Annotated in this window: 56 protein-coding genes, 1 tRNA gene and 2 pseudogenes (1 of these 59 only partly in view); 23 read left to right on the top strand and 36 right to left on the bottom strand. The window is 70.6% G+C overall.

The genetic code is table 11. The annotated features are described in order from the left end of the window. Nucleotides 1–27: 27 nt before the first annotated feature. A complete protein-coding gene (locus tag K1T35_RS33890; protein WP_370645527.1) occupies nt 28–867 on the top strand; it encodes an NAD-dependent protein deacetylase in 840 nt (279 codons plus the stop codon). 19 nt (nt 868–886) lie between these two features. Here K1T35_RS33890 and K1T35_RS33895 read toward each other — a convergent pair whose 3' ends face one another. Beyond that, nucleotides 887–2,218, bottom strand: a complete 1,332-nt coding sequence (locus K1T35_RS33895; RefSeq protein WP_220255832.1) for a lipopolysaccharide biosynthesis protein — start codon at nt 2,216–2,218, stop codon at nt 887–889. A 150-nt stretch (nt 2,219–2,368) separates the two neighbouring features. Continuing rightward, nucleotides 2,369–2,560 carry a hypothetical protein gene (locus K1T35_RS33900; RefSeq protein WP_220255833.1) on the bottom strand — a complete coding sequence of 64 codons (192 nt, stop codon included), beginning with the start codon at nt 2,558–2,560 and terminating at the stop codon, nt 2,369–2,371. A gap of 44 nt (nt 2,561–2,604) precedes the next feature. Between K1T35_RS33900 and K1T35_RS33905 the strand changes: the two genes are divergently transcribed. Continuing rightward, a complete protein-coding gene (locus tag K1T35_RS33905) occupies nt 2,605–3,570 on the top strand; it encodes a zinc-binding dehydrogenase (protein ID WP_220255834.1) in 966 nt (321 codons plus the stop codon). A gap of 91 nt (nt 3,571–3,661) precedes the next feature. Continuing rightward, the gene (locus K1T35_RS33910; RefSeq protein WP_220255835.1) at nt 3,662–4,132 is read left to right on the top strand and encodes a MarR family winged helix-turn-helix transcriptional regulator; all 471 of its coding nucleotides are present in this window, start codon (nt 3,662–3,664) and stop codon (nt 4,130–4,132) included. A 29-nt stretch (nt 4,133–4,161) separates the two neighbouring features. On the opposite strand, the gene K1T35_RS33915 is transcribed toward K1T35_RS33910, so the two are convergent. Genes K1T35_RS33915 through K1T35_RS33925 form a run of 3 tightly spaced genes read right to left on the bottom strand, consistent with a single transcriptional unit; the run spans nt 4,162 to nt 6,276 of the window. After that, entirely contained in the window at nt 4,162–4,809 is a 648-nt protein-coding gene (locus K1T35_RS33915; protein WP_220255836.1) for an MOSC domain-containing protein, read from the bottom strand. Next, nucleotides 4,806–5,840: a nitronate monooxygenase gene (locus tag K1T35_RS33920; RefSeq protein ID WP_220255837.1), complete on the bottom strand. Its 1,035-nt coding sequence runs from the start codon at nt 5,838–5,840 to the stop codon at nt 4,806–4,808. The genes K1T35_RS33915 and K1T35_RS33920 overlap by 4 nt, the downstream gene beginning before the upstream one ends. Nucleotides 5,841–5,895: 55 nt before the next feature. Then, the gene (locus K1T35_RS33925) at nt 5,896–6,276 is read right to left on the bottom strand and encodes a hypothetical protein (RefSeq protein WP_220255838.1); all 381 of its coding nucleotides are present in this window, start codon (nt 6,274–6,276) and stop codon (nt 5,896–5,898) included. A 71-nt stretch (nt 6,277–6,347) separates the two neighbouring features. Between K1T35_RS33925 and K1T35_RS33930 the strand changes: the two genes are divergently transcribed. After that, complete coding sequence (locus tag K1T35_RS33930; RefSeq protein WP_220255839.1) at nt 6,348–6,719, top strand: hypothetical protein; 372 nt, start codon at nt 6,348–6,350, stop codon at nt 6,717–6,719. Between the two features lie 248 nt (nt 6,720–6,967). Here K1T35_RS33930 and lepA read toward each other — a convergent pair whose 3' ends face one another. Continuing rightward, nucleotides 6,968–8,806 carry a translation elongation factor 4 gene (gene lepA, locus K1T35_RS33935; RefSeq protein WP_255621035.1) on the bottom strand — a complete coding sequence of 613 codons (1,839 nt, stop codon included), beginning with the start codon at nt 8,804–8,806 and terminating at the stop codon, nt 6,968–6,970. A gap of 148 nt (nt 8,807–8,954) precedes the next feature. Between lepA and K1T35_RS33940 the strand changes: the two genes are divergently transcribed. Both K1T35_RS33940 and rpsT read left to right on the top strand, forming a co-directional pair. Then, nucleotides 8,955–10,154, top strand: coding sequence for an MFS transporter (locus tag K1T35_RS33940; RefSeq protein WP_220255841.1), 1,200 nt, complete (start codon nt 8,955–8,957; stop codon nt 10,152–10,154). A 107-nt stretch (nt 10,155–10,261) separates the two neighbouring features. Next, entirely contained in the window at nt 10,262–10,522 is a 261-nt protein-coding gene (gene rpsT / locus K1T35_RS33945) for a 30S ribosomal protein S20 (protein ID WP_220255842.1), read from the top strand. 58 nt (nt 10,523–10,580) lie between these two features. Here rpsT and K1T35_RS33950 read toward each other — a convergent pair whose 3' ends face one another. Continuing rightward, nucleotides 10,581–11,447 (bottom strand): LLM class F420-dependent oxidoreductase, encoded by an 867-nt coding sequence (locus tag K1T35_RS33950; protein WP_220255843.1) that lies wholly within the window; start codon nt 11,445–11,447, stop codon nt 10,581–10,583. Nucleotides 11,448–11,544: 97 nt separating this feature from the next. After that, entirely contained in the window at nt 11,545–12,210 is a 666-nt protein-coding gene (locus K1T35_RS33955) for a B3/4 domain-containing protein (RefSeq protein ID WP_220255844.1), read from the bottom strand. 28 nt (nt 12,211–12,238) lie between these two features. Here K1T35_RS33955 and K1T35_RS33960 point away from each other — a divergent pair, with 28 nt between their 5' ends. Beyond that, nucleotides 12,239–13,660 carry a PLP-dependent aminotransferase family protein gene (locus tag K1T35_RS33960; protein WP_220255845.1) on the top strand — a complete coding sequence of 474 codons (1,422 nt, stop codon included), beginning with the start codon at nt 12,239–12,241 and terminating at the stop codon, nt 13,658–13,660. Between the two features lie 16 nt (nt 13,661–13,676). Here K1T35_RS33960 and K1T35_RS33965 read toward each other — a convergent pair whose 3' ends face one another. From K1T35_RS33965 to K1T35_RS33995, 7 genes are all read right to left on the bottom strand, one after another. After that, the gene (locus tag K1T35_RS33965) at nt 13,677–14,660 is read right to left on the bottom strand and encodes a sigma-70 family RNA polymerase sigma factor (RefSeq protein WP_220255846.1); all 984 of its coding nucleotides are present in this window, start codon (nt 14,658–14,660) and stop codon (nt 13,677–13,679) included. 44 nt (nt 14,661–14,704) lie between these two features. Continuing rightward, complete coding sequence (locus K1T35_RS33970; RefSeq protein WP_220255847.1) at nt 14,705–15,463, bottom strand: SDR family oxidoreductase; 759 nt, start codon at nt 15,461–15,463, stop codon at nt 14,705–14,707. Nucleotides 15,464–15,641: 178 nt separating this feature from the next. After that, nucleotides 15,642–20,453: an AAA family ATPase gene (locus K1T35_RS33975; protein ID WP_220255848.1), complete on the bottom strand. Its 4,812-nt coding sequence runs from the start codon at nt 20,451–20,453 to the stop codon at nt 15,642–15,644. Nucleotides 20,454–20,520: 67 nt separating this feature from the next. Then, nucleotides 20,521–21,315 carry an SCO1664 family protein gene (locus K1T35_RS33980; protein WP_220255849.1) on the bottom strand — a complete coding sequence of 265 codons (795 nt, stop codon included), beginning with the start codon at nt 21,313–21,315 and terminating at the stop codon, nt 20,521–20,523. Nucleotides 21,316–21,325: 10 nt separating this feature from the next. After that, complete coding sequence (locus K1T35_RS33985) at nt 21,326–21,892, bottom strand: DUF3090 domain-containing protein (protein ID WP_220255850.1); 567 nt, start codon at nt 21,890–21,892, stop codon at nt 21,326–21,328. A gap of 50 nt (nt 21,893–21,942) precedes the next feature. Next, the gene (locus tag K1T35_RS33990; protein WP_220255851.1) at nt 21,943–22,650 is read right to left on the bottom strand and encodes a histidine phosphatase family protein; all 708 of its coding nucleotides are present in this window, start codon (nt 22,648–22,650) and stop codon (nt 21,943–21,945) included. Between the two features lie 22 nt (nt 22,651–22,672). Beyond that, nucleotides 22,673–23,494 carry an undecaprenyl-diphosphate phosphatase gene (locus K1T35_RS33995; protein ID WP_220255852.1) on the bottom strand — a complete coding sequence of 274 codons (822 nt, stop codon included), beginning with the start codon at nt 23,492–23,494 and terminating at the stop codon, nt 22,673–22,675. A gap of 50 nt (nt 23,495–23,544) precedes the next feature. Between K1T35_RS33995 and K1T35_RS34000 the strand changes: the two genes are divergently transcribed. Together K1T35_RS34000 and K1T35_RS34005 are read left to right on the top strand one after the other, a co-directional pair. Further along, nucleotides 23,545–24,489 carry an aldo/keto reductase gene (locus K1T35_RS34000; protein WP_220255853.1) on the top strand — a complete coding sequence of 315 codons (945 nt, stop codon included), beginning with the start codon at nt 23,545–23,547 and terminating at the stop codon, nt 24,487–24,489. Between the two features lie 98 nt (nt 24,490–24,587). Then, nucleotides 24,588–24,827, top strand: coding sequence for a DUF5703 family protein (locus K1T35_RS34005; protein ID WP_142098195.1), 240 nt, complete (start codon nt 24,588–24,590; stop codon nt 24,825–24,827). Nucleotides 24,828–24,831: 4 nt separating this feature from the next. Here the strand turns inward: K1T35_RS34005 and K1T35_RS34010 are convergent, their stop codons facing one another. Next, on the bottom strand, nt 24,832–25,668 hold the full coding sequence (locus tag K1T35_RS34010) for a helix-turn-helix domain-containing protein (RefSeq protein ID WP_370645186.1): 837 nt from the start codon (nt 25,666–25,668) through the stop codon (nt 24,832–24,834). A 101-nt stretch (nt 25,669–25,769) separates the two neighbouring features. Between K1T35_RS34010 and K1T35_RS34015 the strand changes: the two genes are divergently transcribed. After that, nucleotides 25,770–26,636 (top strand): aldo/keto reductase family oxidoreductase, encoded by an 867-nt coding sequence (locus K1T35_RS34015; protein ID WP_220255855.1) that lies wholly within the window; start codon nt 25,770–25,772, stop codon nt 26,634–26,636. Nucleotides 26,637–26,871: 235 nt separating this feature from the next. Here K1T35_RS34015 and K1T35_RS34020 read toward each other — a convergent pair whose 3' ends face one another. Together K1T35_RS34020 and K1T35_RS34025 are read right to left on the bottom strand one after the other, a co-directional pair. After that, nucleotides 26,872–27,642 carry an SDR family oxidoreductase gene (locus K1T35_RS34020; protein WP_220255856.1) on the bottom strand — a complete coding sequence of 257 codons (771 nt, stop codon included), beginning with the start codon at nt 27,640–27,642 and terminating at the stop codon, nt 26,872–26,874. After that, the gene (locus K1T35_RS34025) at nt 27,642–28,958 is read right to left on the bottom strand and encodes a M20/M25/M40 family metallo-hydrolase (protein ID WP_220255857.1); all 1,317 of its coding nucleotides are present in this window, start codon (nt 28,956–28,958) and stop codon (nt 27,642–27,644) included. Before K1T35_RS34025 ends, K1T35_RS34020 begins: the two co-directional genes overlap by 1 nt. 71 nt (nt 28,959–29,029) lie before the next feature. Here K1T35_RS34025 and K1T35_RS34030 point away from each other — a divergent pair. Further along, a tRNA-Leu gene (locus K1T35_RS34030) sits at nt 29,030–29,113 on the top strand. Between the two features lie 65 nt (nt 29,114–29,178). On the opposite strand, the gene K1T35_RS34035 is transcribed toward K1T35_RS34030, so the two are convergent. After that, the gene (locus tag K1T35_RS34035) at nt 29,179–30,423 is read right to left on the bottom strand and encodes a recombinase family protein (protein ID WP_255622704.1); all 1,245 of its coding nucleotides are present in this window, start codon (nt 30,421–30,423) and stop codon (nt 29,179–29,181) included. Nucleotides 30,424–30,699: 276 nt separating this feature from the next. Here K1T35_RS34035 and K1T35_RS34040 point away from each other — a divergent pair, with 276 nt between their 5' ends. Together K1T35_RS34040 and K1T35_RS34045 are read left to right on the top strand one after the other, a co-directional pair. Next, a complete protein-coding gene (locus K1T35_RS34040; RefSeq protein ID WP_220255858.1) occupies nt 30,700–31,062 on the top strand; it encodes a type II toxin-antitoxin system RelE/ParE family toxin in 363 nt (120 codons plus the stop codon). Then, nucleotides 31,059–31,376, top strand: coding sequence for a helix-turn-helix domain-containing protein (locus K1T35_RS34045; protein WP_220255859.1), 318 nt, complete (start codon nt 31,059–31,061; stop codon nt 31,374–31,376). The genes K1T35_RS34040 and K1T35_RS34045 overlap by 4 nt, the downstream gene beginning before the upstream one ends. A gap of 168 nt (nt 31,377–31,544) precedes the next feature. On the opposite strand, the gene K1T35_RS34050 is transcribed toward K1T35_RS34045, so the two are convergent. Together K1T35_RS34050 and K1T35_RS34055 are read right to left on the bottom strand one after the other, a co-directional pair. Then, nucleotides 31,545–32,303, bottom strand: coding sequence for a hypothetical protein (locus K1T35_RS34050; RefSeq protein ID WP_220255860.1), 759 nt, complete (start codon nt 32,301–32,303; stop codon nt 31,545–31,547). A 489-nt stretch (nt 32,304–32,792) separates the two neighbouring features. Continuing rightward, entirely contained in the window at nt 32,793–33,599 is an 807-nt protein-coding gene (locus K1T35_RS34055) for an alpha/beta fold hydrolase (RefSeq protein ID WP_220255861.1), read from the bottom strand. A gap of 166 nt (nt 33,600–33,765) precedes the next feature. Here K1T35_RS34055 and K1T35_RS34060 point away from each other — a divergent pair, with 166 nt between their 5' ends. The 3 genes from K1T35_RS34060 to K1T35_RS34070 all read left to right on the top strand — a co-directional run bounded on the left by K1T35_RS34060 (nt 33,766) and on the right by K1T35_RS34070 (nt 35,773). Beyond that, a complete protein-coding gene (locus tag K1T35_RS34060; protein ID WP_220255862.1) occupies nt 33,766–34,341 on the top strand; it encodes a PadR family transcriptional regulator in 576 nt (191 codons plus the stop codon). A 2-nt stretch (nt 34,342–34,343) separates the two neighbouring features. Then, nucleotides 34,344–34,754 (top strand): alcohol dehydrogenase catalytic domain-containing protein, encoded by a 411-nt coding sequence (locus tag K1T35_RS34065; protein WP_255621036.1) that lies wholly within the window; start codon nt 34,344–34,346, stop codon nt 34,752–34,754. Between the two features lie 347 nt (nt 34,755–35,101). Continuing rightward, the gene (locus K1T35_RS34070) at nt 35,102–35,773 is read left to right on the top strand and encodes a site-specific integrase (protein WP_220255863.1); all 672 of its coding nucleotides are present in this window, start codon (nt 35,102–35,104) and stop codon (nt 35,771–35,773) included. Here the strand turns inward: K1T35_RS34070 and K1T35_RS34075 are convergent, their stop codons facing one another. The 3 genes from K1T35_RS34075 to K1T35_RS34085 all read right to left on the bottom strand — a co-directional run bounded on the left by K1T35_RS34075 (nt 35,774) and on the right by K1T35_RS34085 (nt 37,792). After that, nucleotides 35,774–35,986: a hypothetical protein gene (locus K1T35_RS34075; protein WP_220255864.1), complete on the bottom strand. Its 213-nt coding sequence runs from the start codon at nt 35,984–35,986 to the stop codon at nt 35,774–35,776. 171 nt (nt 35,987–36,157) lie between these two features. After that, nucleotides 36,158–36,376, bottom strand: a complete 219-nt coding sequence (locus tag K1T35_RS34080; protein ID WP_220255865.1) for a hypothetical protein — start codon at nt 36,374–36,376, stop codon at nt 36,158–36,160. 189 nt (nt 36,377–36,565) lie between these two features. Beyond that, a complete protein-coding gene (locus K1T35_RS34085; RefSeq protein WP_220255866.1) occupies nt 36,566–37,792 on the bottom strand; it encodes an ROK family transcriptional regulator in 1,227 nt (408 codons plus the stop codon). A 103-nt stretch (nt 37,793–37,895) separates the two neighbouring features. Between K1T35_RS34085 and K1T35_RS34090 the strand changes: the two genes are divergently transcribed. Continuing rightward, entirely contained in the window at nt 37,896–39,521 is a 1,626-nt protein-coding gene (locus tag K1T35_RS34090; RefSeq protein WP_220255867.1) for a glycoside hydrolase family 3 protein, read from the top strand. Nucleotides 39,522–39,777: 256 nt separating this feature from the next. Here K1T35_RS34090 and K1T35_RS34095 read toward each other — a convergent pair whose 3' ends face one another. From K1T35_RS34095 to K1T35_RS34115, 5 genes are all read right to left on the bottom strand, one after another. Next, a complete protein-coding gene (locus K1T35_RS34095; RefSeq protein ID WP_220255868.1) occupies nt 39,778–40,671 on the bottom strand; it encodes a cyclase family protein in 894 nt (297 codons plus the stop codon). After that, nucleotides 40,671–41,720 carry a substrate-binding domain-containing protein gene (locus tag K1T35_RS34100; RefSeq protein WP_220255869.1) on the bottom strand — a complete coding sequence of 350 codons (1,050 nt, stop codon included), beginning with the start codon at nt 41,718–41,720 and terminating at the stop codon, nt 40,671–40,673. The genes K1T35_RS34095 and K1T35_RS34100 overlap by 1 nt, the downstream gene beginning before the upstream one ends. 3 nt (nt 41,721–41,723) lie before the next feature. Beyond that, complete coding sequence (locus tag K1T35_RS34105; protein WP_220255870.1) at nt 41,724–42,668, bottom strand: ABC transporter permease; 945 nt, start codon at nt 42,666–42,668, stop codon at nt 41,724–41,726. Nucleotides 42,669–42,799: 131 nt separating this feature from the next. Continuing rightward, complete coding sequence (locus K1T35_RS34110) at nt 42,800–43,576, bottom strand: ATP-binding cassette domain-containing protein (RefSeq protein WP_220255871.1); 777 nt, start codon at nt 43,574–43,576, stop codon at nt 42,800–42,802. A gap of 225 nt (nt 43,577–43,801) precedes the next feature. Further along, nucleotides 43,802–43,996, bottom strand: coding sequence for a hypothetical protein (locus K1T35_RS34115; RefSeq protein WP_220255872.1), 195 nt, complete (start codon nt 43,994–43,996; stop codon nt 43,802–43,804). A 567-nt stretch (nt 43,997–44,563) separates the two neighbouring features. Here K1T35_RS34115 and K1T35_RS34120 point away from each other — a divergent pair. The 4 genes from K1T35_RS34120 (at nt 44,564) to K1T35_RS34135 (ending at nt 50,166) form a co-directional block, all read left to right on the top strand. Further along, entirely contained in the window at nt 44,564–45,961 is a 1,398-nt protein-coding gene (locus K1T35_RS34120) for an aldehyde dehydrogenase family protein (protein ID WP_220255873.1), read from the top strand. A 75-nt stretch (nt 45,962–46,036) separates the two neighbouring features. Continuing rightward, nucleotides 46,037–47,980 carry a primary-amine oxidase gene (locus K1T35_RS34125; protein ID WP_220255874.1) on the top strand — a complete coding sequence of 648 codons (1,944 nt, stop codon included), beginning with the start codon at nt 46,037–46,039 and terminating at the stop codon, nt 47,978–47,980. A 31-nt stretch (nt 47,981–48,011) separates the two neighbouring features. Then, nucleotides 48,012–49,121 carry an NAD(P)-dependent alcohol dehydrogenase gene (locus K1T35_RS34130; protein WP_220255875.1) on the top strand — a complete coding sequence of 370 codons (1,110 nt, stop codon included), beginning with the start codon at nt 48,012–48,014 and terminating at the stop codon, nt 49,119–49,121. A gap of 265 nt (nt 49,122–49,386) precedes the next feature. Continuing rightward, a complete protein-coding gene (locus K1T35_RS34135) occupies nt 49,387–50,166 on the top strand; it encodes an aminoglycoside phosphotransferase family protein (RefSeq protein WP_220255876.1) in 780 nt (259 codons plus the stop codon). Between the two features lie 91 nt (nt 50,167–50,257). On the opposite strand, the pseudogene K1T35_RS49885 reads toward K1T35_RS34135, so the two are convergent. Next, a pseudogene (locus K1T35_RS49885) lies at nt 50,258–50,458 on the bottom strand (hypothetical protein); the annotation flags it as partial. A gap of 109 nt (nt 50,459–50,567) precedes the next feature. After that, complete coding sequence (locus tag K1T35_RS34145) at nt 50,568–50,948, bottom strand: hypothetical protein (protein WP_220255877.1); 381 nt, start codon at nt 50,946–50,948, stop codon at nt 50,568–50,570. A 709-nt stretch (nt 50,949–51,657) separates the two neighbouring features. Here K1T35_RS34145 and K1T35_RS34150 point away from each other — a divergent pair. Together K1T35_RS34150 and K1T35_RS34155 are read left to right on the top strand one after the other, a co-directional pair. Beyond that, on the top strand, nt 51,658–52,083 hold the full coding sequence (locus K1T35_RS34150; protein ID WP_220255878.1) for a hypothetical protein: 426 nt from the start codon (nt 51,658–51,660) through the stop codon (nt 52,081–52,083). A gap of 54 nt (nt 52,084–52,137) precedes the next feature. After that, nucleotides 52,138–52,761 carry a hypothetical protein gene (locus K1T35_RS34155; protein WP_220263319.1) on the top strand — a complete coding sequence of 208 codons (624 nt, stop codon included), beginning with the start codon at nt 52,138–52,140 and terminating at the stop codon, nt 52,759–52,761. Between the two features lie 319 nt (nt 52,762–53,080). Here K1T35_RS34155 and K1T35_RS49890 read toward each other — a convergent pair. The 5 genes and pseudogenes from K1T35_RS49890 to K1T35_RS34175 form a co-directional block, all read right to left on the bottom strand. Then, nucleotides 53,081–53,239 (bottom strand): annotated as a pseudogene (locus K1T35_RS49890) (helix-turn-helix domain-containing protein); the annotation flags it as partial. 2 nt (nt 53,240–53,241) lie between these two features. Continuing rightward, nucleotides 53,242–54,204 (bottom strand): fumarylacetoacetate hydrolase family protein, encoded by a 963-nt coding sequence (locus K1T35_RS34160; RefSeq protein ID WP_220255879.1) that lies wholly within the window; start codon nt 54,202–54,204, stop codon nt 53,242–53,244. A gap of 18 nt (nt 54,205–54,222) precedes the next feature. Next, nucleotides 54,223–55,242 carry a dihydrodipicolinate synthase family protein gene (locus K1T35_RS34165; RefSeq protein WP_220255880.1) on the bottom strand — a complete coding sequence of 340 codons (1,020 nt, stop codon included), beginning with the start codon at nt 55,240–55,242 and terminating at the stop codon, nt 54,223–54,225. 270 nt (nt 55,243–55,512) lie between these two features. After that, the gene (locus K1T35_RS34170; protein ID WP_220255881.1) at nt 55,513–56,493 is read right to left on the bottom strand and encodes an ornithine cyclodeaminase family protein; all 981 of its coding nucleotides are present in this window, start codon (nt 56,491–56,493) and stop codon (nt 55,513–55,515) included. Nucleotides 56,494–56,551: 58 nt separating this feature from the next. Then, nucleotides 56,552–56,929, bottom strand: partial view of a VOC family protein gene (locus K1T35_RS34175; RefSeq protein WP_220255882.1) — the final stretch only. Its footprint extends 561 nt past the window's final position; the window shows 378 of its 939 coding nt (coding positions 562–939); the start codon falls outside the window, past its right edge; the stop codon is at nt 56,552–56,554.

Raw genomic sequence — 56,929 nt, forward strand, 5'->3', positions numbered from 1 at the left:
GGCGAACCTCCGGTGGGGAGCACTAGCCTGGCAACCGTGGACGTGCTGGAGGCACCTGCGCTCGACCGCGCGCTCGGCGTGCTCGCGAGCCGCCCGATCGTCGCGCTCACCGGCGCAGGCCTGTCCACCGACTCCGGTATCCCCGACTACCGCGGTCCGGGCTCGCCGCGCCGCACCCCGATGACCTACCAGGAGTTCCTCTCCGGCGAGGCGGCGCAGCGGCGGTACTGGGCACGCAGCCACGTCGGGTGGGCCCGCATGGGGCACGCCGCACCGAACGCCGGCCATCGCGCGCTCTCCGCGCTCGAGCGGTGCGGTGCGCTGCACGGGCTGATCACGCAGAACGTCGACGGGCTGCACGTGGCCGCCGGGAGCCGGGCCGTGATCGACCTGCACGGGCGCATCGCCGACGTCGTCTGCGTGGGATGCCGGCGGCGTAGCAGCCGCGCCGAGCTGCAGGAGCGGCTCACGGTGCTCAACCCCGGATTCGTCGAGGCGGCAGGCACCGCCGTCGAGGCCGCGCCGGACGGCGACGCGGAGCTCGCGGCCGTCGACGGGTTCCGGCCGGCCCGGTGCACCGGGTGCGGCGGCGTGCTGAAGCCGGACGTGGTGTTCTTCGGTGAGAACGTGCCGCGTGATCGGGTGGCCAGCGCCTACGCCATGGTCGACGCGGCCGCGGCGCTGCTCGTCGCCGGCTCGTCGTTGACGGTGATGTCAGGCCTGAGGTTCGTGCGGTACGCGCACAAGGCCGGCGTCCCCGTCGTGATCGTCAACCGGGGCGCGACCCGGGGCGACCCGCTCGCCACCGTGCGGGTCGACGCCGGATGCTCGGAGACGCTGTCCGCTCTCGCCGCGGCGGCGGCCTGACCTGGGTCGTGCCTGAGAACTACACATGCGGCCGGCGCGGCCGCCTCCTCGCCATGGCGCGCACTGCCAGCACACCCGCCGCCGCGATGCTCTGGGCGCCGAGCCACGCGACCCCGGTGGCGACGATGCCCATCACCGGCATCAGGAACCAGCTCGCGCCGATGACCACCGTCGTGATCGCCGCAGGCAGTCCGAACAGGACCCGCCCGTCGCGGCGCACGCGCGCGGCCCAGACGGCCGACGAGATGATGGCGTTGGGCACGGCCGACAGCGCGAGCAGCGCCAGCAGCAGGCTGCCCTCCTGGGCGTAGTGGGCGCCGAACAGCGACAACAGCGGGTAGGCCGCCCCAGCGATCACGACCACCGCCGGGACGAGCAGCGCCATCGCCTTGCAGATCATGCTGTGACGGGCCGCCTCGAGCCGGGCGGGGTCGGCAGCGACGTGGGCGACGAGCGACTGCCCCATGCCGTTGACGATCAGGTAGAGCGCATAGGCGATCTGCCAGGTGATGCCGTACACGGCGGCCGCCTCCGCGCCGAGGCGAGCGAACACCACCAGCGGGAGGCCGAACACCGCGGCGAGCAGGAACACCGTGCCGGCGTAGTCGGCCCGCACGAACGACGCGACGTCCCGCACCGTGACAGTGGCCGGCGCCCGGTCGGCCTCGTCAGCGCGGTCCCGCGGGAGCACCCGCGCCAGGTAGACCGTGACGATCAGGACGATCACCGCGGTGGCCGCGACCCAGGACACGGCGAGCCCGCTCGACATCCCGAGCGCGGCCGCCCCGCCGAGGAACACGATCTTCAGCACGGAGAACACCAGGTTCTCCACCGGGACGAGCGTGGCCTTCTTGAGCGCGGGCAGGACGTAGTCCTGGATGACGAACATCGCCCACACCGGCGTGGAGAGCGTGAAGAACGCCAGGAGCTCTGACCCGCCGAACGCGGAGTGCAGCTCGGGCGCCCACCACGAGGCGCCGAGGGCGAACACCGCACCGGCCAGTGCGGCCGCGGCGATGGCCGCGGCATAGCAGCACACCACGAGCGTGCGGACGTGCCGACCCGCCACCGGGACGAAACGCAGCAGCGCGTTACCGAGGTTGAGCTGCGCCGCGGTGCCCAGGAGCGTCATCGCGGACAGGACGGTGCTGTTCACACCCACGGTGGCCGAGTCGTACAACCGGGCGGCCAGTATCCAGAAGAGCAGCCCGAGCCCCGAGGTGAGTCCGGAGCTGAGTACGAGCGCGAGCCCGTCGCGGTGCTGCGGACTCCGCCATCCACGCAGGAGACCCGATCGCACCTGGGCGGTACGGCCACGGGTCGGGACGGGGTGCTCCTGCAAGGTCGTCATGGGCCTTCCGCTCGCCGGATCACCCGAAGCGGGCGCATCGGGTGTTGCGCCCACCCTGATGGCTGAGCGCTGTGGCGAAGCTGAGAGCAAGTCGTTATCTGAAGTGGCGCTGAGAAATGCGGCGACCGTCACAGCGACGGTCGGGAGTGATCAGTCGCGCCCGACGGCCCGGCGAGCGGCGATCCGGGCTGCCGCGGCGTTCACGACGCGGTCGGACAGCACGGCGGTGCCCCAGCACAGCGGGACCAGCACGACCGTGGCGAGCAGCACCTGGAACCCGAACGGGAGCTGTGTGAGCCAAAGCTCGACCGCGTCCCACCAGTCCGCAACTGCCCGCAGCACGTCTCACACAGTAGACCTGCGCGATCCTGGCTAGATTTCGCGCCATGTTCGCCGTCTACGCCGCAGAGCCCAACGCCGACGCTCCGCTCGACTCGCTCACCGTGGGAGAGCGCCCCGCCCCGGAGGTTCCCGACGGGTGGGTCGCCGTGACCATGACCGCCGCGAGCCTCAACATGCACGACATCTGGACGCTGCGGGGTGTGGGGATCAAGCCGGACCAGTTCCCGATGATCCTGGGCTGCGACGGCGCCGGCACCCTCGAGGACGGCACCGAGGTCGTCCTGCACTCGGTGATCGGCGACCCCGCGTGGGACGGCGACGAGACCCTCGACCCCAAGCGCACGCTCCTCACGGAGAAGCACCAGGGGACGTTCGCCGAGACCGTCGTGGTGCCCGCCCGCAACGCCGTGCCGAAGCCGGCCGGGCTCACCGCCGTCGAGGCGTCGGTGATGGGCACCGCATGGCTCACCGCCTACCGGATGCTCTTCACGAAGTCCGGCCTGAAGCCCGGCCAGACGATGCTCGTGCAGGGCGCGTCCGGCGGGGTGTCGACGGCGCTGGTGCAGCTGGGCCGCGCCGCGGGGATGCGGGTCTGGGTGACCGGTCGCACCGATGAGAAGCGCGCGGTCGCCGAGCGGCTGGGGGCCCACCGCACGTTCCCGTCGGGCGAGCGGCTGCCGGAGCGCGTCGACGCCGTCTTCGAGACGGTCGGTGACGCGACGTGGTCGCACTCGATGCGAGCGCTCAAGCCGGGTGGGGTGATAGTCGTCTCCGGTTCCACCAGTGGGCCCAACCCCGGCGCCGACCTCCAGCGGCTGTTCTTCCTCCAGCTGCGCGTGATCGGTTCGACCATGGGCACCCGCCAAGAGCTCGTTGACCTGCTGCAATTCGTCGAGAACGCCGGAATTTCACCCCAGATCGGGCTCGAACTTTCCATGGATCGGGCCGCCGACGGGTTCCGCGCGATGCTCGATGGAGACACGTCCGGGAAGATCGTATTCACTAGATGAAGCCGTTCATCGCGCTGAATCCGCCGTTCGTCTAGCGCCTCGGCTTCCTGAGAACCCCGATCGGCCCTCTCAGGACGTACAGTGTGTGACCGTGTCTGAGCCACCAAGTCGAATGGCGCCGGGGAATGCGCATCCCGCCCCGGCGCCGCGGGTGACAGGTCTGGTCGAGCTGCTCGACCGTTTGGACCGCGCCGTCGCCTCCGCGCTCTCGTCCGTCACATCGGCCGAGGGCGTGAGCCGAGACGGCTGGCGCGTGTTACTGATGCTGGCCCGCGGCGGCGGGCGGAGCATGGGCGAGATCGCCTCGCACACCGCTCTGCCGGCGCCCACGGCCACCCGCGTCGTCGACCGTCTGGTCGCCGCGCAGCTGGCCTACCGACGCACCGACCCCATCGATCGCAGGCGAGTGCTCGTCCACCTCGCGGGCGGAGGCCGCGCCGTCGTCGAGAGGGTCTGCGGCCGGGTGGAGCGCCGGGCGGGCGATGCCCTCGGCTCCCCCCACACCCCCGAGCGGGCCCAGCTCGCCGAGCTCCTCGAGGCGCTGGCGAGCCAGCCCGCCTGATCCCCCTATCCCCCGACAGCGACCCCGAACTACGCCCCCGACAGCTCCAACGCCCGATCCAGCCAAGCCTGGTCCCGCACCCCCATGTACCCCCGGGCCACGGCCACCTCGGGTGCCCGCTCGCGCGCCACGGTGGACGCCGCCATCAGGTCGGCCACGGTCACGCCGTGGTCCGGCCGGTCGAGCAGCTCCACCGTGTCGCCGGCGCGCACCAGCCCCGGCCGCTCCACGGCCAGGTACGCCCCCGGCCGTCCGGCCGCGATGAACCGCTTGACGAGATCCGGCACGCCCCGAAATCCGGCGAACACCCGGCACGGATTGCGCGAGCTGCGTACCTGCAGCACCGCCTCACCCACCCGCCAGCGCTCGCCGAGCACCGCGCCGGTGCAGTCCACACCGGACACGGTGAGGTTCTCGCCCACCCCGCCGGGCCGGAACTCCTGCCCGAGCTCGGCCGCCCAGAATGCGAGGTCCTCGGCCGCGTAGGCGTACACGGCCTGGTCCGGGCCGCCGTGGTGCTTGGTGTGGCAGATCGTGTCGCCCTGCACCCCGGCGGCCGTGAGCAGCACCGGGCCGTCGACCGGTCGTTTGTCGATCCCGGTGCGCCCGTCCGGCGCCCGGGTGTCGATGTCGCTGCGCACGAAGGCGACGTTGACCGACTCGATCTTCCCGGTCATCGGGCAACACCCGCCGCGGCGCGGGAGGTGGCCTCGCGGGCCTCCTCGAGCAGCGTCGCCACCAGCTCGGCCGCCGGTAGCGACCGGGCGAGCGGGTAGGCCTGGCCCGCCCACAGGTTCATGGAGGCCGGGTCGCCGTGGGCCCTGATCGGTCGCGTCATGTGGTGCACCTGTGGGTAGGCGGCCGGGGCCGCGTCGGTGTGGTCGTCGAGGAACGTGTTGCGGATGCCGCGCGCGGGGCGGCCGGTGAACGCGCGGGTGATCGCTGTCGCAGGGCGTTCCGGATCGCCGAGCGCCGCGCGGTGGGCGGGCTTCGTGCCGGCCTCGGGGCAGAGCAGGAACGCGGTGCCGAGCTGGGCGGCCGACGCGCCCGCGGCCAGCACGGCGGCGACGCCCGCGCCGTCGACGATGCCGCCCGTGGCCACCAGCGGGAGGTCGACGGCCGCCGCGACGAGCCGCAGCAGCGCGAGGAGCCCGTACTGCGGCCCGCCCGCCGGGTCGGCGGGATCGTTCTCGAACACGCCCCGGTGCGCCCCGGCCTCCACGCCCTGCACGACGAGCCCGTCGACGCCCGCCGCGGCGGCCTGCCGCGCCTCCTCCGGGGTGGTGATGGTGGCGAGCACCTCGCTGCCGACCGCGTGCAGCCGGGACACCGCATCCGGGTCGGGGCAGCCGAACGTGAACGACACCGCCGGCACCGGGTCCGACAGCAGCAGCGCGAGCTTGTCCGGGTACCCGTCGTCGTCCCAGACCGGGTCCCCCGGCTCGAGGCCGGCCGCGACGAGCCGCTCGCGGTAGGAGGCCACCCCGGCGCCGTGCCGCTCGCCGGGGAGGAACAGGTTCACGCCGAAGGGCCGTTCGGTGCGCTTGCGGACCGCGGCCACCGCGGCGCCGAGCGCGTCGGCGTCGAGGTAGCCGCCCGCGAGGAACCCGAACCCGCCCGCGTCGGACACCGCGGAGACCAGGTCGGGGGTGGTGGGTCCGCCGGCCATCGGCGCCAGCACGATCGGGGAGTCCAGCGCGGTCAGCACGCGGTTCACGCTAGCCCGGCGATCCGACCGCGGCACGGGAGTTGTGAGCGGCGAGTCAGCCGCCGCGCAGGAACGCGTCGGCCGTGGCCTGGCCGGCCGCGGCGTACGGGAACGCGACGAGCAACAGCGCGCCCACCGCGATCACGAGGAAGCGGCGCAACCAGCCACCGCGCACGAGGAGCCAGCCCGCGAGGTAGGCGATCACGAGCGGAAGGGTGATCGTGTACAGCGTCGTGAGCTCGGCAGCGGGATCCTCCCCCGCCGGTGTGTCCCCGGCCGCGGTGAGCACCACGCCGACGGCTGCGATGACCATGAGGCCTGCCACGAGGATCGTCCACCTGCCCTTCGCGCGCCCCGCCGCGACGCCGATGAGCAGCGCGACCAGCAGGACGGCGCCCGTGACGGCCGGGGCGTACGGGAGGAGGCTGACACCCATGGGTCTCATCGTGCCCCCCGACCGGGTCATCCGGGCAGCCGCCGCGCCGGTGCTGATCTAGCGTCCGGGGTGTGCGCCGCTCGACCGCCGCAGCCGCCCTGCTCACCGCGCTCGCGCTGGGCCTGCTCGGCCCACCCGCCACCGCGTCGGCCCAGCCACCCGGCGACGTCGCCGCGTGCCTCGACGGGAACTGCACGCTCCGGATCACCGGTCCGGTGACCGTCCCCCTCGACGGCCGGGCAGGCCCGACCGGGCTCTCGGTGTCGTCGATCGGGCCGTTCGCCGTGGCGTTCTGGGTGCACCGGCCCACCGGCGACGGGCTGGGCGTGGTGGGCAACGCCGGCTCCGTCCGGTTCGGCTCGGACCGCGGCACGCTGGCGGTGCGGGTGCTCGAGCTCGGCCCCGACGCCGCGGTGATCGAGCTGAGCACCGAGCCGACATAGCACCCGACCATGATCAGCGGTCTGGTGCAGAGCCGGCCGGATGTGGCCGTTTCCGCGCCGAGCCGATGATCTTGCCTCGCAAGATCAGGCTTCCGGTGCATCCACGGCCACATATGGCCGTCCGCGCACCCGGGGCGTGATCACACGGTGTCCGGGCTTCAGGGGCGCAGGCCGTCCATGGTCATGCCCCCCATGGTCCCCTCATTCGTCTCGACCTGCACAGACGGAATCGGGGACGCGCGGGTTCCTTACTTCTTCGCTTTGTCCGTGGCGGATTCGGTGGACAGCGCCGCGACGAAGGCCTCCTGCGGGACCTCGACCCGCCCGATGGTCTTCATCCGCTTCTTGCCCTCCTTCTGCTTCTCCAGGAGCTTGCGCTTGCGGGTGATGTCCCCGCCGTAGCACTTGGCGAGCACGTCCTTGCGCATCGCGCGGATGTTCTCGCGCGCGATGATGCGGGACCCGATCGCCGCCTGGATCGGCACCTCGAACTGCTGGCGCGGAATGAGCTCGCGCAGCTTGGAGGCCATCGTGGTGCCGTAGGCGTATGCCTGGTCCTTGTGCCGGATGGCCGAGAACGCGTCGACCGGCTCACCCTGCAGCAGGATGTCGACCTTGACCAGGTCGGACGCCTGCTCACCCGCCTCCTCGTAGTCGAGCGAGGCGTAGCCGCGGGTGCGGGACTTCAGCGCGTCGAAGAAGTCGAAGATGATCTCCGCGAGAGGCATGGTGTAGCGCAGCTCGACTCGGCTCTCCGACAGGTAGTCCATGCCGCCGAGCTGGCCGCGCCGGGTCTGGCACAGCTCCATGATCGCGCCGATGTACTCGGACGGCGCCAGGATCGTGGTCTTGACGATCGGCTCGTACACCTCGGCGACCTTGCCCGTGGGCCAGTCCGAGGGGTTGGTGACGACCATCTCCGAGCCGTCGTCGAGGATCACCCGGTAGACGACGTTGGGCGCGGTCGAGATCAGGTCCAGTCCGGCCTCACGCTCCAGCCGGTCGCGGGTGATCTCCAGGTGCAGCAGGCCGAGGAAGCCGCAGCGGAAGCCGAAGCCGAGCGCCGTCGACGTCTCCGGTTCGTAGGTGAGCGCCGCGTCGTTGAGCTGCAGCTTGTCCAGTGCGTCGCGCAGCTCCGGGTAGTCGGATCCGTCCACCGGGTAGAGCCCGGAGTAGACCATCGGCCGCGGCTCCCGGTAGCCGGTGAGCGGCTCGGTGGCCCCCTTGCGCTGGCTGGTGACGGTGTCACCGACCTTGGACTGACGCACGTCCTTCACGCCGGTGATCAGGTAGCCCACCTCGCCGACGCCCAGTCCTACCGAGGGCTTCGGGTCCGGGGAGACGATGCCCACTTCCAGGAGCTCGTGCACGGCGCCGGTGGACATCATCTTGATCCGCTCGCGCGGGGTGATCTTCCCGTCGACGACGCGGATGTAGGTGATGACGCCGCGGTAGGTGTCGTACACCGAGTCGAAGATCATCGCGCGGGCGGGAGCGTCCGAGTCGCCCTGCGGGGCCGGAACCACGTCGACGACCTGGTCGAGCAGTTCCACCACGCCGTCGCCGGTCTTCGCGCTCACCCGCAGGACGTCCCACGGCTCGCACCCGATGATGTGGGCGATCTCCGCGGCGTAGCGGTCGGGGTCCGCCGCCGGCAGGTCGATCTTGTTGAGGACCGGGATGATCGTGAGATTCTTGTCCAGCGCCAGGTACAGGTTGGCGAGGGTCTGCGCCTCGATCCCCTGGGCGGCGTCGACGAGCAGGATCGCGCCCTCGCACGCCTCGAGCGCGCGCGAGACCTCGTAGGTGAAGTCGACGTGGCCCGGGGTGTCGATCAGGTGCAGGACGTGGTCCTTGCCGTCGACCCGCCACGGCAGCCGCACGTTCTGGGCCTTGATCGTGATGCCGCGCTCGCGCTCGATGTCCATCCGGTCGAGGTACTGGGCGCGCATCAGGCGCTCCTCGACCACGCCGGTGAGCTGCAGCATGCGGTCGGCCAGGGTCGACTTGCCGTGGTCGATGTGCGCGATGATGCAGAAGTTCCGGATCAGCTCCGGCGGGGTGAACGTCTGATCGGCGAAGCTCACACTGTTCCTTCTCGTACGGGGTCTCCCCATCGTCCCACGTCGATGCGGGCCCCGATCCGAACGGGTGAGCTACTCGGCCACGCATCGGATCTGTGATCCGCGCCGCCGGGCCCTGATCCGCATCCGGCCGCGGACGTACGCTCCGATCGTGGCAGCGGCGCCGGGATCCGAGCTCGACACGGCCGCCGGCTGGCGCACGGTCGCGGCGGCGTTCGTGTCCATGGCCGTCGTGTTCGGCGTCGGGTACAGCTTCGGGGCCTTCTTCGTTCCGATGGCCGCGGAGTTCGGCACCGGGAGCGGCGCCACCTCCCTCGTCTTCGCGATCACCGCGTTCTGCTGGTTCCAGCTCAGCCCCGTCACCGGGCGCATCGCCGACCGGATCGGCCCACGGCCCGTGCTGCTGGCCGGTGCCGCCGCGCTCGCCGCTGGACTCCTGCTCACCGCGACGGTGCGCCAGCTGTGGGTCGGCTACCTCACCTACGGCGCCGGCGTCGGGATCGCCGTGGCATGCGGGTACGTGCCGCTTGTCGCGGCCGTCGGCGGCTGGTTCGAGCGGCGCAGGGCCGTCGCGATGGCCGTTGCGGTGGCCGGGATCGGTGTCGGCACCCTGCTGGGCGCCCCGCTCGCGGCCACCCTGATCGCGACGATCGGCTGGCGCGGCACGCACGTCGTGTTCGGGCTCGCCGGTGCGGCGCTGCTCGTCGGCTGCGCGGCGGTGGTCCGGCGCCCGCCCCAGCCGGCGGGCGTCGGGAGCGGCCCGCCGTTGCGGGTGCTGGCCGGGATGGCGCCGTTCCGGTCGATGTATGCCACCACGCTGCTCGCCGCGTTCGCGCTGTTCGTGCCGGTGGTGCACCTTCCGGTGTACGCCGCGACGAGCGGCGCGAGCCCGGTGGCGGGGGCGACGCTCGTCGGGATCATCGGCGTCGCCAGCGTCGTCGGCCGGATCGCGCTCGGGGCGATCGCCGACCGGTTCGGGCGGGTGCGCACGTTCCAGGCGAGCTTCGCCGTGCTCGCGGCGGCGTTCGGGCTCTGGCTCGGTCACATCGCGTTCGGCGGGCCGTTCGCGGTGCTGGTCGCGTTCGCCGTGGTGCTCGGCGTCGGCTACGGCGGCTGGATCGCGCTGCAGCCCGCGGTGATCGCCGATGCCTTCGGCGTGCGCGGGCTGGGCTGGCTGGTCGGGCTGGTGTACACAGCCGCCGGGATCGGTGCGCTGCTAGGCGTGCCGGTGGCCGGTGCACTGGTGGACGCGACGGGCGGCTACGGCTGGGCCGCCGCGGCGGCGGGGCTCTGCGGGCTGGGCGCGTTCGCTGTCTCGACCCGGCTGGACCGGGCCGATTTCGCCCGGTAATCGACGCGCTGTAACATGGACCGTCGAGCGCCCGGCGTGACGAACGATTCCCGCCGCCGGTGCGGAGAGCGAGCAGTCCACCGGCAGGAAGAACTCGAGGCATTCGCGTGGCCAACATCAAGTCCCAGATCAAGCGGGTCAAGACCAACGAGAAGCGCCGTCTGCGCAACAAGTCGGTCAAGTCCGCCGTCCGCACCGCCGTGCGGCAGTTCCGCGAGGCCGCCGAGGCCGGTGACACCGAGAAGGCCACCCAGCTGCAGCGCACCGCCGCTCGCGCGCTGGACAAGGCTGCCAGCAAGGGCGTCATCCACAGGAACCAGGCCGCCAACCGCAAGTCGGCGATGGCCAAGCGCGTCGACGCGCTCTGACACTACGCCACGGCGCCGATCCGCGTGATGCGGATCGGCGCCGTTGTGTTGCGCGAGGTCAGAGTTCCTTCGCCGCCGGCACCAGCTCGCGGCCGATGATCTCCAGCGGGGTCAGCTCCCACACGCGCGGCACCCAGCCGTGCACCTCCTGCACGCCGAGCTTGGCGAGCCGCTCCAGCTCGCCGCGCACGGCGTCGACCTTCTCGCCCCGCTCGCCGACGTCGAGCGAGAACATGACGGTCTTCTCGATCTCCTCGTAGGGCCGGCCCACGGCCTCGCAGTGTCCTCGCAGGACATCGAGCTTGCGCTCGAGATCGGGCCCGTTGAAGAGATTGCACGCCTGCGCGTACTGCGCCACGAGCCGCAGCGTCTTCTTCTCGCCGCCACCGCCGATCAGGATCGGCGGGCGGCGCAGCGGCTGGGGCCGGTTGAGCGTGCGGTCGAGCCGGTAGTGCGTGCCGACGTAGGGCTCCTCGCTGTCGCTCCACATCTGCTGCATGATCTGCAGCGTCTCCTCGAGCCGCTCGAAGCGCTCCGCGGTGGGCGGGAACGGCAGCCCGAGCCCGTTCGCCTCCTCCCCGTTCCACGCGGCCCCGATCCCGAGCATGGCCCGCCCGCCGGACAGCACGTCGAGCGTGCTGACTAGCTTGGCCAGCATTCCGGGCTCGCGGTAGCTCACCGCGGTGACCCACGCGAGCAGCTCCACCCGCGACGTGCGTGCGGCGAGGTAGCCCAGCGTCGTGTAGGCCTCGAGCATCTCGTGCTCCGGCGGGCCGAGCACGCCGATCTGCCACACGTGGTCCATGACGCTCACGCGGGCGAACCCGGCCTCCTCGGCGGTGGTCGCGATGCGGGTCAGGTCCTCGGCGAGGCGCGCCGGGCCTGACGGGTAGGTGAAGTCCGCGATGTGCAGACCGATATCCACGTCTGATCCTCCGTGTCCGCTTCTCGATCAGCGTCATGTCCGACGCTAGACCTGGCAGCGGGCACGAAGGGTGGTCCTGCTGGTACCAGGATGGGTTTCAGGCGATCGTGGCGGCCGGTTGGAACTCGCCCAGTAGCGACACGATCTCCTCGCGCGCCGCCGCCACGTCGCGCTCCGCCCCGTCGTGCAAGCCCTCCACGACGACGAGCGCGTCCGTGGTGGTCTCCCGGGTCGCGCTCTGCGCGCTCTGGCGCCAGCACCAGCGCCGGGCGCACGCGACCCCTGCTTCGTCGACGAACACCACCTCGCCCGGCTCCGGCGCGACCGGCTCCGCTGATCCGAGATCGGTGAACCGTTCTGACCCCGTGGCGAACCGCACCGTGATGCCGCCGTCGATCCCGGCGAGGTCGACGACCGCGACCGGCAGCGCGTGCCGGATCGACACGAGGTTGCCGATGTCGACGAGCGTGTTGATCGACGGAATGTCGCCCTGCTTGGCCAGCCGCCGCAGCAGCGCTTCCGCCGCACTGCGGTACTGCGTGGGCTTCGCCCCGAACGCGGCGAACGCGCGGCGCCACGCCGCGATCGACGGCATCTCTGCGGGCGGGGTGGTCGCGAGCCGGTCCGCGACCTCCTTCTGGACGGTGCGGTAGCGCTCCCACAGCGCGGGTGACGTGGGGCCGTTGGTCAGGCCGGACGCGACGGCGATCCCGGCGCGGATCCCCGGGTAGCGGTCGAGTACGGCCTTGTCGTAGGAGAACACGCCGGACACGGTAGGCCAGACTGGTCCCGTGACCGAGTCCACCGAGCCGTTGATCAACGGGTCCAATCCGGGTCTGTCCAATCCGGGTCTGCGCATCGAGCTGAGCGATCTCGGGGCCCGCGGCTCCCGCGCGCTGGCCGACGGGCTCGCTGACGCGCTGCGCCACGCCGTCCGCGGCGGCCGGCTCCCCGCCGGCACCAGGCTTCCGGCGTCGCGGAGCCTCGCCGCCGACCTCGCCGTCTCGCGCGGCGTGGTCGTGCGGGCCTACGAGCAGCTGGTCGCCGAGGGCTACCTGCAGTCGCACACCGGACGCGGCACCGTGGTGAGCGACGTCCACACGGACGGGAGCGCGGCACCGCCGCCGGTGCGGCCGTTCGAACCGGGCAACCCGGGCGTGCCGGCGCTTGGCGGGTTCCCCCGCACCGAGTGGCTGCGAGCCCTGGAGACGGCGATGCGGTCGCTGTCCGATGCGGAGCTGGGCTACGGCGACCCGCGCGGCCATCCCCGGCTGCGCCGCGCGCTCGCCGCCTACCTGGGGCGCACCCGCGCCGTCGTCGCGCCGCTGGACCGGATCGTCGTCACCGGCGGGTTCGCGCAGGCGGCCCGGCTGATCGGGGAGGCGCTGGTCCGCACCGACGTCACCGCGGTGGGGGTCGAGGACCCGGGCTCGGTCGGCGTCATCGAGACGTTCCGCATCGGTGGCCTCGACACCCACCCGATCCCGGTCGACGAACACGGCATCGACGTCGAGGTGCTCGCGGCCTCCGAGTTGCGCGCCGTCTCGGTGACGCCCGCCCACCAGTTCCCCACCGGCGCCGTCCTCGCGCCCACGCGGCGCACTGCGCTCCTGGAGTGGGCCGTCGCGCGCGACGGCGTGGTGATCGAGGACGACTACGACGCCGAGTACCGCTACGACCGCTCCCCCGTCGGCGCGTTGCAGGGCCTCGCCCCGGACCGCGTCGTGTACGGCGGCAGCATCTCCAAGACCCTCGCCCCCGGCCTGCGGCTCGGCTGGGTCGTCGCGCCTGCGTGGCTCGCCACCACTCTCACCGAGGTCAAGCACTGGGCCGACATCGCCGAGCCCGTGCTGGACCAGGTCGCGCTCGCCGTGTTCATCGAGACCGGCGCGCTCGACCGGCACATCCGCCGGATGGCCGCCCGGTACGCAGAACGCCGCCGCGCACTGCTGGCCGCGGTGGCCCGGCACCTGCCCGGCTGGTCGGTCACCGGCATCGCCGCCGGGCTGCACGCCGTACTGGTGCCGAAACGACCGCTGCCCCCCGACGCCCTGGACGCCATGGCCCATGCCCCCGACGGGATGGGCGCGATCCCGCTCGCCGCCTACGCACAGTCGATCCGCCCACGACCGGGCCTGGTCGTCGGCTACGGATCCGTCACGACAGACCGGATCGACCGCGGCATCGCCGCGATGGCCGCCGTCGTCCCCTGATCCGGACCTCTTCTCGTCAATGGCTGGTTGCGATGACGAAAGCGTTGATCTCGTCGATCAACGGCCCGCGGAGCGTGAGCACGGCGAGGTGGTTCGGCACGAAGGTGCCGCTCGCGTCCGGGAGGTAACCCAGGACCGCGAGCTGGCCGTTGGCCCGGGTGGGGGTCATCCGCCACGTCGTCCCACAGCTGAGCGGCAGTTCCTTGAGTACGGCCACAACCGCGTCCCGGCCGCGGTACCACGTTGCGGCCGGCGGCATCGCGATCGTCGCGCTGTCGGTCAGCATCGCCGCGAGCGCGTCGACGTCGTTCCGCTCCCAGGCGCGGACGTAGCCCTCCACGATCGCCCGCAGTCGCTCGTCACCGAGCGATCGCAGGGTGGCCTGCTGGCTGAGCTCGGGGATACGCTGCTCGACGGTCTGGTGGGCGCGCTGCAGCATGCTGTACACGGACGCGGGGGTCGTCGCCAGCGCCGTGGCGACCTCCGCGCCGGAGAAGCCGAGCACGTCGCGCAGGATCAGCACCGCCCGCTGGCGGGCCGGCAGGTGCTGCAGCGCCGCGACGAACGCCAGCTCGATGCTCTCACGCTGCTCGTACCGCGCGTCCGGGCCTGCCGGCCCGTCGTCGAGGCCGAGGCGCTCGTCGGGGTAGGGCTCGATCCAGGTCGATTCGACGAGCGGCTCACCGAGCGGACTGCGCGGATCGGCAGGTGGCCCGTAGCCGACCGGCAGCACTCGTCCCGGTCGGCGCTCGATCGCCCTCAGGCAGGCGTTGGTCGCGATCGTGTACAGCCACGAACGAATCGAGCTTCGGCCCTGGAACGACGCCAGGCTCCGCCACGCCCGCAACAGCGTCTCCTGCACCGCGTCTTCGGCATCGTGAACCGAACCGAGCATCCGGTAACAGTGCGCGAGCAGCGCCCTGCGGTGCGCCTCGACGAGCTCCGCGTAGGCGCTCTCGTTCCCCGCGACGGCGGCTTCGAGCAGCTTCGACTCGGTCATCCCATTCCCCTCACGAGAGGCTGCTTCGGCTGCCAGTGCGCGATCTACGCCGGGATCGCGACGATCGCCGCCATCTGCCGCTCCGCGCTCTTGGGCGAGGAGTGGAACCGCTCGCCGAAGGCCACGGCGAATGGGTCCGGGAAGATGTCGTCCTCGCCGGCCTCGACGCCGTCGAGGACCTCGTTCGCGACGTCCTCGGGCGCCGTCTTCTCGAACTGGGGCGGGAGGTCCTTGGTCATGTCGGTGTCGACGGGCCCCGGGTAGACGCCATGCACGGTCACGCCCCTGCCCGCCAGCAGCGCGCGCGAGGCCTGGGCCAGTGAGTGCTGCGCGGCCTTCGACGCACTGTACGTCGGTTGGAGCGGCACATTGGTGAGGCCGGCCGCCGAACCGACGTAGACGATGACGCCACCGCGGCGCACCAGCGTGTCCTGGAAGCCGTGCAGCATCCGCAACGCCCCGAAGTAGTTGACTTCCATCTCCCGCCGCGCCACCTCGACGATCGCCTCGTCGGACAGCTCCGTCGGCTCGAACGCGCCCGCGTTGTTGATCAGTACATCGACGTCCGTTGCCTCGCGCGCGACCTCGGCGACCTGGTCGGCGTCGGTGACGTCCAATCGCAACGCGACCACGCGAGAGCCGTAGCGCTCCCGCAACGCCGCGAGCGTCCTCGGATCGCGCGCCGTGGCATAGACCTTCTCCGCGCCACGCTCCAGCAGCGCCTCGGTGAGCGCGCGGCCGATGCCCCTGTTGGCGCCGGTCACCAGCGCCACCGATCCTTCGATGCGCGTAGCACCCTGCATGTCTGCCTCCACTGGTTGCGGTGTCGTAGGTGGAGATCCGCGGAGGCACCGGAATCCATCGGCCGACAGCAGAAGTGGGGTGGATCACAGCCACCGCTGCCCGGAGGAGAACTCCCGCCGGATATGGCGCGACCGCCCTTCCCGGCGCTGCCCCTGCTGTGTCGACCCGGCCCGGCGATCACGCGGTCGGGCCGAGCGGGAGTTCGGCCCGAACCGTGGTGCCCGCGCCGGGGGCGGTCTGCACGGCGAGGGTGCCCCCGAGTGCCTCGGCCCGGTCCTTGAGCCCGACGAGCCCGAACCCGTCCGCGGCGTCGGCGCCGCCGCGGCCGTCGTCACGCACGCCGAGGCGCAGGGCGTCGCCTTCGATTTCGGCCTCGACCCGGATCACGGAGGCGCCCGCGTGCTTGGCCGCGTTCGTCACGGCCTCGGCCACGAGGTAGTAGGCGGCGATCTCGACCGGCTCGGGCGCCCGCCGGTCGAGCCGCACGTCCAGCTCGACCGGCACCGTGCAGCGGCGGGCCAGCGCCTTGAGCGCCGAGTGGAGGCCTCCTTCGGACAGGATCGCCGGGTGGATGCCACGGGCGAGCTCGCGCAGCTCGTCGAGGGCGCCGGTCGTCTCGGCGGCCAGATCGTCCAGCTCCGCGGCCAGCTCGGCACTCCGGTCCGCAATCGCGGCCCGCACCTCCTGCAGCCGCAGGACGACCGAGACCAGCCGGTGCTGCGCGCCGTCGTGCAGGTCGCGCTCCAGGCGCCTGCGCGACTCGTCGGCGGCAGCCACGATCCGCGCTCGCGACGCGGTGAGCTCGGAGTAGAGCTGGGCGTTGTCGAGGGAGACGGCGAGCTGGCCCGCGATCAGCTCGACCGCGTCGAGCCGGTGGGCCGCGAACGCACCGCGGATGAGGCGGTTCTCGAGCACCAGCAGCGCCTTCGGGGTCCCGCGGCCGAGTATCGGAACACCCAGCAGCGAACAGCAGGAGAGCCCCGAGAAGTAGGGATCGCGGGCGAACCGGTCGTCGTCGATGGCATCGCGCACCACGAGGGGCTCGCCCGTCCGCTGGATGTACCGCACCAGCGACATCGGCACGACGTGCTCGCTGTTCGAGTCGCCGATCGGAACGGCGCGGCCACCGCGTGCGGGCAGCAGCCACTCGTTCCGCTCGGCACTCCACAGCAGCAGGTGCACGCCGGTGGCGCCGGTCATGGCGCCGAGCACCTTCACGACACGTGCCTGCAGCCGCTCGATGCTGGTCTCCGAGCTCAGCGCCTGCGACGCGGACACGATGCCGATCAGGTCGAGCGTTGCGGTCGTGACCGCGGAGCGGCCCTGCGGAACGGCGGCGGTCGGCGGGTAGGCCCAGTCCAGGTGGTCGACCTTCGCGGTCGCACCCCACGCGGCGTACTCCCGGCGGGCCTTGGCGAGCAGGTGGTGGCCCAGGTACTCGACGCCGTGCGCGAAGGCGAAGCTGGCGGCACGCTCGGCGATCAGCGCCCGGTGCCACGGGCGCGGCCGCCCGTCGACCTCGCGCACGGCGGCGTCGAACGCGAGGACCGCGGCGCGGAAGTCGCCCACCACCCACGCGCGCTCGGCCTCGAGCATCCGCAGGAGGTGCCCGAAGTTCTCCGGTGCGTCGGCAGCGCGGGCCGCCACCCACCGCGCCATCTCGTCCAGCTCCGAGAGCAGCGCTCCGCGCTCACCGCCGTCGGCCGAACGGGCCTCCTCGGCGAGGGCGAGGCCGCGCAGCACGTGGGCCAGCGCGGTTGGGTAGTTGCCCACGGCGGCGGAGAGCAACGGCATCGCCGCGGCGGTGTGGCGGGCAAGGCCTGCCCGGTCGCAGAAGATGGCGGCCGCGATCGCGCGGTTGACGTGCGCGTGCAGCAGGGCGAGGGGGTTGCCCGCGTACCGGTCGGGTGCCGCCTCGGTGGCGGAGGCCTCGCCCCGCAACGCCGCGGCGAGCCACCGGTAGCTGTCGAGCGCCTCGCCGGTCTGGGCGCTGCCGGTGCGCCGGGCGAAGTCCATGCCGGCGTCCAGCTCGGCCACGACGTCGTCGAGGGACGAAGCGCAGTCGAGCACGTAGTACGCGCTCGCGTAGTGCGAGTAGCCGGCGTAGGGCAGCTCGGCGGCCCTGATCAGCCCGTCCCGGGCCTGCGCCGCCATCTGAACGCCGTTCTCGATCGGCTCCAGCCAACAGCTGTAGAGGGCGCGCAGCAAGCGCGCCTGCGATGTCCCCGGCTCGTAGCCGCGCGCGTCACCGGCCGCGAGGATTCGGCGTAGCACCCGGTCCCCGGCGGCATAGTCACCGCGCCGCCCGAGCGCCGCGAACGCCGTGTGGCTCGCGAGAGCGACGAGGCCGCGGCCAGGGCCGTGCCGGATCCAGATCCGCAGCGCCTCGAGGCTCAGCCACGCGTACCGCGTCTGGTCCGTGTAGTAGGCCGCAGGCAGGACCGCGTCGATCAGGCCGATCGCCGCTAGCAGGGCCGTGTCGACGATCTCCGGGCGCGCCAGGTCGTCCGCGGCATCCGTCCCGTCGAGCCAGCGGTACAGGTCGTCGAACTGTTCGTCGATCTCGGTCCCGAGCCGGTGCGCGGCCGGAACGGTCACGCCCAGCTGCCGCAGTGAGTCGAGGGCGAGGGCGATCGCCTCCGCGTACCGGTTCCGGTGGGTCAGGCTGCGCACCTGAACGGCGGTCGCGGCCGCGCGCTCCATCGTCGTGGCGGACAGCCGGTCGATCGTGCGGTACTCCTCGTCCGCCTCGTCCAGGCGGCCCATGCCGAACAGTGCGGCGTGCCGGGCGGTGTGCAAGATGATCAGCGTGGCGGTCTCCTCGGGGACGACCATCTGCACCGCGGCCGCGAGCAGCGCGTTCACCAGCGCGTAGTCGCCGATCAGCCTCGCCTGGCGCGCGGCGCGGCGCAGCACGCCGACCACGCGGGCCCGCTCCGCGGTGCCGACGACGGCGTCGACGACCGGTAGGTACTGCTCGGCTGCCACCGCGAACAGCTCCGGCACCTCGGCGAGCCGCCGCGCCATCGCCAGCTGCAGTGCGCGCCGCCGCGGTGGCGCCAGCCCGCGCAGGATCACCTCGCGGATCCGGTCGTGGCGGAACCGCACCACATCCCGCGCCCCTGGTTCGAGCACGATGAGGCCGTCGTCGACCGCGGGCACCAGCTGCCGCTCCACGGCGGCGGCCGGCTCCCCGGTCGCGACCTGCAACACGCTCACCTCGAAGCGTCCGCCCAGGCACGCCATCGCCTCCACCATCCGGCGGGAGGCAGGCGGCATGGCCGCCACCCGCGCCGCCGGCAGACCGCCGACCTCGGACCGGTCCAGGTGGTCGCGAACGGCCAACTCGTCCCACCGCCAGCCGTCTGCGGTCGCCGCGAGCAGGCCGTCCCGGCGCAGCGCGCCCAGCAGCTCCACCGTCTCGTACGGGTTGCCGGACGTGTGCGGCTCGATCACCGCGGCCAGCTCCGCGGCGCTGACGTGGTCGACGTGCAGCATCTCCGCGACCATCTCGGTGAGGACCGGCACGGGCAATCCGGTCAACCCCACCCGCCGCACCCGGCCCTCCCACCGCGCCGGATCCGCCTCGCCGTCGCGGTAGGCGCCCACCAGGAGCAGGCCCTCCACCGGTTCCTCCCTCAGCAGGAGGTCGACGAGGCCGAGCGGGGTGTGCCCGGCCCACTGGAGATCGTCGAGGAACAGCACGACCGGCCGTTCCCGCGACGCGACCGCCCGCAGCACGCCGAGCGCGGATCGCGGCGCCCGCAGCTGCGCGGTCAGTGGATCACCCGCATCGGGTGGCACCCGCAGCAGCGCCGCGAACTCGGGGACCACCGCGGCCAGCAACCCCGCGTTCGGGCCGACCGTCGCCGCGAGCCGCTCGCGCGTCCGCGCCAGCGCATCCTCCGGCTCGGCGAGGAGCATCCGGCCCAGTGCGCGCAGAGCCTGGTGGACGGCGTCGCATTCCAGGTCCCGGCGGAACTGGTCGAACTTCCCGGCCACGAACCAGCCGCCCGCCCCCGTCACGACCGGTCGCAACCGGTCGACGAGCGCCGTCTTGCCCACGCCCGGCGCCCCGCTGACCAGCACCCCGCGGCAGCGCCCTGACAGCGCGTCGTCGAAGGCCGCCGTGAGCGCGGCGATCTCCTCGTCACGTCCGACCAGACGGGACGGCGGCAGCAGCCGCAGCGGGAGGTCGCGCTCGCCGACCCGCACCGCACCGGCCTCCCGCAGCCGCTCCAGGTCGTGGACCAACCCGTCGGCCGACTGGTAGCGATGGTCCGGTTCCTTCTCGAGCAGGTGCAGGATGATCTCGGACAGCGATGCGGGTACAGCGGGGTTCGCGTGCGTGGGCGGCTCAGGCATCCGTGCCAGGTGATCGTGGGTGAGCCGCAGGGGATCACCCGAACCGAACGGCGGACGTCCCGTCGCCAGCTCGTACAGCGTCGCGCCCAGCGCGTACAGGTCGGCCCGCTGGTCCACCGGTCTCCCGGTCCGTCCGGTCTGCTCGGGCGCCAGGTAGGCCAGCGTGCCCACGATCTCGCCGTGGTGGGCGAACTCGGGCCGCACCTCGGCGATCGAGGTGGCGAACGCGAAGTCGACCAGGCAGGGCGCCCCGAGCCCGGACAGGACGATGTTGGCCGGGGCGATGTCCCGGTGCATGATCCCGCGGCGGTGCATCCCCGCCACGGCCCGTGCCAGCTCCACCGCGATCGCGATCAGCTCGTCGACCGCGAGCGGCGACGCCCGTGCGGCGAGGCTCGTGGCACCCGCGTCCACCATCACGATCGCCGCGGGCCGCCGCGGCGCCTCCACGAGCTGCGCCACTCCCCCGAGTCCGCGCAGCCGCTCCAGCATCGCCGCCTCGTGCCGCCGCCGACGCTCCGCGTCCGTGCCCAGCGGTTCCTTCCGCACGAGCGTTCGGCCCGGGAGGAACAGCCTGGTGACGCGGGTGCGCTCGCACTCGTGCACGGTCTCGACCCGGATCATCGGCACCTCCAGTGCCGCGGAGAGCACCGTGCTTACACCGAATTGACGGCGAAGGCGACCCGGGAGGTCAGAAGGCCGGCCAGGGGATGGCGGGGCCGTAGCCGGACGGCTCGGGATAGCAGGACTCGTCGAGCAGGTGCTCGACCCTGCGGACGAAGGTGCGCAGCTCGCGCCGCGTGATGTGCTCGGAGAGGGACTCGGACAGTTCCCCGTCCAGCCCGGCGCGCAGCCGTTCGAGCTTCTCTGCCACGGAGCGGGGCAAGGGCTTGCCGACCCAACCCCACAGCACGGTGCGCAGCTTGTCCTCGGTGTGCATGCACAGGCCGTGGTCCACGCCGTAGACGTTGCCGTCGGTCCCGGCGAGCACGTGCCCGCCCTTGCGGTCGGCGTTGTTGGCGACCACGTCGAACGCGGCCATGGCCTGCAGCTCGGGCGTGTCGGCGTGGACCAGCACGGCAGGCTCACCGCGGTCACCGCGGGCGCGCAGCACGCCGATCCAGCCCGCGGGTACCTCGGAAGGGCTGCAGACGTCGACGAGCTCGCGCTCGTCGTCGGTCTCGACCCACACCTGCACCATGCCGGGCCCGAACGGACCGTCGCGCAGGACCGTGGGCGGCACGACGTGGAACCCGCCGGCCTCGGACACCAGGTAGGCGGCCACCTCGCGCCCCGCAAGCGTGCCGTCGGGGAAGTCCCACAGCGGCCGCTCGCCCCGCACCGGCTTGTAGACGCACTCCGCGGTCAGGCCGTCGAGCGCGATGGTGCCGAAGAGTGTGGCGTTCGAGGCGTCGACCAGGCGGCCGGTGATCTCGATGCGGCCGTGCCGCAACAGTCCCGGCACGGCCGGGTCGCGTGGGTCCACCGGTGTCGCGTCAGTCGGCGGGGGTTCGCTGGTGGTACCCGTTGAGCCGCACGCAGACGTGCCCTTCCGGGTCGAGCGGCTCGGCGCACAGCGGGCACGGCGGGCGGCCCGCGGTGACCACGCGCTCGGCGCGGTCGGCGAAGGCCCGCGCCTGCGGCGGCGACAGGAACACGCGCAGGGCGTCGGGGCCCTCCTCGGTGTCGTCGAGCACGACCGACTCGTCGACCTCCTCCTCGGTGACGGCGAGCAGCTCCACCACGATCGACCGCGACTCTGCGTCCCAGCCGAGGCCCATCGTGCCGACCCGGAACTCCTCCTCGAGCGGCACGGCGAGGGGGTCGAGGTCGGTGCCGGGCTCCTCGTCGGACAGGTCGTCGGAGCCGAACCGGCGGGCCACCTCCTGCAGCAACGCGCTGATCCGGTCGGCGAGCACCGACACCTGCTGTTTCTCCAGCAGCACGCTCACCGTGCGCGCCTCCTGGATCGCCTGGAGGTAGAACGAGCGGTCGCCGGGCTCGCCGACGGTGCCCGCGACGAAGCGCTCGGGCTGGCGGAAGACGTGGATGATGCGTGGCATGGCGTCGTCGAGGGTAGACCGCTCCGGCGCGGAGGGCACGTCAATGAGCGTTAAGCCCCGGTGTCGCCGCCCACCACGGCGTCCGAGCTGCGTGCGGGCGCCTTGCGTCGTTTGCGCTTCGGCGGCGGTGGGATCAGCCCGGACACGTCCCCGCCGAGGTCGTTCACCCGCGCCACGAACGGGCGGGTCTCGGTGTAGTGCACGACGCTGATCGAGCCGGGGTCGACGACGATGCGCTGGAAGTTGTCCAGGTGGGTCGCCAGTGCGTCGGCGAGGACCGACTTGATCACGTCACCGTGGCTGCAGGCCAGCCAGACCGCGCCGGGGCCGTGCTCGGCCGCGATGCGCGCCCCGTGCCTGCGCACCGCGGCGACCGCTCGCGCCTGCATCCCGGCAAGCCCCTCCCCGTCCGGGAACACGGCCGCCGACGGGTGGGCCTGCACCACCCTCCACAGTGGTTCCTTCGCCAGTGTCTTCAGCTCCCGGCCGGTCCACGAGCCGTAGTCCACCTCCGCGAGCTCCGGCTCGGTGCTCGGAACGAGGCTCATGGCCTCGGCCAGCGGTGCCACCGTCTGCTCGCAACGCAGCATCGGCGAGCAGACGATCTCCGCGAGCGGCACGCCCGCCAGCCGGTCCACCAGCTTCTCGGCCTGCGCCCGGCCCGTGTCGTCGAGCTCGACACCCGCGGTGCGCCCGGCGAGCACGCCGGACGCGTTCGCCGCCGAACGTCCGTGGCGGAGCAGGATGAGCGTCGTCACGACCGCCCACCCTACGTCGTGGTCAGACCGCCGAAAGCCAGCCAGCGCCCAAGGCGACGAACAGCACCGCACCCAAGGCCACTCGGTACCAGACGAACAGGTAGACGCTGTGGCGCTCCACGTAGCGCAGGAGCCAGGCGATCGACGCGAAGCCGATCGCGAACGCGATCACCGTGGCCACCACCATCTGGGCCCCGGTCGGGCCGTCGCCCGAGAACACGTCCGGGATCTGGAATATCCCCGACGCCACCACGGCCGGGATGGCCAGCAGGAACGAGTACCGCACGGCGGCCGGGCGCGTGAAGCCGAGGAAGAGCCCAGCCGTGATCGTTCCGCCAGAACGCGAGACACCCGGGATCAGCGCCATGGCCTGCGCGAGCCCGAGCAGGATGCCGTCGGCCGACTTCATCTGCACCAGCTCGAGGCGCTGCCGGCCGACTCGCTCGGCGAGCCCGAGCAGCAGGCCGAACAGCACCAGCGTCGTCGCGATCAGCCACAGGTTGCGCGCCGCGGTCTGGATCTGGTCCTCGAACAGGAACCCGAGCGCGCCGATCGGGATCGTGCCGATGATCACAAGCCACGCGATCCGGTAGTCCGGCGTGGCGCGCACGGCGGGGAAGCGGAAACCGCGCACCCAGGTGAGGAACAGGTGGCCGATGTCACGCGCGAAGTAGACGAGCACGGCAGCCTCCGTGCCGAGCTGCGTGACCGCGGTGAACGCCGCGCCGGCGTCCCGCCCGAAGAACACCTCCGACACGATCCGCAGGTGCGCCGACGAGGAGATCGGCAGGAACTCCGTCAGCCCCTGCACGACCCCGAGCACGATCACTTCCAGCCACGTCACCCGCGGGACCGTACCGAGGCCCCCGACCCCGCCCCACATAGGCTTCCCCCGTGCGGCGGCGACGGGTCGGAGGCAGTGGGCTGGAGGTCTCACACATCGGGCTCGGCACGATGACCTGGGGCACCGCCACCGACGTCGACGTCGCCACCGCCCAGCTCACGGCGTTCGTCGACGCGGGCGGCACCCTCGTCGAGACGTCCGAGAGCTACGGTCACGGCGCGTCCCAGGAGGTGCTCGGCGCGGCGCTCGCCACGGCCGTGCGCAGGGAGGACGTCGTCCTCGCCGGGCGCGGTGGACTGCCGGGGGGCCCGCTCGGCGACGGCGCGGCACGCGGAACCCTGCTCGACGGCCTCGACGCGATGCTGGAGCGGCTCGGCACCGACCACGTCGACCTGTGGCAGCTGCCCTTCTTCGACGCGAGGGTCCCGGTCGAGGAGACCCTGTCGGCCGTCCAGGTGGCGGTGTACTCGGGCAAGGCCCGCTACGCCGGCCTGGTCGGGCCCGCTGGCTGGCAGCTCGCGACCGTCGCGGAGCGGGGCCGGATGCTCGGCGGCGTCGCGGTGCCGGTGTCGGCGCAGGCCGAGTACTCACTGCTGTGCCGCGGCCCGGAGCGCGAGCTGCTGCCCGCGGCACTCCACCACGGCATCGGGCTGCTCGCATGGGCGCCGCTCGGCCGGGGCGTGCTCACCGGCAAGTACGTCGACGGCACCCCCGCCGACTCCCGCGGCGCCTCCCCCGACCTCGCCCCGTACGTGGAGGTCCGCCGCACCGAGCGCTCGACCCGCATCGTCCACGCCGTGCTCACCGCCGCGGACGGGCTGGGCACCTCGCCGTTGTCCGTCGCGCTGGCGTGGGCACGCGACCAGCCGGGCGTCGCATCCGTGGTCGTCGGCGCCCGGGACGCGGCCCAGCTCACCGCCTCGATGGCCGCCGACACGCTGGTCCTGCCCGCCGAGATCCGCGCCGCTCTCGACGACGTGAGCGACCCCCGCTGACGGTGGCACGCTCGCGCGGGCGCGCCTATGGTGTGGGGCATTCCACCCCGCGTTCACGTGGACGTCAGGTGGCGGCGAGGTGCTAGGGAGGTGAGCCGGTGGCGCGGAGCGGCCCGACCGGCACGGTCGAGGGGGATTCTGTCGACGGGGACTGGGAGTACCGCCCGGTCCAGCTTCCGGGGGATGTGTCCCGGATGACCGCGGCGGTACGGCTGGCGATCCAGGCCGAGTTCGGCGGCTGGGAGCTGTCCCGCGTCCGGCTCTACCCGGGCGGGGTCCGGAAGGTGGTGCTGCGCCGACGGCGCAGTTCGAGAATGCTCCCCGAGCTCTCCGTCTGATCCCTCACCCGCGCGACGACATGCGCGGCGGCTCCGTGGCGAGGGATCCGAGCAACGCGAGCGACCTGGCGCTCTCCGAGCCCGGCTCCGCGTGGTAGATCACCAGGAGCTGGCCGTCCGAGTCGGCGATCGGGAGCTTCTCGAGGCGCAGTTCCAGTGTCCCGACGTCCGGATGGCGCATCGTCAGGAGCTTGCCCACGAGCGGCTTGACATCGTGCCGTGCCCACAGCTGCCGGAACAGCTCGCTGCCGAGTGACAGCTCGCCCACCAGCCGCGCGAGCCGCGGGTCATCGACCTCGGCGCCGAGCGAGCTACGGAACGCGGCGACCATGCCGCCGATCATCCGCTCCCAGTCGGGGAGCTGATCTCGCTCGTCCTCGTCGAGGAACATCGATCGCAGCCGGTTCTCCCCCGGCCGGATCCGCGGTGAGAGGGCGGTCGCCAGCCGGTTCGCGGCGAGCACGTCGAACATCCGGCTCTCGACGAACGCCGGCAGGCCGATCACGTCGACCAGCTGGCGAATCCCCGCAGGCACGACCTCGCGGCGCGGCCGCCGCTGCCTCGGCCGGGCGGTCGTGAGGCTCAGCAGGTACTGGGTGGCGGTCGCGTCGAGCCCGAACACGCGCGCCAGCGCCTCGAGCACCTGAGGCGACGGGTTCCGGTCGCGTCCCTGCTCGAGCCGCAGGTAGTAGTCGGCGCTGATGCCGGCGAGCGTCGCGACCTCCTCGCGGCGCAGGCCGGGCGTCCGCCGCACCCCCGCCACGGTCAGCCCGACGTCCGCGGGGTCGACGAGCTCGCGCCGCGCACGCAGGTACTCGCCCAGGGCGTTCGGCCTGGTCACCAACCCATCGTAGGCACGGTGGCCACGTCCGTCGCTGGTCCTCCCACTCCCAGGATGATCCGGGCCTCCCTGTTCGGCGGGCAGCGACGACACTGGATGTCATGGCACTCCACGATCTCCCCGGCGGCCGCTACCGCGCCGCCGACATCGAGCTCACCCGCGTCGGCTACGGCGCGATGCAGCTCGCGGGCCCCGGCGTCTTCGGGCCGCCGAAGGACCACGACGCGGCGATCGCCGTGCTGCGCGAGGCCATCGAGCTGGGCATCAACCACATCGACACGGCCGACTTCTACGGCCCGCACGTCACCAACGAGCTCATCCGCGAGGCGCTCGCCCCGTACCCCGACGACCTGCACATCGTCACGAAGGTCGGCGCCCGCCGCGACGAGCAGGGCGGCTGGCCGCACGCCCGCACGCCCGCCGAGCTGCGCGAGCAGGTCCACGACAACCTGCGGCGCCTCGGACTCGACGCGCTGGATGTCGTGAACCTGCGCGTCGGCGGCCTCCAGGCGCCGGAGCCTGGCTCCATCGCGCAGCAGTTCGAGGCGCTCGCCGAGCTGCGGCAGCAGGGACTCATCCGCCACCTCGGCCTCAGCACGGTCTCCGCCGAGCAGCTGGCCGAGGCCCAGACGATCGCGCCCGTCGTCTGCGTGCAGAACCTCTACAACATCGCGCGCCGCGAGGACGACGCCCTCGTGGATCTCACGGCGAGGCAGGGCATCGCGTACGTGCCGTACTTCCCCCTCGGCGGCTTCTCCCCGCTGCAGTCGGACGCCCTCGAGTCCGTCGCGAAGCGGCTCGAGGCGACCCCGATGACGGTCGCGCTCGCCTGGCTGCTGCAGCGGGCGCCGAACATGCTGCTGATCCCCGGCACGTCCTCGCCTGCGCACCTGCGCGAGAACGTGGCAGGCGCAGGCCTCGAGCTCCCGGCCGACGCGGTGGCGGAGCTGGACGCGATCGGCGGCTGAACACCGGGCGGGCGCCCGACCAGGCCGCGCGGTCCGCGGCTCCGACGGCGGACGCACGCCTTCTCTCCGTTGACGCACCCCGTCGACGAGGGGCCTGGGCGGAAACGGGGGTGCGTCAGCAGCAACGGGGTGCGGGAGCGTTCGGCCAGCGACACACCGGTTGTAGGCCGGCGCACCTCGCCTCGGCTCGCGCGCCCCGTCGACGAGGAGCGTGGACCGAATCAGGGTGCGTGGGTCAATGGTCGGCCCAGGTCACAGCCGGCGGCCGCGGCGCACCGGCCGGACCCGGGACACCCCGGAACCCGTACGGCGCCGGCTCCCGGCCGGGCTGCACGAACCAGCACTCCCCTGGTTGGCCGCGGTCGAGCACGGCCTCGATCGCGTCCGCCACGTCCTCGGCCGTGAGCAGCGGGAAGTCGCCGAACTGCGGCCTGGCGCGCGCGATCAGCGGGGTGTCGGCGAAGCCGGGGCACACGGCGTTGACCCGAATCCCGTCGGCTACGAGCACCGGCGCCGCCGCCCGCACGTACCCGACGACGGCGTGCTTGGTCATCGTGTAGAGCGCGTCGCCCGGCATCGGCACGAGCCCGGCGAGGGATGCGGTGGCGACCACGTGTCCACCGCCCGCACGGCGCAGCGCGGGCACAGCGGCGGCGAGCCCGAACACGACGTGGTCCATGTTCACGCCGACGATCCGCCGGTAGCGGGCCAGGTCGAGGTCCTCCACCCCGGACTGTCCTGCCGTGACCCCGGCGTTCAACAGCACGACGTCCAGCCGGCCGAACGTGTCCTCGGCAGCGGCGACGTGCGCCGCCATCCGCTCCGGCTCCGCGACGTCGCCGGACAGCGCGATGCCGCCGACCTCGCCTGCCAGCTCCTCAGCAGCCGCCGAGTCCCGGTCGGCGACCGCGACCCGCGCTCCCGCCGCCGCGAGCCGCCGCACCGCAGCGGCCCCGATCCCCGACGCGCCCCCCGTGACCAGGGCGCCCTTGCCCGCGAGGTCCATCAGCAGGTCCGCAGGAACCGGTCGAGCACCCGCGTGCCGAACTGCAGCGCGTCCACCGGAACCCGCTCGTCGATGCCGTGGAAGAGGGACGCGAAGTCGAGGTCCGGCGGCAGCCGCAGCGGGGCGAACCCGTAGCACCGCATGCCCAGGTCGGCGAACGACTTGGCGTCCGTGCCGCCGGAGAGCATGTAAGGCACGGTCTTCGCGCCCGGGTCCTCCTCCCGCAGCGCGGCCGCCATCGCGTCGGTCAGCGCGCCCTCGAACGGCGTCTCGACGGCGGGCAGGTGCTGCACCCACTCGCGCGTGACGTCGGGGCCGAGCAACTCGTCGACCTCCTTCAGGAACGCCTCCTCCCGCCCGGGCAGCATGCGGCAGTCGACAACCGCCTCAGCCGTGGACGGGATCACGTTCGCCTTGTAGCCGGCCGACAACATCGTCGGGTTCGCGGTGTCGCGGATCGTCGCCCCGACCAGCCGCGAGAGCGGCCCGAGCTTCGCGATGGCCCCTTCGAGGTCGTCCTCGGGGAACTCCAGCCCGGTCAGCTGGGACATCTGCTCGAGGAACGCGCGGACGGTGTCGGTGATCACCAGCGGGAAGGTGTGGTTCCCGAGCCGCGCGACCGCCTCGGCGACGTGCGTCACGGCGTTGTCGTCGTGCAGGAACGACCCGTGCCCCGGCTTGCCCCTTGCCCGCAGCCGCATCCACGCGATGCCCTTCTCGGCCGCCTCGATGAGGTAGACGCGCTGGTCCTCGCCGAGCGTGAGCGAGAACCCGCCCACCTCACCCACGGCCTCTGTGCACCCCTCGAACAGGTCGGGCCGGTGCTCGACGAGCCACTGCGCCCCGTACGACCCGCCCGCCTCCTCGTCGGCGACGAACGCGAACACGATGTCCCGCGGCGGCACCACCCCGTCCCGCTTGAACCGGCGCGCGACGGCCAGCGTCATACCGACCATGTCCTTCATGTCGACCGCGCCCCGGCCCCACACGTAGCCGTCCTGCACCGCCCCGGAGAACGGGTGCACCGACCACTCCGTCGGATCGGCCGGCACCACGTCCAGGTGCCCGTGCACGAGCAACGCGCCCCGCGACGGATCGGCCCCGGCCAACCGGCAGAACACGTTGGTCCGCCCCGGCGCCCCCGACTCGAGCACCTCCACCTCGTACCCGACCTCGGTGAGCTTGCCCGCCACGTACTCGGCGGCCTCGCGCTCCCCGGTCGTCGTATCGAGATCACCGGTGTTCGTCGTGTCGATGCGGATGAGCTCCGACGTCAGCTCGACGACCTCGTCCTCGGCTGCTCCTTGCCTGGTCACGCGGATCTTCCTACCACTCTGAGGACCGGTCGCGGGGGTGTGGATGGTGTGGGCTATCCTGCTCCCAGCAAGTCCGAGTGGCGGAATGGCAGACGCGCTAGCTTGAGGTGCTAGTCCCCGAGTAGGGGGTGGGGGTTCAAGTCCCCCCTCGGACACAGGATTACCCCACGACGAACCAGGCCCGGGTCCGCCGTGGGCGCGTCACGGCGGACCGGGTGGCTCATCCGGTTGCGAACTCCCAGGCCGTCCCATCATGGACGATCACCATGGCCGCAGCCTTGAGCCAGGCGACGATCGCAGCGACCCGGCTCCGAACGTCACCATCGTCAACGTCGTGTCCGCCCAGCTCCGACTCGAACTCGACGAGCTGGCTCAACAGGACGTCGTCACGCACGTAGACACTCTTCGGCCGCGCTGACGACCGCGGGCGGGCACTGCTGTACCCGTGACGGCAGCGATATCCGGCGCGGCCGTGCACCCAGTGAGAGTCCATGCGCCGCCCACACAGCCAACACTCCAGCAACCCGGCCAACAGGTAGCGGCGGACGCCGCCGTCCTTGGTCGGACGGGCCGCTCGCACTTGCTGCGCGGCCACGAACTCCGCCTCGCTCACCAGCGCCGGGTGCGCAAGCGCCCTCGAGATCACCCACTCCCCCGCCGGATTCAACCGACGAGTCACCGCCCGATCGGAATGCTCGGTGCGCTGACGATTCCACACCTGCCTGCCCGTATACCGCGGATTCGCCAGGATCACCGCGACCGTCCGCAACGTCCACACCCCACCGCTACGGTGCCGATTCCGGTCCGGATCGACATCTGACGGGCACAGCACGCCGCGTTCGTTCAGCTCCCGGGCAATGCCCGCCACACTCCGCCCGGCGACGCGCTGCTCGAACATCCACCGCACGTGCGGCGCGGTCACCGGATCGGGATCCAGCCGCTGACACCGACGCCCCCAACCAGCATGTGCTCGATTCGGATGCGGACCGGCATCCACCAGCCGATACCCGTACGGCGGCCGACCACCCAAGTAGCGGCCCTGCTCCCGCGCCTGCGCTTCCATCGCAGCCAGCACCCGATGGCGCGACCGCAACACCTCCCGCTGCGACTGTGCCCCGAGAACCGACACCAACGCCCTGTGCTCCGGGCTCCCGATGTCCACGGGCCCACCCGCCTCCGGCAGCCAAATCTGGACACCATGTCGGCGGAACATCAACGCCAGGCGCGTGAGCTGCTCGCCGTAGAACGCCCGCTCATACTCGCCCACCACGACGGCGTCGAATCCGCGATCCGTCGCCGACAGCGCCGCCAGCAACGCCCCAGCCTGAGGTCGGCGCACCCACGGCACCCTCCTCGAACACCCCACATCGAAGTACTCCGCAACAATCACGCCCAGGCCGGCGATGACGCTCTCCGCGACCTCACGCTGCCACGCCCTCGAGGTAGACCGGTCCTGATACTCCACAGTCGACGTACGGCCATAGAACGCAAACCTCAACCCGTCTCGGCCCGGGCCGCCCCACCCGTTCCCCTCCCGACCAACAGACTTGCTGTTCGGGCGCCGCGCCCACCTGTCCAAGAGATCGTGCTGATCCAGCTCACTCGTCGTGTCCATGCGTTCGATCAGAGCGTCCACAGCGGGACCGATCATGAAGCCGGGGACCGCAACAGGACATCCGGGCGATGGCCCGCCTCGCACGGACGCTTCCCACCCAGGTTTAGCGATCGGTATACTACGGTCGTGGCGCCCGGGCAGTGGCAGGTCTACGTCGTCAACGAGGTACGCGACTGGATCGACTCGCTCGACGCCACCACACACACCAGGGTCGTGCAGGCCATCGACACCCTGGCCGACGTCGGTCCCGGCCTCGGTCGGCCGCTGGTCGACACGATCCACGGATCGTCGATCGCCAACCTCAAGGAACTGCGGCCAGGAACGGTGCGGATCCTGTTCGCCTTCGACCCGTGGCGCGACAGCATCCTGCTGGTCGCCGGCGACAAGGCCGGCCGCTGGACGCAGTGGTACCGCGAAGCGATCCCGCTGGCCGAACAACGCTATGAGCGCTACCTCAAGGAGCGGACACAGGAGGAGGAACAGCGATGACCAGCCACGTCGCCTGGAACGACATCCGCGCCGAGCACATCGCCCGCGCGGGCGGGGAAGCCGCGGTCGAGGCCGGCAAGCGCGAACTGCTCGCCGAGGTCGTCGGGCACCGCCTCGCCGAGATCCGCCGCGCCCGGGGCCTCACTCAGCAGCAGGTCGCCGACCGCATGGGCGTCAGCAAGGGCCGCGTGTCACAGATCGAACGCGGCAAGATCTCCGGACAAGACGTCCTCGCCCGCTACGCCACCGCCCTGGGCGGCCGACTCCACCAAGCCATCTACTTCGACGACGGAGACATCACCGCAATCGCCTGACCATCGCGAGCCGCCGAACGGGTTGATCTTTCAACCTTGTTACCAGCAACGATCGACAGGCCCTCCAGGACAGTATTCGGGCGTTCTTCCGCCTCGTCAGGTCACCCCGGCGGGTTCAGCAAGTGCCTGCGACCGGACGGCGAGGGACGCGCGCGGGCGATCCGGCCCTCACACGCCCCGGCGTCGTCGGTACTCGTCCGTGTCGCGGCCCAGCGCGACGGCGTGGGCGAGGCGCAGCGTGGTGGCCAGCCACAGCAGGATGTCATGCAGCCGGAGCCGCGTCGGCTCGGCGTCTCCGGTCAGGACCCTGAGCACCCGTTCGAGCTCGGCGAACACCTCGGCGTTCGCGCGCAACTCCCGCCGCACCACCGCTTCCACCCCGCTGTCGCCCTCCTCGAGGTGCGGCATCAGCGCGCGGCGGGTGGTCCGTGTCAGGTGCGGCACGAGGTGGGGACGTTCGTGGTGCAGGATCGCGCTGAGGTACGCGGGGTGCCCCCCGCTCCCGAGCCCGATCTCGCGCAGCGCCGCACCCACGGTGCCCGGCTCACCCAGCACCGACAGCTCGACGTCGGGCAGCTCCCACAGCGCCCGAGAAGCGGCTCGTTCGGCCGCTGCGTCCGCGAGCGGCCGGACCCGACCCAGTGCCTCGCGCACGTCGTGCCAGGCCTCGCGATCGAGCCGGCCGTGGAGCGCTTCACCGATGATCGTGTCGCAGTGGGAGGCTCTGGGCGGCCGCGTGTCGAACCGACTCCAACCGAAGGCCGGCAGCATCACCCAGCTGCCGCGCGATGCGCCCAGCGAGCGGAAGTACAACGGACGCATGCCGCGCATGTACCCGAGCAGCGCGGCAACGACGGCGTCGAACGGCATCGGGTCAGGACCGGCGCTCAACAGCCGCAGCACTGACGTCTCGCTACTGGAAGCCACTCGATCAGTTTCCATCGGCGAGATCATCCGCTGCCACCTGCCAGGCCGGTACCAATGTCCTGCTGCGCGCCCACGTCCGGGGCGTTCACTCGGTGATCCACCCCGAGGTAGCGGAACGGCGACGACAACTAAAGTTGCAGGTCAGCGGCGTGGCTTAGGGTGGGACTATGGTTCGAGTCCCTCGGACACAGTGTTACCCATGACGACGACCGGCGAACGCCGCCCAGGTCGGGAGCGTTCACTCGGTCACTGCGATCATCCAGTCCGACCTTCCACAGATGACCACCTTCGACTCCTCCGTAGTCGAGCAACGACCTCCGCAACCACGCCCGGCTCCACGACGCCGTCGGATCGATCAGCTGGCTCCGGTAGTCGCTCCAGGCTCGAACTCGCCCGGGACCTCCTACCCGGTAGACGTGGCCGGTCGGCCCCCGGTCGTGATCGTCGGGCCCGGGCACCCGTTTGCGAGAGCAGGGCTGTCAACTCCGGTCAGTCACGCAGGCCGCCGGCGAAGGCGGTGATGGCGTCGGCGAGGGCGTGGGGGCCGGTGAGGAAGGCGTCGTGGGCTTCGCCGGGGATCTCGACAAGGCGGGAGTCGGGCAGGGTCTGGTGCAGGCGGCGGGAGACGTCCGTCAGCCAGCGGGGGCTGAGTTCGCCGATCACGAGGAGGGTCGGGATGTCGAGGGCGGCGAAGCGGGTGAGATTATCGCCGAAGCTGTCCATCGCGCGCATCTCGCGGGCCCACGTCGGGGTCATGGACGCGCGGATGGCCCAGAACGGGGTTTGGCGGAACTCCTCGATGGCCTCGTCGGGGAACTTCAGGAAATTCCGCAGCCCAAGGGTGAGGGCCTGGTCGAGGTCGCCTGCCTGGACGGCCTCCTCGAAGGGGGCGAGGGCGTCGCCGCCGACGGGGCCGCCCAGCGGGATCGGGGGCTCGTAGAGGATGAACGCCGCCGGGGGCTGGTGCAGGGCGCGGGCGAGGGTGACCAGTCCGCCGTAGGAGTGGCCGAGCAGGATCGCGTCAGGGCCGGCGAGGTCGAGGACTGCGGCGATGTCGTCGGCCTCCCGCTGGATGGTGTGCTCGCTGTTGTCGCCGCTGGCTCCCCGGCCGCGGCGGTCGATCGCGTGGGTGGTGAAGTGTGGGGCCAGCAGGTCGGCGAGGATCTGCCAGTCCTGGGCGGCGTTGAGGGCGCCCGGGGAGACGACCAGAGGACGGCCCTGGCCTGTGACCGTGACGGCGATCTTCGTGCCGTCGCTGGAGGTCACGTAGGTCTGGCGGGGGGTAGCGGCAGTCATGATCTTCTTCCTTATGTGGCGCTCCCCCGGGGGAGGCTGATCCAGGCAGGACGCAGCGCGAGCGGGCCCACCCGGGGTGGCCTTGCAGGCGGTACAGAGGGGGCCTCCGAACTCACCATAACATCGAAACGATGTGCACATCGTTTCGATGTGAGATCCTGGGATCATGCTTGACCTCGCGATACTCGGCTTCCTCGCCGAGGGCTCCCTGCCCGGTCACGAGCTGCGCCGCCGCATCACGCACCTGACCGGCTACAGCCGTCCGGTCAGCGACGGCACCCTCTACCCGGCGATCAACCGGCTGACGAAGGCCGGGCTCATCGAACGGCGCCCCGCACCCGAGGCGGGCGGCGGCCGGTACGTGCTGAACCTGACCGCAGCAGGACGCGAGGACATGCTGCGGCGGCTGAGGGAACCGGCCGAACACGAAATCACCGACTTCTCCCGCTGGTTCACGATCCTGACGTTCCTCTCGCTGCTGCCCGACAGCGCCGAGCAGCACGCCGTGCTGCGCCGCCGCCTGGACTTCCTGGAGGCTCCTGCGAGCTTCTTCTACGACGGCGACACACCGTTGCGCGCCGAGCAGGTCGCCGACCCTTACCGGCGCGGAATGCTGCTCACCGCCCGCGCCACCAGCCGCGCAGAACGCGCCTGGCTCCGCGAGGTCCTGGACGGCGACGGCATCCGAGCGGCGGACGAACAGCCCCACCCCCAGACCCACACCCGTGATCGGAAGGACTGAACATGCTTGCGTCCTGGTACGAGCAGCAGGGCCCGGCCGCCGAAGTGCTCCAGCTTGGTGAGCTGCCCGACCCCACCCCTGGTCCCGGTGAGGTCCGTGTCCGCGTCACCGTCTCCGGCGCCAACCCCGGCGACACCAAGAAGCGGCGCGGCTGGACCGGCTCGGCCATGCCCTATCCGCGGGTGGTCCCGCACAGCGACGCCGCCGGCATCATCGACGCCGTCGGCGACGATGTCGACGCGCGCCGCGTCGGGCAGCGCGTGTGGGTGTACGGCGCGCAGTCCTACCGCCCCTTCGGTACCGCCGCTCAGTACACCGCCGTCCCCGGCGACCTCGCCGTCCCACTGCCCGACCACCTGTCCGACGACCTCGGCGCGAGCCTGGGCATCCCCGGCATCGACATCCCCCGGTAGAGAAACTCCGGCGGGACTCCTCATCCCATCCATCGCCCGTAATGCCGCCAAGGGCCTGCTCGCGCTGCCGCCCGCGGCATCGATCGACACCCTCCTCGGCTAAGCGCACGCCTGTCCAGCCGTGCTGAGCCGGGACCGGCTGGAGGAGATCGTTAAGCAGGTCGGAGAACTCTCCGGGTCCTGACCAGCTCGGAAGCCGCGCGACCCCGCCCCAGCACCACGCACAGTGATCGAAGTGGCGGGGAGCGGGCCAGACCACCGCATCGCCGACAGGCCGCGGCGCCTCCCGCGGTCGTTGTCGTGGACTGCCTATCTTCGGCCGCTGTCTACGACGGGCGGAGGCCCAGGTGCGGGTGCAGCGGGTGGTCTCGCCGGACGAAGAGGCGGAGTCCTGGACGGTGCTCGGCGAGGATTTGGCACCGGTGGAGCCGGTGGAGCTGTTCCTGGCGCACCTGAGTGATCAGGGGCGGTCGCCGAACACGGTGAAGGCCTACGCGCATGACCTGAAGGACTACTTCGCTTACCTGAACGGCCGGGGCGCGCACTGGCGGCGGCTGCGTTTCGATGAGCTGGCCGGGTTCAAGCCGCGGCTGCGGTTGTCGCCGGGGCAGCGCCGCGGCGGGGTGGCAGCGCTGCCGTCGGCGACGCCGTTCTGCACGGCGAGCACGGTCAACCGCAAGATCGCGGCGATCACGAGCTTCTACGAGTTCCACGCCCGGCACGGGGTGCAGGTCGCCGCCCTGATCCGGGAGGCGTCGCGGCCGTTGACGATGAGCCGGTCGTCGTTCCGGCCGTTCCTGGTGCACACCCGCCGGGACCCGCCGCGGCGCAGCGGGTTGACCGTGCGGCGTCCGCAGCGCCGGCCGCAGGTGCTGTCGGACGACGAGGTGGAGGCGTTGTTCGCCGGGTGCACCCGGCTGCGGGAACGACAGCCGGGGTCGCCGAGCACCGACAGACGGGCTCCGCGCGGAACAAACGTCCCAGCCGGCCCTCCCTGCTGGAGCGCCTCACCCCGGTGACTACCCGACGGCGCCCTTGACCAACGCGACAACCTTCTCGAGTGGAGCGTCCGCCTCGATCACCGTGCCATCAGGCTTGATCAGATCGAAGCGAGTGCGGGTGAGCTTGGAGTACTCGACTACCCAACTCCCGTCGATCTTCACATAGCGATCACTGTAGTGCCCGTAACCGTGCACCCCGAGAGTCCCACCGAAGATCAGCACGTCGTCCATCGTCCACAGGGCTTCAGCGCTCGTCGCAGACGTGAGATGGACACGCCCGTCGTATCCCTTGTGATGCGTTTGGGCTGCACGGACGGGTCACAGCGGCACCGAGCCGCAGCCCCGCGAACTCGTTGGTGATGGATGTCGGACAGCAGGATGGTCGCGCGGTGTCGTCGTCCATCAGCTCCTCCGCCTCGGCCGGCGCGCCCGGCGCCCGCAGCCGAACCGGTGTGCGAGCTCGTCCATCGTCACCGAGGTGAACCCCTCCGCCAGGACGATGGCGCCCGCATGGCCGAGCAGCTCCTCGAGGCGGCCGCTGTCGACGACGCGCCTGCGGGTGACGATTGGAGGCGGAGACGTGCCGCGAGTCCTCCCCACCGCCCCGGCAGGAGTCGTCACCGTGAACCATGGCGCGAGCACCTACCTCGAGCTCCCGGTGCTCGACTCCTAACGGCGCGGCCGCCGCGCCGCGTTCTTCACTCGGCCAGCAGATCGGGCTGGTGGGGTCGGGATCTCGGCATCTGCCAGATCTTGGTGCGGGTGGAAGCATTCGAGTTCCTCGACCGGCTCGGGCCAGAGGCGCCCCAGTCATCGCGGCGGGCGACACCATGTGGGGATGTCGGCCAGATACGCGCCATCGGCGGCGATGGCATGACACAAACCACCGACAAGGCAGAGGTCGGGTCGATTGAGGCCCGCCCTGACCTCCAGCGACGACCCTGCGGGACGCAATGTGTGGGCGTCGACGGACTGTTTGAGCGGTCGCATGAACAGGTCCCCGGCCTCCAGCAGCCGCCCCCCGACGACGAAGCAGGACATACCCATGAGAGCAACCACGTTCGCAATGGCCAAGCCGATGTATTCGCCGGCTTCGGACAGCAGCCTGGCGCACAACCCGTCGCCTGCGCGGGCGCGCGCCAGGATGTCGCCGATCGATCTGACCTCGTTGTCGAGCGAGCGGGCCTGAATGACGAGCATGCGTGCGGAGGCCAAGGCGTGCAGGCATCCGCGGTTCCCGCAGTCGCACAGTGGCCCGTTGCGATCGACGACCATGTGCCCGATCTCGCCGGCCATGCCGTTCCTACCCCGCTGGATCTTGCCCTGCATCGTGATACCCGCGCTGACACCGGGCGAAGTCTTGATGTAGAGGAAGTCCCGCACCCCACGGGCCACCCCCCATGTCCCTTCGGCGAGTGCTCTGAGGTTGGCGTCGTTGTCGATGGTCACCTGCCGCCCCAACGCCTCGGACAACGTCGCAGCCACGGGCACGTCGCGCCAACCGCGGAATGTCACGGACGGCGACATCTGCCCGGACTGGGCGTCGACGGCGCTACGGACGCCGACCACCGCGTGCGCATTGCCGGCGAGGCCTGCTTGTTGCTGAATCCGATCGACCATGAGGCGAATGGCCTCGACGTCACCCTCGAATCCCTGATGCTCCAGGTCCAGAGCCGAGTCAAATCGCCTTCTCCGATCGAAGTCGAACAGCGCCACGTAGGCAGATTCGGGGCTGATCTCCAACGTCAGGTACTGGCCACTCGGCGGCGCGAGACGCAGGCGGGTCTCACGGTGGTCAGTCGACTCCGTCACCTGTACCTGTCCGCGGGTGAGCAGGCCTCGTGTGATGTTGTTGATCGAGGCAGCGGACAGACCGGTCTGCCGCGCCAGGTCAGCCTGCGACGCATCACCGAGGGTTCGCAACGCCTCCAAGACGCGCTGCTCGTTCGCCCGGCGCAGGGCCGGCTGGCTCCCCGTCCCTTGTGCACACATCACGATCCCTTCATCGCCACGCAACCGCCACCACACGACCGCCACGTTTCTTCATTTATTGAAGTTTCACTTGCCCGGACGAGCCCCTGATCTTAGCGTGCCAACCATCACTTGAACCAGTTGCTAATCCGCACATCGGGGACGGATCGTGACCATCCAGTTACTGTCGAATTCCGCCATCCAGTGGGCTGAAGACACCTTGGACAGCCTCACCGTGGACGAGCTCATCGGCCAGGTGATGTGCGTCTACCTCGAAGCAGCGACCGCCGTCCAGTGGTGGGACCGCCTGGCCGGCATGGGACTCAAGCCGGGCTCGACCATGCTCGTAGCCCGCACGGCCGCCCAGGCACGTCAGGACGTGGCCTACCTGAGCCGCGCCAGCGAGGTGCCCATGATGGTTGCCGGAAACCTCGAGGCGGGCCTGCACAACTTCATCACCGATGCCCGCGCCATGGCCACGCCGATGCAGATCGCCGCCGCACCGCGGCGCGACGAGTTGGCCGGGCAGTTCGCCACCGAGCTGGCAGCGCAGGCTCATGACATCGGCATCAACTGGGCCTTCGCACCAGTCATCGATCTTGCGCTGAATCCACGGAACCCCATCACCGGAACGAGGGCGGCGTCGTCGGACCCCGCCATCGTCCGCGACGTCGCCGGCATCATCGTCGAGACTCTCGAGGCATCGGGTATTGCCACCAGCATCAAGCATTTCCCCGGGGACGGTCTCGACGACAGGGACCAGCACCTCTGCACCACGACGAACCCCCTCGGATGGGCCGAGTGGGACCGCCTGTTCGGCAGAACATACGAGGCCATGATCAAGCGCGGCGCGCGCACCGCGATGGCGAGCCACATCCGCCTCCCGAACGTGGCCTCCAGCCTCGGCGCCACTGACCCCGATCTACCGGCAAGCCTGTCGCCGTGGTTGATCCGCGATGTGCTCCGCGACCGCCTCGGGTTCGACGGCCTCATCACCACCGACAGCACCTCCATGGCGGGCTTCACATCCGCAATGCCGCGAAGCCAGGCGCTACCCGCCGCCCTGAACGCCGGCTGCGACGTGATCCTCGGGAACATCGATGTCGCCGAGGACTTCAACCACCTGCGCAACGCGGTACGCGATGGCGTACTGACCGAAGAACGACTCAGGGAGGCCGCCCGCCGCGTGTTGCTGCTCAAAGCTTCGCTCGGGTCTGGACTGCAACGGCGGCTTCCCATTGCCGAGCCAGCTGCCAACCGGTGGCTACGCGAGTTGGCAGACCAATCAGTAACCCTGATCAAGGGTGACCCGGCCGATCCGGCGCTCGATGCGCGATCCGACCGCCGAATTCTGCTCTATGTCCTTGGTGACGAGCCCAGCAGCATGGAACCGTCACACGGGTTGGCTGATCAGTTCGCAACCGAACTGACGGCCCGTGGCGCCGAGGTCACCGTGCAACACATTCCTCAACCACTGCAGGGCATCGCGGCGGAACGGGAACGCCAGCTCGAACACGACGTCTGCATCTACTTCGCCAACATGAAATGGCCGGAGCGTTCCAACAACGTCGCGCCCGTCTGGTCCCATTTCAAAGGATCAGACGCGCCTCGCCACGCCGAGGTGCGCTACATCCTGGTGTCCGTGTCCGACCCGTTTCTCCTCCGGGAACTGCCCGCGGTTCACACCGCAATCAACGGGTACACCCCGACGAGGGAGGTCGTCGAAGCATGTGTCGCGAAGCTGTATGGCGAGTCTGCGTTCTTCGGCACCAGCCCAGTCGCTGACGCCCAATAGCGCGCCAGGTGCATCATGCGGAACACGCTCATCGGCCCGGCGACGGCCCGGACCCCGCCTCTCCCCGAGGCCCGAGCCGTCGACTCCGGATCCGCGAAGGAAGACTGCTCACGTTGAACAGCTTTCGCAGATCACGCACATCCAACACGCAGCGATCTCGATGTCGCCACGCTCGGTGCTCCCGGAGCGTTGCCGCGGAGAGCGGCCACGTCCCGTCGGCCCTCTGTCGATCATCGGTGTCCTGCAGGTCGGAGGGCTAGAACAGGGCCAGCGGGTTGATCGGCGAGCTCGTCGCACCGTGTAGCGGAAGGGCTGCAAGCACGGCGAGGAACACTCGGCGGCCGTGTCGGGCTGACGTACCGGCTAGCGCCTCGAGATCGGCGAGATCCACCAGCCGCACACCCATGCGGGTCAATGTCGCGACATGCCAGGGAGTCGCGACGTCCTGCACCTGGTCGGCGTCGCAGTCGAGGCCGTGGTCGGTGACGACCACAGCTATCCCGCTGTCGTGCAACCACTCGGCGCAGCCGATGTGGAGGCCGGCGGTGAACGGTTCTTCACGCGGCCGCGGTCCCGCGCGGACGAACAAGACGTCTCCACGATCGATGTGGATGCGTTCGCGCTGCAGGTACGCGAGGACCTCCTCGACGCGGACGGGGGCCGACGGGTCGGTCGTGCGTGGCATCGACATCAAGTCCAGCAGGACGCCACGCGCGACGATTCCGTCTGCGGCGCTGGCCACCGAGTGCCGGGAGGTACCGTCCGGCCCCACCACGCTTGCCGGCGCCCCGCCATAGCCGGTGGCGTCGAAGAAGAAGTGCCCGAGCGCATCCAGGTGCGTCATCGAGTTCCGTCCATGCAGATCGATGGACAAGTGCTCGTTGACTGCCAGCCACGCGCCTGCCTGCTCGGTCCGGACACTCAGCTGCGTCGACCCGGGTCGGCCCGGCCGGTCGTTGTGCCAGGCGGCCGCACAGCTGACGACCTCGCCCACGCGGACCGTGGCGAGTGCCGCCAGGCGCTGGTCCGGTCCGATGAAGCGGAGCGCGCCCAGCTCGTCGTCCAATCCCCAGGTGTCGCTGCGGTCAACCCGCCGGAGCAGGCGACGGAACTCCTCGATCGGCAGACGTTCCCCGACAGGCGCCGCCATCAACAGTCCACTCGGTAGATGTAGTCGGCATTCGCCGGGTCGTCGACGTTCTGGGCAGTCAACAGGCGCTGCGGAATTCCGATCACCTCCTCGCCGGACGGTACCGGGCGGCCGCTCGGGTTCCCCTTGATGTAGGCGACCAGCGTGCTGACCGACTCGGCGCCGATCTTCTGCGGTGCCTGCGCGATCAGTGCCGTGATCGTGCCTGCCTTGAGCGCCACGATCTCCGCGGGAACGGCGTCGAACGCGATCACCTTCACTTGCCCGGCCTTGCCTGCCTGCTGAACGGCGGCGGCCGCGGCCTGGCCGTCCGGGCCGTTCGATGCGATGACGAGCCGGAGATCGGGGTGCGCGATGAGCAGGGACGCGACCGTGCTCGTGGATTTGTTGATATCGAATCCGCTGTACTCGGTCGGCAGGGCCGTGAGGCCGGGTTTCGCCTTGGTCACCGCTTCGACGAACGGCTTGTAGCGGATCTCCAGCGGCTCGACTCCGGGGGCACCGCCGAGAACGACCATGCTGCCGGACTCGGCGTCGATCAGGCTAAGCGCCTCCGGCAGGTATGGTGCGGTGTCCGGGGAGCTCAGCACAAGCTTGTACTGGGACGGCGGAGTGGACGCCGAGGCGGTCACGATCGGGACACCCTGCTGCATGAGGGATTGGTACTGCGCGACGAACTGGTTGGCGTTGAACGGTTCGACGAAGATCCCGTTGGGCTTGGCAAGCTGGGCGGACTGGAAGTTCGCGGCGAACTGGTTGGTGTCGAGGCTCGCCGAGGTGTAGGTCTTGAGCTCGACACCCAGCCGCTGCGCCTCGGCCCGCGCACCACATCCGATCGAGCTGAAGAACGGGTCACTGGTATTGCCGTACACACCCGCGATGACGATGCCGGCGCCGGACGGGTTACCCGGACTTGCAGACGTGTCACCGACCGTTCCGCAGGCGGCCACGCTCAGGGCGAGGCCCGCGGCACATCCCGCGGTCACGAAGCGCTGCAGTGCGAACATCATGTCCTCCTTCGACGGATCGCCGGCGACGAGCCGGTCCACAGATCAGCGGGTTGCGCGGCGCACTGCACTGAGCCGGTCGAGACCGACCGCGAGGATCAGGACGGCACCGACGGCGATGAGCTGGTACGCGGACGAAACGCCGATGATCACCAGCCCGCCCTGAAGGATCACCGCCAGCGCGGCACCCCAGACCGTGCCGAGTACCGAGATCCGCCCGCCTTCCAGTTGCGTACCGCCGATGACAGCTGCCGTGACGGCCCCGAGAGCATCGTTGGCGTGGCCGGCGATCGCCGTCGATCCGAATCGGGCCAAGTCGACCAGACCGGCCAACCCGGCCAGGCCCCCCACCAGGGTCACCAGGACGAGCAAGCGGAGCGGAACCCGCAGACCCACGCGCTCCGCAGCGGTCCGAGAGGACCCGATCGCCTGTGTACGCAGGCCGAATCGGGTGAAGCGGACGACGAGGCCGAGGATCACGGCGAGAATCACGGCGACGAGCGCAGGCGCTGGGATCGCGGCGATGGTGCGCAGCCCGAAGTTGGACTGCAGGGCGCTCGGGAGCCCGGCGATGTCGGAGCCGCCAGTCAGCACCAGTGCCAGACCGCTGCCGACACCCAGCGTGCCGAGCGTGGCGATCAGCGAGTTGATCCCGAAATAGGCGATCAGGACTCCGTTGATCAAGCCGAAAACGGTGCCCGTCAGCAGGCAGGCCAACACGCCGAGGACGATCCCCGCGCCGAGATTCGGGAATCGGCCGGCAGCATCCGGCGTGCCGGCGACGACGCGCATCACCATGGCGCCGGCCACGGAGGACAGCACCAGGTTCGCGCCGAGGGACAGATCGAAGACACCCGCGCCGAGCAACAGCGCCAGCCCGAGCCCGAGCAGCAGCGCCTGCGTACCGCTGAGCAACAGCGACTGCGCATTGGCCACCGAGGCGAAGACCCCGTTGTCGGACAGCGCTGTGAACAGGACCACGAGGAGCACGTCGAGGCCGAAGATCCAGGCCGCCCGGGTGGATGACCAGCGGACCAGGAGTGGCGGCACCGGCAGCGCGCGCTGATCCCCCGACGGAGCCGCAGCGGCAGGGGTCGTGGAGCGGAGGAGATCGCCGGCCATCAGCTCGCCTCCGCGCGGTAGCCGACCATCGTTGCGACGACGTCTGGCACGGTCAGGTCGGACGCGTCGGCTTCGAGGGCGGTCTCACCGCGCCACAGGATGCTGACCCGGTCGGCGACCGCGAGGACGCGCGGCAGATCGTGCGATACGACGAGAACACCGAGTCCTCTGGCGGCGACCGTGCGCATCAGTTCGCAGACCACCTCGGACTGCCTCGCCCCGAGCGCGGCCGTCGGCTCGTCCATGAGTACGGCGGTGCGCGACCACATCACGGCGCGCGCGACAGCGACCGCCTGCCGCTGCCCTCCGGACAGGTCCCGCACCGGAACCGTCAGAGAAGGAAGGACGATCGACAGTTCCCGCAACGCGGCGTCGGCCCGCTCCACCATGCCCATGCGGGACAACACGCCGAACGCGGCACACGGCCCTGACCGGATCACCTCGTGGCCCAGGAACATGTTGTCGACGACGGACAGGTCCGGCGCGAGCGCTAAGTCCTGGTAGACCGTGTCTACCCCTCGGCGCTGCGCGTCGCGGACCGAGCCCAGCACCACCGGCCGGTCGCCGATGACGATCTGACCTTCGTCCGGGACGTGCACCCCTTGCAGGGTCCGCAACAACGTCGACTTTCCCGCCCCGTTGTCACCGAACAGCGCGACGACTTCTCCTCCTCGGACGGACACAGACGCATCGCGGAGCGCCTCGACGTGCCCGAAACGCTTGCGCACGTGCTGCGCTGCGATCGCGGTTGTTCCGGTGCGTTCCGGGACGTGCATGGAGCTCCCCTAGCTAGTGTGTGGGCCGGCGGCGCCGACGGCTCCGGTAGTCATCTGCAGGGGACCACCGCCGGAGCCGACGTATGGGTAATGGCACCTATCAGCGATGTCACGAGATGACGGCTTCGGAAGCCGGCGGCCTCTTCAAAGTTCACAACGTGAACATTCGTAGCCTGAAAGCTGCCAGGAATGTAGTTCAGGCCGGCGGGCCGCGGACAGAGAGCTTCAAGTCTTGAAGCTGTTGGGTTTCGCGCCCAGCGCGCCGACCAGCATCCCCGCGAGCGCGTAATTGCCGATCGTGCCCACCTGAGCTGGGCCCATGTCCCACCCCGGTTCGGCCAGCAGGCGCGGGACCGCCGAGCCATAGACGATCAGGTCGTAGCCGTCGAAGACGATCGTCAGGAAGCACAGCGCGACCACGACGAGTCCAGACCGGGCAGCTGGGCTTGTCGGCTGTGACACGAGCACCACGCTCCTCGTTGCGACGCACACGTCGCCGTCATAGCGAGTGGAACAACAACGTGCAACATAGACGGAACGACCGTCCAAACTATGAAGCTATTTTTGCCGGTGTCCGAGCTAGCCCGCTTCCTCATCCGGCATCGCGGCCGAACGCGTCAGCGCATCGACGCGCGCCTCGGCCGGCCCGCGCAGGAGGCTTTGAGCCTCGAGAAACACCTCGTGGGCGCGGCGGCCGTTCCACCCCTCGGCATCCGACCCGCCGCACCCGACGCGGACGACCCGGGCTGATGAGCGACATCGCCGCTTCCGACTGGACCATTCAGGCGACGGTCGTCGGTGCGTTGACACATACATGGATCCCTACCATGATGCTCGCACGGCCGCTCGCGCGACGCTTGTCAGCTGTTTGTTGCGGGCGGTGTCCCGGCGCTGAGTCGGACACCGTCATTCAACTTCTCCGGAGAGGACCACGCGGTCATGTCTCACCCAGCTGTCCCCCACGTCGGCCACCTAATCGACGGGGAGATGACCGCGTCCGACGTGCGCGACGTCCACGACCCGGGCCGCCTCGACGAGGTCGTGGCGAAGGTCGCCGTCGGCACCGCCGCGGACGTCGACCACGCCGTCCGGGCCGGCCACGCGGCCTTCCCCGGCTGGCGCGACACCCCTGCCACCGAGCGCGTCCGGCTGCTCCTTGCCGCGGCGGAGGTGGTCGCCGGCAGCGGCGAGGAGCTGGCCCCGCAGCTGGTGCGAGAGCACGGCGGCGTGCTCTGGGAGGCGCAGACGGACTTCGGGCTCGGCACCGGGGTGCTGCAGCACACCGCGAGCCTGGTCGAGGAGTTCCTCCGCCCGGTTCAGTTCGACGACGAACAGAGCTTCATCAGCGTCGAGAAGGTGCCGCGCGGGGTCGCGGCCGCGATCGTGCCGTGGAACATGCCGGTGGTGTTGACGATGATGAAGCTGGCCCCCGCGCTGGCGACCGGCAACACCGTCGTCCTCAAGCCCTCACCGTTCGCGCCCGCGGCGCTGACCCTGTTGCTGCAGCGCGTGGCCGAACTCCTGCCCCCCGGGGTGCTCAACGTCGTGCACGGCGAGGGGGACGTCGGTGCGGCCCTGTGCACCCACCCGCTCGTCCGCAAGGTCGGCTTCACCGGCGGCACAGCGACCGCCCAAAAGGTCGTCGAGGCCACCGCGCCCACCATCACGAACGTCACCCTCGAGCTCGGCGGCAACGACCCGGCCATAGTGCTCGACGACGCCGACATCGACGCCACACTCGACCGGATGCTCAAAGGCGTCTACACCCGCACCGGCCAGATCTGCTTCGCCGTCAAGCGGATATACGTGCCGCGAGCGATGTACACCCGGTTCACGGACGCGTTCTGCGAACGAGTGGACCAGTACGCCGTCGGCCACGGCCTGGATCCGGAGGCGAGCTTCGGCCCACTCAACAACGAGGCGCAGTACAAGAAGGTCCTCGACCTCCTCGACCGGACCCGGAACTCTTCGGCCACCCTGGTCGAGCTCGGCCGCAAGCTCGACCCCTCGTCCTGGGACAACGGCTACTACGTCCTGCCGCACGTCGTCCGGAACGTCGAGCACACCGCGCCGGTCTCCTGCGAGGAGCAGTTCGGTCCGGTCATCCCGCTGATCGCCTACGACACCGAGGACCAGGTCCTCACCTGGGCCAACGACAGCGATTACGGCCTCGGCTCCTCGGTGTGGACCTCCGATCCCGACCGCGGCCTTGCCTTCGCCCGGAGGGTCGAGGCGGGCAGCACCTTCATCAACACCCACTCGTTCGAGTCGCTCGACCTGCGCATGCCCTTCGGAGGCATCAAGCAGAGCGGTATCGGCCGGGAGTTCGGCGAGGCCGGCCTGTCCGCGTACGCCGAGGAGCACTCGATCCGCCGGCTGAAGTAGCCAGTGGACGAGGGGCAATCGGCTCCCACAACCCGGTCTCCTGGTCGACGACCACACACGAAAGGACCATGGAGGATGGACTCGGCTACGGTGTCGCGACTGGCCCACCCGCTCGATCCGCTGAGCGCCGAGGAGGTGGAGGCCGCCGCGGCCGTCGTGCGGGACAGCGACGCCGCGTTCGCCCCGGCCCGCTTCGTGAGCATCGGGCTCGACGAACCGGCCAAGGACCAGGTTCTCGCCTCCACCGACGGGGCCGAGATCGACCGTCGGGCCTTCATGGTCGTGCGAGACCCCCGGGCCCTGAAGACGTACGAGGCGGTGGTGTCGCTGACCCACGGCGAGGTGGTCTCGATCGAGCACGTTCCGGAGGCGCAGACGGCGCTGACCGAGGAGGACTTCCTCGCCGTCGAGCGCCTGCTCAAGGCCGACGAGCGCTGGCAGGACGCCATGCGCAAGCGGGGCGTTACCGACTTCGAGCACGTGATGATCGATCCCTGGCCGGCGGCCTACCTGACCGAGGAGGACGCGCCTGCCCGGCGGCTGAACCGACCGCTGACCTTCGTCCGCAACTCCGCGGACGAGAACGGATACGCCCACCCCGTCGAGGGTCTGCTGGCGCTGGTCGACCTCGACCGCGGCGAGGTCCTGGAGGTCACCGACCACGACGTGGTGGACATTCCGCCGGCGCCCGGGGAGTACACCACGACGGGGATGCGGACCGATGGCAACTTCCCGCACTTCGACGGGCCCCGCACCGACCTCAAGCCGTTGGAGATCACTCAGCCGGAAGGCCCGAGCTTCGAGGTCGACGGCTACGAAGTCCGCTGGCAGAAGTGGCGCTTCCGCGTCGGCTTCACCCCCCGCGAGGGCCTGGTCCTGCACACCCTCGGCTACGAGGACCGGGGAACCCTTCGCTCGGTCCTGCACCGGGCGTCGATCGCGGAGATGGTCGTCCCGTACGGCGACCCCGCGCCGACGCACACCCGCAAGAGCGTGTTCGACGGCGGTGAGGACGGGCTCGGGGTCAACGTCAACAGCCTGACCCTGGGCTGCGACTGCCTCGGCCAGATCTTCTACTTCGACGCCGTCCTCAGCACCCTCGACGGCACGGCGCAGGTCGTCGAGAACGCCATCTGCATGCACGAGGAGGACTACGGCGTGCTGTGGAAGCACACCGACTTCCGCACCGGCAACGTCGAGGTCCGCCGCTCCCGTCGGCTGGTCATCTCCTCGTTCATGACCCTCGCCAACTACGACTACGGGTTCTTCTGGTACCTCTACCAGGACGGCACCATCCAGTGCGAGGTCAAGCTCACCGGCATCATGTCGATGGGCGCCCACCGCGACGGTGAGGTCCCGACCCATGGCGTGAGGTGCGCACCAGGCCTCTATGCGCCACACCACCAGCACTTCTTCTGCGCGCGCCTTGACATGGCCGTGGACGGCTGCCACAACACCGTCATCGAGGTCGACAGCGTTCCCGACCCGCTCGGCGACGAGAACCCCTACGGCAACGCGTGGCACACCGAGTCGACCCCGCTGACCCGCGAGTCCGAGGCCCAGCGCGACATCGACGCCACCCGGGCCCGCTACTGGAAGATAGTCAACGAGCAGCGACTCAACCACGTCGGCGACCCGGTCGGCTACAAGCTGATGCCCGGCGAGAACGTCCACCACATGTTCCATCCGGACGCACCCGCCTTCAAACGCGCCGGCTTCGTCGGCCACCACCTGTGGGTCACGCAGTACGCGCCCCGGGAGCGGTACGCCGCCGGCGACTACCCCTACCAGAGCCGCGGCGGTGCCGGCCTACCGGAGTACGTCCAGCAGGACCGCGCACTTCGGGGCGAGGACGTGGTGGTCTGGTACACGTTCGGCGCCCACCACGTGGCCCGTCCTGAGGACTGGCCCGTCATGCCGGTTTCCTACGTCGGCTTCCACCTCAAGCCGAGCGGGTTCTTCGACGGCAACCCGGCCCTCGACGTCCCCGCATCCCAGTCGGCCTGCCACACCGGCTGACGCTCCACCACCCGCAACCGAGGAGACTTCGATGACGACGATCACCGCAGCGGTCGCGCGCGAGCACGGCGCTCCGCTCACCCTCGAACAGCTCGAGCTCGACGAGATCCGTGACGACGAGGTGCGCGTCAGGATGGTGGCGACGGGGATCTGCCACACCGACGCCGTCGTCCGAGACGGCCTCGCCCCGACACCCCTGCCCGCCGTCCTGGGCCACGAGGGCACCGGGGTCGTCGAGCAGGTGGGCAGGTCGATCACCACGGTCAGCCCCGGCGACCACGTCGTGCTCGCCGCCGCGTACTGCGGCACCTGCAGGCAGTGCCGCGCCGGGGGCGTGGCCTACTGCGAGAACCTGCTCGCCGAGGACTTCGGCGGTCGGCGAGCCGACGGATCCACCGCCCTCTCCGCGGCGGATGGGACGCCCATCTCGTCGCACTTCTTCGGGCAGTCGTCGTTCTCGACCCACGCCAACGTGGTCGAGACCAGCATCGTCCGGGTCGACCCGGCGGCACCGCCGGAGGTGTTGGCACCGCTGGGCTGCGGGATCAACACCGGCGCCGGCTCCGTGCTCAACGAGCTCCGCCCCCCGGCCGGGTCGTCGTTCGCGGTTACCGGCGCTGGAGCCGTCGGCCTCGCCGCCGTCATGGCCGCCCGGGTGGCCGGCTGCACGACGATCGTCGCAGTGGACCTGCACGACTCCCGCCTGGAGCTGGCCCGCGAGGTCGGTGCCACCCACACCATCAATCCCCAGACGACGGACATAGCTGCTGAGCTGTCAACGATCACCGCTGGCGACGGCATCAACTACGTCCTCGACACCACCGGTGTGCCCGCGGTGGTGACCGCCGCGGCCGGTGCGCTCTCCATCCGCGGAACCCTGGCACTGGTCGGAGCAGCAGCGGCTGGGACGAAGGCGAGCATCGACATCGACATCCCCTCCCTGGTGAAGGGCTGGACGTTCAAGACGATCGTCCAGGGCAGCTCGGTCCCGCAGGTCTTCATCCCGCGGCTGGTGGAGCTGTGGAAGCAGGGACGTTTCCCCCTCGACAAGCTCGTCAGGGCCTACAAGCTCGACGACATCAACACCGCCTTCGCCGACTCCGCATCCGGCGCCACCGTCAAACCCGTCGTGGTCTTCTGATCCAACCGACGTTCGCCGGGACGCCCTCACGCGGCTCCACCGCATTTCGGCGTCAGGGCATCACGACGAAATTGCTCATATGAGCAGTCTGGCGCAGCACCGGCCGGCCGCCCAACACCTGCAGGTCCCAGCCGTCTGTTTGATCGACGCCCTCGGTGTGCCAGGTTGGCCCTCGGGCCAGGAGTAGGCGAGGAGCCTGCCGTCCGCCTGCTACTGGGCTCGGGGCCGCTTGCCCGGCGGAGCGCTTGCAAGCGAGGCTGGCCGCGTGGATCTTCAGGAGCTCGCAGCATCGGTCGAGCACGGTCCGGCGATCACCGGAAACAACGCGACCGTTCAGCCGGTGCGGACCTCGGACGGGGGCGCAGCCATGCTCCGGATCGATCCGAAATCCGAGTTCTTCGCCAGCGAACTCCTCACCCTTACTCTGTGGGACGGCGACGGTGCAGTGCAGGTGTACGACCATGACGCCGCCGACCGTGTCATGTTGCTGGAGCGGCTTGATCACACGCGCAATCTGGAGTCGGTCCCGGTCGAGGAGGGAGCCGCGATCGCAGGGCAGCTACGTTCGCGTCTGTCCCGACCGGCATCCGATGGCCTGCGGACGATGGAGGCCCTGGCGGAACGATGGACAGAAGAGCTCGCACGGGATCAGATCGTGCCCAGACATCTCCTCGATGCGGCCGTGGGCATCTGCCGCGAGCTGGGTCCTGGTGCCAACCGATTCCTGGTCAATAGCGACCAGCATTACCAGAACGTGCTGGCCGGCGATCGCGAGCCATGGCTGGTCATCGATCCGCATGTTTTCGCGGGTGACCGGGAATTCGGACTCGCAACCCTGCTCTGGGGACGTCTGGGCGAAGCAACTCCACAAAGGATTCTGGACATCTTGATCGACGTCGAGGATCTCGATGCAGCGAAAGCGCAAGCGTGGACTTTCGTCGATGCGGTCGCCAAGTGGGTGAGCCAGCCACAGGGCCGGTGGGCCAAGGATTGCGCAACGATTGCCCACGAGCTGCTGCCGGCACGCCCGATCCTCGGGTTCTGATCAGCTCACCGATGGCAAGCTCGTCGGCCCAAGCGCTGTCGGCGTAGCGGGTGCTGTCGTGGGTGAGAACGACAAGATCGATGTCGGAGTCGGGTCGTGCGGCGTTGCGGGCGCAGGAGCCGACCAGCAGCAGACCGACGACGTCGTCACCGTCGGTGGCCCAGCCTGTAACGCGGTGGATGACGTCCTCGAATTCGGCGACACGTTCGGGCGAGATCACGGCTGAGTCGTCAGCTGGCAGTTCCTCGTGGTGGGACACAGCGATCCTTGGTTCGTGGGTCGGGCTGACCACGGCGGCGGCGTAGCCGGTCCGGTCGCCGGCACCGGCGCGTTGCCAAGGCGAATGGCGAGGGTGACGTGGATGCCGAGCATGCGGGCAAGGACTGCGGCGAGCAAGAGCTCTACACCTGGTGGAGCTGACGCAGCCAGGCGTTCCAACCAGGGCGCAGGGGTGGGGTGCGATGGGCGACGCCGGCAACGAGCTGCTCTGCCGTCTCCTCCGGGGTCAGCGCAGCGGTGTCGAACCACCAGGCGCAGTCGCCGAACTCCCGCTTCATGTCGGCTTCGAGCCGCTCGTACCCGTCGAACTCGAACCGATCCTGCGGGGCGCGCATAGCAGTCCTGCGGCGGCACGCCTCGATGCCGGGCGCAAGAACGACCAGCCGCACGGGGCGTGGCGAGAGCAGCGGGAGGAAGAAGTCCAGTTCCGGCCGGTCGGCCAGTACCGAGTCCATCAGAACGGTGAAGCCGAAGTCGATGAAGTTGTTCGCCGGTGAGCACATGTTGCGGTTGCACAGCTCGTCCTGGCGCAGTGCCGATAGGCGCCCTCCCGCGGAAGCCGAGCATGGTTGAGTGCTCCGCCACGTTCGGCGCCGGCGGCGACAGAACGAGGCCCTGGGTGCCCATGTTGCAGTCGATCCGCAGGCCGTCGATCGTGATCCGGCCGCGGATGATCACGTCGAACTCGATCGGCCCCTCGGCGCCGGAGCCGGGCCGGAAGTGGACGCCGGGGCCCGAGGTGCAGCGGCGCGTCGCCGGCCGTCGCGGCGGCGATCGCGTCGACGAGAGCGTCCTCGCTGCCGGACGCCGGAAGCTCGATCGGATCCGCCATCGCGCTTACCGTCCTCACCCGGGATCGGCCGCCGGTGACTCGGCGGCCGCCGATGTACTCGGTCCCGGCTGGGACGGTGTGACACTCCTCGACCGTGACCGGGCGGGCCGATGTCGACGATCTCCGGTAACGGCGAGATCACCCGCAGCTTGACAGCTAAGCGTCAATTGGTCGGCGGATAGCGTTGGGCGGGCGGCACCCCGGCGCCCAGGAACGCCATCAGCCGAGGTAGCTGCGCACCAGTTTTGGTGGAATTTCACCACTCCGGTGACAGTCGGGCGGGCCGGGTGGGCGAGACGCCCACCATGTGGCGCACCTGACCAGCTCGGATCCCGGTCACGCCGCGACGCGGCGCGTTGCCTGCCGCGGACGATGCCGCGATGAGACGCACCCGCACGCCACCACCGGCCGTCCAGGAGCGGCTGATCGCGGCGCTGCTGCCGGACGTGCACGCCGAACCGCCACCACACTCCCCCGCCCCGCTGCCAACACTGCCCGCACCGGCCCTGCCGACGTCCAGCGTCGACGACCTCCTCGTCGGGATGGCCCGCATCGACCGCTCCGGCCGCCTCCACGAACGCCGGCTGCTCCACGCATTGGGCTGGGCACCCGGACAGCGACTCGCCTTGGACGTGGTCCACGGGCTGATCGTCGTGCAACCAGCCCGGACCGGCTCACATGCCCTGGACAGCCGGGGCGCACTCCCGTTACCCGCGGCAGCGCGCCACATGTGTGGCATCGAACCGGGTCCACCCGTCCTACTCGCCGCCTCGGTCGCTGAGCAGAGCCTCGTCATCCAGCCGTGAGGCTCGTGGCTCGCCTCCTGGCCGCCCACTACGTCGATCTGTTGGGCGGGCACGATGACCAATGACCCGAACCGGATCGCCGCCGCGCACCTCCTGCTCGACCAGCTCGGCGTCACCCTCGACGACCTGAACCGCCCCGACTCGGTCACGTCCGCACAGATGTCGAGCGTGCCGACGCTGGCCGAGTACCTACCGCACGTCATCGCCGCGGCCGGTCCCGGCGCGAACCGCACCTACGGCAGCTACTGGCAACGCATGCTCACCGCCTGGGGCCACCGCCGCCTCGACCAGATCACCGCCAGCGACATCGAAGCCATGCAACACGCCGCAGCCGCCACCGCCCGGACCCGCCGCAACGGCCGCCACGGCCGACACGCCGGCGAACACGTCATCGCCGCCGCCCGCGCCATCTACACCCGCGCCATCGCCGACAACCTCATCGCCCCCGGCACCAGCCCTGCCCACCGAATCGCCAAACCCCGCCGACTCCCCAGCCCCCGACGCGCCCTCACCGCACACGAGCTCGACCAGATCAACACCGCCGCCCGCACCGGGACCGCTGCCGCGAGTGTGCGCCGTCGAATCGGGACCGGGCGCGATCGTTCTTGTCGGCACCGAGTACGACCACCGGGTGGTCGGCGAACGGCAACGAGAATGCATCAACAGCCGCCGTGCTGAGCGGGAGGCGGATGACGGTCACCCCGTGTTGCTCCAGGACGCCGACGACGTCGCCGATCGGACCAGCCGGTATTTTCCAAGCTTCTCTGATGCCTCCCGCAGTTTCCTCGATCTCCCTCACTGATGCATCAAGCTGGAGATCAATCCTGGGAACGGCGTGAGCATCGAGCAGCCCTTCGTCGGCTGCATGCAGCGCCACGTCGTGCGCGACGTGGGCGACAGCACGGGCATGTCGCCGCGCGCTCACCGCTGTCCGACGCAGTGAGCGGAAGAAGCCCTCGTGGGTGTCGACGAGCGGCCGAACGAGGAAGGGCTCGGGAACGTCGAGGGCCTCGGCGAGCCGAGTCAGCGTCGACGGACTGGGATTCGCGGCACCGCCCTCGAACTGGCTCACCGCCGCTTGCGTGACCTCGATGTCTCGCGCGAGCGCGGCCTGTGTGAGCCCAGCCAGATCGCGCGCGATCCGAAGGCGCCCCAGGCCTACCGGGTCCGACGGCGGGGACGGGGCCGAGCCGGCGCCACCGTGGCGAGCTCGTCGCCTGCGACGACCCGGTTGCGGATGGTTCCGATCCCCTCGACGGTCATCTCGACGACGTCGCCCGGCCGCAGAGATGGAGGAGCGTCCTCCCCTCGGGTGCCCCACAGCTCGGCGAGACACCCTCCGTTGCCGCAGGTGCCGGATCCGAGCACGTCCCCGGCGCGCACCACCGTGCCGCGAGAGGCGTAGGAGATCAACTCGTCGAAGGTCCATCCCATATTGGACAGCAGGTCGTGCCCGACCTCGACGCCGTTGACCGAGACCCGCAGGTCCAGAGCCAGGAAACCGTCGGGGTCCCGGTAGGGCTCCACCTCATCGGCCGTGACGAGCCAGGGCCCGAGGGTCGTCGCGGAGTCCTTGCCCTTGGCCGGGCCGAGGCCGACCTTCATCTCTCGACGCTGCAGGTCACGTGCCGACCAGTCGTTGAACACCGTGTAGCCGAAGATGTGGCCCCGGGCCTGCTCAGGGCTCAGCGACGCGCCGTCCCGGCCCACAACGACGGCGACCTCCATCTCGAAGTCGAACAGTCGGGAGCCGGGGGGCACCGGTACGTCGTCGTGCGCGCCCACGAGTGCGTGTGGATTGGTGAAGTAGAACGTCGGCGCCTCGTACCACTCGGACGCTACCGTGCCGCCGTCCACCATCAGCTGGGCGACGCCCTCGACGTGCTCCTCGAACGCGATGAAGTCACGAACGCTCGGCGGGTTCAGCGGCGGCAGCAGCCGCACGCCCCCGACCGGCACGGGCTGCGTCGACAGCGCAGCCGTGCCGGCTGCCACGGCAGCGGGCAGCCCGGACCGGACGAGGTCGAGGATGGTGGTGCCGGACGGCAGGGGGTGCAGGCCGTGCTCGCCGACCACGCCGGCGGAGATGGTCCCCTGATCGTCCCAGGTGGCGAAGCGCATGACGTCGGTCCTCTGGGGTCAGGCCGGATTCCGGCCGATGAAGAAATCTCGGAAGGGATCCATGCTGGGCTCGAGGTCGGCGTCGATGAGGCCCTTCCGCAGCGCGGCCATCTGGGGGGCATGGATGCGCTGGGTCGGCAGCCGCAGCGGACCGCCGTTGTAGCCCTGGAGCCACCCCTGGAACTTCCACGCCATTCGATTGATGAACGCACCCCCGTTGAGCGCCTGGGCGAGCGCGGCCTTCGCCTTGCGGGCCGGGTGCAGCTGCCAGTACAGGGCCGACGCGTCGTCGAGCTTCCCGGCGCGGAGCAGCTCCATGGCACGGGGGATCATCGGGCCGTAGTACTCGTGATCACTGGTGGCCGACAACTGGACCGGGATCAGGTTCGACAGCGTGAACAGCTCGGCCTCGATGGGCACGGAGATGACCACCTCCTCACCGAATAGTCGGTAGCAGTCCACGATCCCCTGGGTGTAGGGGAAGCCACCCTCGGCCTTGATCACGGCGATGTTGGGGCAGTCGTCGAGCAGCCGGCGAATCAACCGGACGGGGATGTCGGACGGGTGGATCCGCGGGCTGAAGCCCCACAGGAACATCGGGAACAGGATGACGGCCAGGTCCGTCGCGTCGCAGACGGCCTTGGTGTAGTCGTAGATCTCTTGCTCCGACTCCGGATAGAAGTTCGGCGGGTAGGACAGCAAGACGATGTCGGCGTCGGCCTCTTCCGCACCGCGCACGGCCTCGATGTTGTCCTCCAGCGTGCTCCAGCTGCCGTGGTGGACGACGACGAAATCGGAACCCACCTCGTCGCGGGTGATCCGGAGGAACTCCAGGTACTCGGGAAGGGTGATGTTGACCTCGGAGACAGCGAGGGTCCCGAGGAACCCGTGCTCGACCGCCAAGCGTGCGTCGTGCCGGATGCCCTTCTCGTTGATCTGCTTCAAGTCTGCGGTGAATGACGGGATGGTGCAGTTCACGGCACCGACGAGCTTCTCGCGGGCCCAGTCGCGAGCCTCGGCGCGGGTGTAGACGGCCATTGTCTTCCTCTCGGGTGGTCGGACTGGGCGGGGTCCTCGTAGTCGCCCGCGCCGTCACATGCCAGGTACTTGGACTCCAGGTACTCGTCGATACCGTGAACCGACCCCTCCCGCGCCCGTTGCTTGCCCGACCGGGCCCGCCGGCCTGGCAGCGCGCGGTGGGCCGCCTCTAGCGCCGCGGTGGTCTGCGCCCGGCTGGGCGCCGCGCCGTAGGCGGCCGACCGCAGCAGCGAGGGACCACCCGTACGCGGCCGTCGGCGGTCCTGGTGGTCATTTCTGGACCGGCTGGATGCTGACCGGCAGCTGGATCCCCACGCCCCGCTGCTCGGCGACCTGGGCGCATCGGCTGGCCACAGCGAGGTCCTGCAGCGCCGCCCCCACCGACTTGTAGAGGACGACCTGGTCGGGAGAAGTGCGGCCAGGGTGGCGGCCGGAGACCACGTCGGAGAGGGACGTGGTCTTCCCCACCGGATCGATGCCGACGGCCCGGGCCGCTATCAGGTCGCCGGTGTCCTCCAAGACCTCCTCGACCATGTCGGCGACAATGACATCAGCCCGGTCGAGTACGTCGGTGTCGACCTCCCGCTGCTCGGGCAGCGTGGACCCGATGGACACCACGGTGATCCCAGGGCGGAGCCAGGCCCCGTGCAGAGTCGGACTCTCGTCCCGGGACCGCGCCGCGCAGATCACCAGTGACGCGCCGAGGAGAGCCGCCTCGGCCGACTCGGCGGGGACGACCGCGACCGGCAGGTCAGCGAGCTCGTCGACGAAACGGGCCCGGCTCTCCGCCCGCGGGCTGAAGACCCGGACTGCCTTGAGGTCACGGACGGCGACCAGCGCACGGACGTGGTTCCTGGCCTCGAAGCCCGAGCCGATGACGGCGACCTCCAGCAGACCGTCGACGGCGAGCAGGTCCGCCGCCAACGCCGAGGTCGCCGCGGTCCGGTATCCGGTGACCGAGTGCCCGTCCAGCAACGCGACCAGCTCGGCCGAGCGCTGGTCGAACAGCGGGATGAGGTACGACGTCCGCCGCGAGGACAGCGACACCGCGATCAGCTTGGCGCCCATGAGGTCGGTGTCGGCCGCCACACCGCTGAGCGTGCGCAGCCACGCGCTCCCGCCACGAGCCATGGTCCGTGCCGGGTAGCGCTTCTCGTCGGCCTCCTGCGCGTAGGCCTCGCGGAGGGCGGAGATGGCGAGGGGCCAGTCGAACACCGATCGGACGTCGGCGTCGGAGAGGAAGACCGTCATGCCCGGGAATCCCTTGCCCTGATGAGGATCGGCTGTAGAACGGCGAAGGTGCGGTTGCTCAGACGGGCGGGGCGACGTACAGGCCCTTGTCCAGGTCGTTGTAGGACTTCGCCGCGAGGAACTCGTTCATCGCGTTGGCAGTGCCCCACTGGTCGGACACCCCGGGCTGGGTGAAGTCGTACATGTGCGGGTGCCAGGTGTCCTCGTCGATGATCTCGAGCTCGGTCGTGTACTCCACGGTGTTGCCGTGCGGGTCCAGGAAGTAGGTGAAGGTGTTGTTGCCGGCCAGGTGCCTGCCCGGTCCCCAGAGCTTCTCCACACCGGCCCGCAGCAGCCGGCCGGTGCCGCGCATGTACTCGTCGATGCCGCGCAGCTCGAAGGACGCGTGGTGCAGGGACGGGTGCGGGCCACGGGCGATGGCCAGGCTGTGATGCCA

Source organism: Pseudonocardia sp. DSM 110487 (assembly GCF_019468565.1).
GTDB lineage: Bacteria > Actinomycetota > Actinomycetes > Mycobacteriales > Pseudonocardiaceae > Pseudonocardia.

Coding starts and splice junctions, on each gene's coding strand:
- K1T35_RS33895 (WP_220255832.1), bottom strand. CDS start 2,218: ATGACGACCTTGCAGGAGCACCCCGTCCCGACCCGTGGCCGTACCGCC.
- K1T35_RS33905 (WP_220255834.1), top strand. CDS start 2,605: ATGTTCGCCGTCTACGCCGCAGAGCCCAACGCCGACGCTCCGCTCGAC.
- K1T35_RS33915 (WP_220255836.1), bottom strand. CDS start 4,809: ATGACCGGGAAGATCGAGTCGGTCAACGTCGCCTTCGTGCGCAGCGAC.
- K1T35_RS33925 (WP_220255838.1), bottom strand. CDS start 6,276: ATGGGTGTCAGCCTCCTCCCGTACGCCCCGGCCGTCACGGGCGCCGTC.
- K1T35_RS33965 (WP_220255846.1), bottom strand. CDS start 14,660: ATGACCGAGTCGAAGCTGCTCGAAGCCGCCGTCGCGGGGAACGAGAGC.
- K1T35_RS33970 (WP_220255847.1), bottom strand. CDS start 15,463: ATGCAGGGTGCTACGCGCATCGAAGGATCGGTGGCGCTGGTGACCGGC.
- K1T35_RS33975 (WP_220255848.1), bottom strand. CDS start 20,453: ATGATCCGGGTCGAGACCGTGCACGAGTGCGAGCGCACCCGCGTCACC.
- K1T35_RS33985 (WP_220255850.1), bottom strand. CDS start 21,892: ATGCCACGCATCATCCACGTCTTCCGCCAGCCCGAGCGCTTCGTCGCG.
- K1T35_RS34015 (WP_220255855.1), top strand. CDS start 25,770: ATGGCACTCCACGATCTCCCCGGCGGCCGCTACCGCGCCGCCGACATC.
- K1T35_RS34020 (WP_220255856.1), bottom strand. CDS start 27,642: ATGGACCTCGCGGGCAAGGGCGCCCTGGTCACGGGGGGCGCGTCGGGG.
- K1T35_RS34045 (WP_220255859.1), top strand. CDS start 31,059: ATGACCAGCCACGTCGCCTGGAACGACATCCGCGCCGAGCACATCGCC.
- K1T35_RS34055 (WP_220255861.1), bottom strand. CDS start 33,599: ATGACTGCCGCTACCCCCCGCCAGACCTACGTGACCTCCAGCGACGGC.
- K1T35_RS34060 (WP_220255862.1), top strand. CDS start 33,766: ATGCTTGACCTCGCGATACTCGGCTTCCTCGCCGAGGGCTCCCTGCCC.
- K1T35_RS34065 (WP_255621036.1), top strand. CDS start 34,344: ATGCTTGCGTCCTGGTACGAGCAGCAGGGCCCGGCCGCCGAAGTGCTC.
- K1T35_RS34075 (WP_220255864.1), bottom strand. CDS start 35,986: ATGGACGACGTGCTGATCTTCGGTGGGACTCTCGGGGTGCACGGTTAC.
- K1T35_RS34095 (WP_220255868.1), bottom strand. CDS start 40,671: ATGGCGGCGCCTGTCGGGGAACGTCTGCCGATCGAGGAGTTCCGTCGC.
- K1T35_RS34110 (WP_220255871.1), bottom strand. CDS start 43,576: ATGCACGTCCCGGAACGCACCGGAACAACCGCGATCGCAGCGCAGCAC.
- K1T35_RS34120 (WP_220255873.1), top strand. CDS start 44,564: ATGACCGCGTCCGACGTGCGCGACGTCCACGACCCGGGCCGCCTCGAC.
- K1T35_RS34125 (WP_220255874.1), top strand. CDS start 46,037: ATGGACTCGGCTACGGTGTCGCGACTGGCCCACCCGCTCGATCCGCTG.
- K1T35_RS34130 (WP_220255875.1), top strand. CDS start 48,012: ATGACGACGATCACCGCAGCGGTCGCGCGCGAGCACGGCGCTCCGCTC.
- K1T35_RS34145 (WP_220255877.1), bottom strand. CDS start 50,948: ATGTGCTCACCGGCGAACAACTTCATCGACTTCGGCTTCACCGTTCTG.
- K1T35_RS34150 (WP_220255878.1), top strand. CDS start 51,658: ATGAGACGCACCCGCACGCCACCACCGGCCGTCCAGGAGCGGCTGATC.
- K1T35_RS34155 (WP_220263319.1), top strand. CDS start 52,138: ATGACCAATGACCCGAACCGGATCGCCGCCGCGCACCTCCTGCTCGAC.
- K1T35_RS34160 (WP_220255879.1), bottom strand. CDS start 54,204: ATGCGCTTCGCCACCTGGGACGATCAGGGGACCATCTCCGCCGGCGTG.
- K1T35_RS34165 (WP_220255880.1), bottom strand. CDS start 55,242: ATGGCCGTCTACACCCGCGCCGAGGCTCGCGACTGGGCCCGCGAGAAG.
- K1T35_RS34170 (WP_220255881.1), bottom strand. CDS start 56,493: ATGACGGTCTTCCTCTCCGACGCCGACGTCCGATCGGTGTTCGACTGG.